The organism is Muribaculum sp., assembly GCF_029051885.1.
Taxonomy (GTDB): Bacteria; Bacteroidota; Bacteroidia; order Bacteroidales; family Muribaculaceae; genus Muribaculum.
Map to the genome: position 1 here is coordinate 1 of NZ_JAIDKI010000037.1, position 57671 is coordinate 57671.

Below are 57671 nucleotides of genomic sequence, written 5' to 3' on the forward strand. Positions count from 1 at the left end.
CCTCATCACAAGCGAAAATATGCTCGACGATTGACCGCCCTGACGGTAACATTTATTATTAAACAAGCTCTTATACCAGCATCTATTCGTCTCTGCTCTCTGCATAGAGGCCTATCGTCGCCCCGGTAAATCCGCCTGTGCGTTCACAGGCAAGATAAGATGCATCCACATCCTCTGCCACCGGAGTCCAGTCAGCATCGCGCGCAGCCTCCCTCACGTAGAAATCATAGCATATGCCGTCGGAAACCACACGTAGCTCGACATCCCGTCCCGCCTTACATGGCATCTTCACCGACGCAATCACTCGCACCTCCTTTGGAGAGAGTGTGCGCAACTCCACTCGGTCGCCACATACTGCAAGATAATACTGCCTCGATTCATTCTTAAGCATAAGCAACCCGGCCGACTCACCGCCGTTGCGCGGCTTGAATCTGACACATGTCGAAGCCTCAAACTTGTGATGCTGGATGCGTCGTCCGACATATGCGGGCACTCCCCGACCGGTAGACAGCTCGCGGCTGCACTGCATATGCAGTCTGTCCCCGTCGAGATGGCAATAATCAGCCGTACTGCCGCGAAGCCCGATCCACTCCGGACGCAGGCTCTCGCCCCTGAAGTCGTCGCTCCAGGTGAAATTGCCCGAACTGCTCCCCGCGGGGTCATGCTTCACACCGGCGCGGTGCAGAGTCAGCGGCACAGTATCCTGCGACTGTGTAAAATACGGGAATCCGTCGCGGCTCCACTTCACAGGCATAAGGTATGTCTCACGTCCGAGAGCCTGAAAGCCTCCGGGACCGGGACGGCATCCGAGAAACACACCCCACCATTCACCCTCCGGAGTCATCACAAGGTCGGCATGTCCGGTGCAGGTGATAGGATTCGTACGTTTGTCCTTGAGATAGCGCTGCGTAAGAGCCGGATTGCGGCTCCAGCGCGTAAACTCTCCGCGCAGGCTGTCGGCACGATAGATAACCGCCGAATGATGGTTGCCGGTGCCGCCCTCCGCACATATAAGGAAGTAACGGCCGTCAATCTTGTAGATATGCGGACCCTCGTCGCGGTCGAGATGCTCTTCCGGACCCACTCCGGCCTCGGCAAAAGGCCATGATTCGCCTACGGTCTGCCCCGATTCGGGGTCGAAGGCGATAAACCGGATGCAACGGTAGTTGCTCCACTTCGGACGCCCTGACGTATCCTCCTTATATACTATGTATGCGCTACCGTCGTCGTCGAAAAACAGGGATGGGTCTATGCCGTCGATTCCCTTAAGCCACACCGGATTGCTCCACGAACCCTCGGGATCGGTGGCGGTGACATAAAAATGCCCGTTCTTGCGCCCCACATCCGTGGTTATCATATAGTAGGTGGAATTATGGGGATTGTACGATATCTGCGGAGCATATATGCCGCCGCGGTCAAGGCTCTGCCCTACCAGCCCGGGCAGTTGCTCCGGACGGTCAAGGATATTGCGCACAAGCCGCCAGTTGACAAGGTCGCGGCTATGGTACAGAGGCACTCCGGGAAAATAGCCGAAAGTGGAGGTGACGAGATAATAGTCATCGCCCGTACGCACCACACTCGGGTCGGAATACCATCCGGCGATTACCGGATTGTAGAAATCGCCATCCTCCTTAAGAGGATTGGCATTATAATAATCATCGTTTCCGATATATACAAACGAACTGAACTCGGCCTGTCCGACAGCTTTTTGTCCTGCCGTAAGCGATGCGGCGCCTATAGCTGCCACTATCGCCAACGAGTATATGCTCTGTGTCAGTCTCATGTGGCTGGAAAGCGTTTAAATTGTTATAGTTATGGTTTTCAACTCATTGTCGCGGCTCGACGGGCCTACCATCACATCATAGCGGCCCGGCATCACACGCATGCGTCCCGACTCCTCGTCCCAGGTCTCAAGCTGCTGTCCCGACAGAGGGATGCTTACCATGCGCTTCTCGCCCGGAGCGAGTGTCACACGCTCATAGCCGCGCAGAGTCTTGTTCGGTCCCTTGGCGTCGCCCTGACGGCGCAGATAGAGCTGCACTATTTCAGTGCCGGCAACCTTACCGGTGTTGCGCACCTCGACAGTCACTACCCCGTCGGCATACCGTGGCTTGCCATACTTATATGTAGTATAGCTCAGTCCGTAGCCAAACGGAAACAGAGGAGCCTCGCGCAGATAGCGGTATGTGCGTCCCTCCATACGGTACTCGTCGAAGGGTGGCAGCTGGGCGTCGTCGCAATAGAATGTCACAGGCAGTTTGCCGCACGGATTGAAATCGCCGCACAGCACCTCGGCTACCGCCGTGCCACCCTCCTGACCGGGATACCAGGCCTGGAGTATGGCGTCGCAGCTCTGCAGCTCCGGCGACAGGGCCACAGCACTGCCGCTGCAGTTTACAAGAACCACCTTCTTGCCCGCCCTCTTGAGAGCGCGGAGTATCTCGCGCTGTATGGCAGGAAGCTCTATCGACGTACGGTCGCCGTCGTCAAATCCAGGCTCGCGCACCTTGGCCTGCTCGCGCTCGAATGCGGGAGATATCCCCCCGGCAAACACTACTATGTCGGCATCGCCGGCACGAGCCACCACCTCATCGACAGTAAGCTCCTTCTGGCGGCATATGTCGAAGTTGAGAGTGGCGGCATCAGCTACCTGCATATAGTCCACGCCGATATCATATCGCTCACCCTTCTTTACCGGAAGTTTGCGGCTACGGTGGTTAAGCGGCTCAGCCTTCCAGCGCTCATGCACAGTGTCGCCATTGATGATGATGCGCAATCCGTCGTCATTGTTGTAGATTACATCAAGTTCCTCGTCGGCCTCGGCTACAAACGACCCGCGCAGGCGCAGAGTGAAATGCTCGAGCTCGACTCCGGGAGCAAACACAGTGTTGCCGCCATTGTCAAGATTTACCGGTGAGGTATACCGCGCTGTCGCAGCCGGCGCGCCGGCCATCTCCGTATTGTTCCAGTAGGTTCCGGTCATACCCGGAGCGCCGTCTTCGCCGGTAATGCGGTCGAAGATGCTTACCTTCTCTGTCGACGATGTTATGCCGCAGGCCTGCATGTACGGCAGCGACTCGCCCAGACGGCCACGCATACCCTGGAGTATAGTCACCGTATGGCTCGGCTGTCCGTAATATATGCCCCACTGCATTGTCGAGTCAGCGGCATTGGGGCCCATCACCATTATCTTCCTGTCAGTATCCAGAGGGAGCACTCCGTTGTTTTTAAGCAACACCATCTGCTCGCGCGCCGCCTGCAGAGCGAGGTCGCGGTGGGCCTTGCAGTCGACCACACTCATCGGTATCGACGTCCACTCCACAAGAGAGTCGGGATCGAAATTACCGAGACGGAAACGCTCGGCAAGCAGACGCTTTACACACACATCGACAGCCTCTTCGCTGAGATAGCCTCTCTTCACAGCCTCGGGCAGATGCTTGTATACCGAGCCACACTCGACATCGGTACCGCTCATCACACCAAGTGCGGTAGCCGTACGGGCATCCTCGGCCACACCGTGGCGCTTAGGCAGATAGAAATCGTTGATGGCTCCGCAGTCGCTCACCACCATTCCGTCAAAGCCCCATTCGTCGCGGAGTATCTGCTGAAGCAGGCGGTTGCTGCCGCAGCATGCCTCACCCTCAAAGCGCTGGTAGGCACACATCACCTCTCTCACTCCGGCGTCCTGCACAAGATTACGGAATGCCGGGAGATAAGTCTCCCACAGGTCGCGCGCGGGCAGATTCTCTATATTGAAATTATGACGGGTCTTCTCGGGGCCGCTGTGTACTGCGAAATGTTTTGCGCAGGCAAGCAGTTTGATATACTTCCGGGAGGTGTCGCCCTGTAGCGCCTGCACCACACGCGTGCCCATGCGCCCGTTCATATATGGATCCTCGCCGTAGCTCTCCTGACCGCGGCCCCAGCGAGGGTCACGGAAGATATTTACTGTCGGTGTCCAGAAACTCAGACACTTGTACTTGCCTATCTGACCGCGGCGGCGTGCTTCGGTGTTTTTGGCACGGGCCTCGTCGCTCACTGCGGTAAACACACGGTCGATCATATCATCATCGAACGAGGCCGCCATACCGATACACGACGGAAACACAGTGGCAAGCCCGTTGCGTCCCACACCGTGCAAAGCCTCGCTCCACCAGTCGAACGCAGGGATACCAAGGCGCTCTATCGCCGGCGAACTGTTCATCATCAGCCTGGCCTTCTCGTCTATGGTAAGACGTCCGCAAAGATCGGCGGCACGTTGCTCAGGACTGAGCGACGCGTCAAGATAAGGTACGCGCTGGGCATGTCCCGCTACTACTGAGCCGACAGCCACAAGCATGATTATAATTCGTGGTAGTCTCATAAGGTTAAGAACTTGTTAACAATATTTGCTTTCTATGTTTTTTTGCGAAGATAAATCGTATATCGCTCATTAAAGCGCACTTATTATCGCAAAAAGCCCCGGCGGGACAGCGATAGCACAAATTTGTCGGAAAGGGTGTAATTTTTGACTTTTCGACTGATTCGCGCGCCCGGAGTATTTCTCCGGTTCAATCTTTGACATAATTTTGTCTACAAAGCCAATTGTGCAAATAGCCATAAACTGATTTTTATTTCTAATCCAATATCCGTTAAGGACGCCGGAGAGAGATTAATCCGGCATCCATAACCTTAAAATCAACCATCATTCATGTTTAAAAATCTTAATTCAGCCCTGACCCTGTCGGCCATAATGGCGATAGGAGGACTCTCGACCGCCGCTGCTACGGGCGATCCCGTTGCAATCCCCACTCCGGCCGGAACATTCATCGACTGGAACAACTGCGACTTCAACGGCACATCAGGCAAAGTCGAAAACAACGGTGACAACATCGGCTCTACCGGTGAGAACACAAATGTCACCTTCAATCTCGTCAGCGAGGCAGAAGGCAGCTATCAGTTCACCATCGCTACCGGACACAAAGGCACTGCGTATATGGACATATCCATATCCACCGCAGAGTGCGACACTCTCTTCAAAGCCGTCCACAAGATGGAGAACACCGGTTCATGGTCTCCATCGACAACATCCAAATTCTACACTCCGGTACTCCCCGCCGGCAACTACATCCTCACCCTCAAGGCTCGCGACCTCGAAGGGAGCAACTATGCCGGCAACTGGGGCCGACTCGCTCTATATAGCGACGATGTCGACAATAGCGAACACATCCCCGGCACTGTCACCATCGCAAAATCGACTCTCATAGGAGGTGCACGCAACGAAGGCCAGAATATCGGATACGTAAAGAACGGATGCGGTACTTCCAACGAAATCACTGTCGACCAGGCCGGTGTATACGCCATGACCCTTCCGGTGTCGCGCTATGGCGACGGAGTGCTCAATGTCACAGTCACCAACCAGAGCAATGTCGTCGAGGCTGAGACCAACTGGACCCTCCCCGCCGAATCGCCTAACTACACAGAGCATGTAATAAACCTCGAGGGCGAACTGACCACAGGCCGCAAAGTGCTCAAACTCGTGTTCAATGCCAATCACGGCGGCTTCATCGCCAACTACAAGGATATGGTGCTCGAGAAAATTGCCGACCACTGCGCCACATTCCGCGGCGTGGCAATCGACGGTCAGGATGTGACCGCCGGTGAGGGATACGACTGGAACTGCAACCTTCCGCTCGACTTCGCCGCCACAACCACCGTCAAGACCAACGCCAATGCCAACGCAATCATTACCGCGACAGCTGTCGACGGAGATGGCAATGCCGTGGCTGTGACCAACAACGGCGACGGCACATTCACCCTTCCCACTCCCGCAGGCAGCACACAGACCATCGTCACATTCAATGTAGCGGCCGAAGAGGGTGTGCTCGTGTTCAATGACACCTACACACTCCGCCTCTACCGCATAGGCGACATCATCGTCAACTCTCTCACCATCGACGAAGTAAATGCTCCCGCCGAACTGCTGGAAGCACTCAACGCATCGGGCACCGACATTACCGCGACTCTCAGCGACTGGATTTTCACCGCCGAGCCTACAATCGTGGCCACATTCTCCGACAACAGCAAAGTGACCGCTACCGGTACTGTCAACGGCGCCGAAGGCACATTCACCTTCAAGGGCGAAGCCGGCTCAAAGAGCAAGAACTATACAATCAACGTAGCAGGCTTCCATATCTACAACGCAGCCGAGAACGACGAGATGGTAAAACTCGTCTACGACTCCTCGCTCAACCAGGCCGACGGCTCGTGGAGCAACGGATCCTACTCACTCAATCCCGCCAACGACGGATGGGGTGGCACACAGTTCAAATTCAAGAACAACACCGAAATCACACTCTCCGTACCCACCAACGTGGTAATCAAGCAGATCAAGTTTACCAATCTCAAGGACAATTACACCCCCGGCACAATCGGATATGTGACTTCCGAAGGCGCGACAGTCTATCTCCCCACCGCCACATACTTCCGCAATGGCGACGGAGCGGAGAAAAACATCTTCGTCAACTTCGAGGGCCACAAAGCAGGCACTCCCGTAAAATTCCTCTTCACCCCCGGCAGCCAGCCCGTGGCATGGTTTGAAATCCTCATCAATAAGGAAGCACTCTCCACACCGCCCGCAGTCAACAGCGCTTCTGCAACACCGACATCCAATATCAACCACGCAGTGGCAACATTCAACTTCGACCGCGAGATGAAGAGCGTCACAGCATTTGTAGGCGAGCAGGCTGTCGAAGGCGAAGTAGCCGGAGCTACAGTACGCTTCAAGGTATGGGATCTCCCCTACAATGCCACATCCCAGCTCGTGATTCCCGCCGGAAAGGCCGAGGACACATTCGGCAATGTCAATGACAAGGACATAGTCCTCTCAATGACCGTAGGCGCTCCTGCCACAGTCGAGGCCATCGAACCTATAGTTGTAGGCAATGTCGACGAATGGAAATCAGCGTTTGCCGCAGTGGCTGCCTCCAACAACACTGCCGACGCTCCGCGTGCTGTGATTTTCGTGAAAAACGGCGACTACGACTTCGGCTCGGAAGAGCAGACTCTCCGCGCATACAACGTGTCGATTATCGGTGAGAGCCGCGAAGGCGTAATCCTCCACGGCAACCGCACCGGTATCTCCAACCCCATCATCTCTACACGCAACGCTACCGCCACATACTTCCAGGATCTCACCATCCGCAACGACCTCGACTTCGGTGCTGACAAGCGCCAGGGCGTAGGTGCTGCATTCTACGGCGGCAACAAGGACATCATGTCAAATGTAGCCCTCCAGTCGATTCAGGACACATATGTCACCGGCAACCAGAGCTATCTCGACCGCTGCTTCATCCACGGTTCTGTCGACTATATCTGCGGCGGAGGCGACCACTTCTTCGACCACTGCGACATCATCCATGAGATTGAAGGCGGCTACATCACAGCCCCCTCTACATCGGTCAACAACAAGTATGGCTACGTATTCGAGAGCAACACCATATCGGGCTACGGACCATATGCGCTCGGACGCCCCTGGCATAACGAACCCCGCGCATACTTCCTCAACACAATCATGATTGCCGAGGCAAGCGCCGAAGGATGGGGCTCGATGGGTACTCTTCCGACCCACTTCTACGAGTACAACTCTATGGACAAGGACGGCAACCCCATCGACCTCAGCACCCGCAAGAACTCTCCGACATCTACCAACACATACACTCCCATACTCTCTGAGGAAGAGGCCGCACGCCTTACCGTACGCAACGTACTCTGCGGCAACGACTCCTGGGATCCCGCATCGGCCACACTGCAGTGTGCGGCTCCTGAAAGCGCAGCCATCTCCGGAACAACCCTCACATGGTCGGCTGTCGCCAACGCATCGGGCTACGCCGTATTCCGCAACGGAGAATACCTCGCCCACACCTCAGCCACAAGCTATGACCTCAACGCCAACGACGGAGCCTCATACACCGTACGCGCAGCCAACGCCCACGGCGGTCTGGGAGCTGCATCCGAGGCTGTGACAGGCGGCACATCAGGCATCGACGCTGTAATCGGCGAGAATCAGGCGGTATCTGCCGTATACTACAACCTCCAGGGTGTACAGGTCGACGCCGACACCAAAGGCACTGTGATACGCGTGGAAATCCTCCCCGACGGCACACGCCGCTCCGAGAAGATGATAAAATAATCTTTCTATAATCTATACCCACCGACACGGGGCACGCCACATCCGAGGCGTGCCCCGCTTGTTTACACCGACGTGTCGTAATTTCCACCTGCAATTTGCCCGAATCCACCATCTTTCGGCAAATTTTCACCCCCGCATGCTGTACATGTTGTCTAATTTTGCACCGACCAATCTACGATGTCATGAAAACCAGACTCCTGATTACATACATGATGCTCATCATCGCTTCCGTAGCCGCCTCGGCACAGGAGCGCATAGAGCGCACGCCGGCATTCCCCGGAGCCGAGGGATGGGGGCGTTATGTGACAGGCGGACGTGGTGGAAAGGTACTGCACGTGACCAATCTGCGCGACTCCGGCTACGGGTCGCTGCGCTGGGCATGCGAACAGACGGGGCCGCGCATCGTAGTTTTTGACGTCTCCGGCACAATATACCTCCAGAGCGACCTCAAGATTACCAACGGCAACCTCACACTCGCCGGACAGACAGCGCCGGGCGACGGCATATGCGTGGCCGACTACCCGGTGACATTCGCCTGCTCCAACGTGATAGCCCGCTACATGCGTTTCAGGCCAGGCAACCGCATGGCCGAAATCGAGGGCGACGGATTTGAGCCCGACGGGCTCGGTGCCGTCGACTCGCGCCTCATCATAGTCGACCACTGCTCTATATCATGGAGCGTCGACGAATGCTGCTCCATCTACGGCAACCGCTTCACCACCGTACAATGGTGTATAATATCCCAGAGCCTGCGCTACGGAGGCCACTCGAAAAAAACTCACGGCTATGGAGCAATGATGGGCGGAGAGGGTGCATCGTACCACCACAATCTGCTCGTGCACCACGACTCGCGCTGTCCGCGACTGGGCGAACGACCCGCCACAGGAGCACGCGACACCACCGACTTCCGATGCAACGTGATGTACAACTGGAGCGGACAGGGTTGCTACGGAGCCGAGAACATGAACGCCAACATCGTCAACAACTACTATAAGCCGGGACCCGGCACAATAGCGTCGCGCGCAGTCGGCTACCAGCGCCGCATATGCGGAGTGGCAGTCAACGAGCAGGAGGGACACGAGATGTACCACGTATGGGCCCGACTCTTTGTCGACGGCAACGTCAACTCACGCCACCCGGCGGTCGATGCCGACAACTGGGGCCTGGGCATATGGCAGCAGATTTCCGACACCTATCGCAACAATCCCGAAAAATACAACCTCGACGAGAGCCGCATGCGCCTCAAAGAGCCGATGAAATATTACCACGTGACAACCCACTCCGCGGCCGATGCCTACCAACGGGTGCTCGACCACGCCGGAGCGTCACTGTCGCGCGACTCACACGACGCACTGATGGTATCCGACGTGCGCAACGGCTATGCCACCTACACCGGCTCAGGCGCCGGAAATGCAAAGGGAATCATCGACTCTCCCTACGACAACCGCCCTGCCGATGCTCCCGACAACTGGAATCCATGGCCGGTACTCAACTCCAAGGAAGCGCCCCTCGACACTGACCGCGACGGTATGCCCGACTCATGGGAACTCGCCCGCGGGCTCGACCCGGCCGACCCGGCAGATGCGCTGCTGACCGACGACGAAGGCTACACCATGGTAGAGGTATACATCAACTCGCTCGTCGACCATATCACCTCCACACAGAACGAGGGCGGAACCACCGACGGCGACTGCGAATACCTGCCCGACATCCAACCCTCCTACACTGTAGCCACCTCCACCCGCATCCCCTCCACCTGGAGTTTCGGCAACGATATCACACTCTCCAACGACGCCGGAAAAAGCTACGGCACACGCGGCGACTACATACGCCTCACCCGCGACGTGCGCCATACCCTCACCCTCCCCTCGCGTGCCGAGGTCGACCGCATACGCTTCGAGGGATTCACATACTACAATTCCGACAGCTACTCCGACGCCTCTCTCACCGAATTCAACGGCACCGTCTACCCGGAATCAACATTCGCCATCGCGAAAAATTCCGACATATCCACCGCTCCCTCATCCTTCGAAATAAAGCTGGCAGAGCCTGCGACCGACAAAATCACATTCGTATGGCAAGACAACAACCCATGCCTGCGGATTACCCTCTTCACCTCCAATCCACCGGCCACAGCCGCCATCGGCGAGATTCGCCGCGACCAGCCCGAAGGCTCCTACGATACCGCCTGGTACACCCTCCAGGGCCACAGGCTCCCCGCCGAGCCATCAGCCCCCGGACTCTACATCCACCGCGGACGCAAAATAATCATACGTAATTAACCTGACGAATCATGAAATATCTTCTCCCCATCATCGCATTGCCGCTGCTCGTATCGGCAGCCGAGACTCCGGAAAAGACTCCTGCGTTTCCCGGAGCCGAAGGTTTCGGACGCTACACCACAGGCGGACGCGGAGGCAATGTATACCACGTCACCAACCTTAAGGATGACGCCAAGCTGAAAGGTACCCTCCGCTGGGCACTCGCACAGTCGGGTCCGCGCACTATTGTATTCGACGTATCGGGCACAATACATCTATCCTCAGGCCTTACCATTTCATCCAACACCACCATAGCCGGACAGACCGCGCCCGGCGACGGCATATGCATCGCCGACTATCCTGTAAACGTATCGGCCAACTGTATCGTACGCTACATGCGATTCCGCCTCGGCAACAAGAATGTGACCGCCAACGGAGCCGACGGATGGGACGGACTGTCGGTGATGGACACCCACGACGTAATCATCGACCACTGCTCGATTTCATGGAGTATCGACGAATGCTGCTCGATACTCGGCAACTCCAACACCACGCTGCAGTGGAGCATAATCGACCAGAGCCTCGTAAACGCCGGACACTCCAAGGGCGCCCACGGATACGGAGGCAACTGGGGTGGCTCAGGCGCTTCATTCCACCACAACCTGATAGCCCACCACGGATCGCGCACTCCCCGACTCGGTCCGCGTCCCACCACCCAGCTCGACGAACGCATGGACATGCGCAACAATGTCATCTACAACTTCGGAGGCAACGGATGCTACGGCGGCGAGGGCATGAACGTGAACATCGTCAACAACTACTACAAGCCCGGCCCCGCAACCCCCACCAACTACCGAGGCCGACGTATTGCAGGCGTAGGCGTACGCACCAACTCCTACTGCACCACATATCCCGCATATACCCCGGCCCTACACCTCTGGGGAAAATACTTCGTGGAAGGAAACGTCAACACGAAATATGCCGATGTGACCGCCGACAACTGGAAAAACGGATTCCTCAACCAGATTGACAAAAGCGACAGTGCAACCGACGGAACATATCCCGGCGACGACGCGCTCCGCCTCGACACTCCCATCGACTTTATCTCCACCACCACCCATTCGGCCGACGACGCCTACGCACGTGTGCTCGACTATGCCGGAGCATCGCTGTCGCGCGACTCCCACGACGACTTCATCATCTCCGACGCCAGAAAAGGCACAGCAACATACACCGGCAAAGGCAACAGCCGCGGCCTCATAAACAGCCAGGAGGACAACAAGCCTTCGGATGCACCCGCCAACTGGTCGGCATGGCCCGAACTGGAATCAATCACTGCTCCTGTCGACACCGACGGCGACGGAATACCCGACGAGTGGGAAACCGAACATGGTCTCAACCCCAACAACCCTGCCGACGCTCTGACTCTCGACCAGGACCGCTACACCATGCTCGAGGTATACCTCAACTCGCTCGTCGACCACATAACCGAGGCACAGAACGAAGGCGGAACCACCGAAGGCTCCATAATATACTCCGACCCGGTGGCCGAAAGCTACACCATATGCACAGCCAACCGCGAAGGCTCTTCCTGGAGCTTCGGCAACGGAATATCCATATCAAACACCGAAGGCAAAGGCTACGGTACAAAGGGCGACTTCATCCGATTCAACGAGGATGTCACCCACACTGTGACCCTCCCGACATATGCCGAAGTGAGCCGAATGAAGTTTGAGGGATGCACATACTACACATCCGACAAATACTCCGATGCATCGCTCATCGCACTCAACGGAGCCGAGTTTGAAGCCGGCGACTATGTCATAGCCAAGACCGCCTCGACCGACAATCCCGACTCATTTGAAGTCACACTCTCCCAACCCGCAAAAGAGTCGCTTACATTCAGCTTCACAGGCAACCGCCCATGCGTGCGCATCACTCTCTACACCGCCAACTCATCCACATCGGGCATTGAAGAGATTGAGGGCGATACCCGCGAAGACGCCGACGACGCATGGTATACACTACAGGGTATACGTCTCGACCGACAGCCGTCGACACCCGGACTGTATATACACAACGGACGAAAAATATTCATACGCAGATAGACGATATTCAACGGTCAGGCTCCCGACCGTACCAACATACAGTCAAGAGCCTGACCATCTAAGGATTAAAAAGATTGGGTTAAGTAAACACGTATAGGCTGCATTTTTAGATTTAATCACATATTTTTTCACAGACATTTTCAAATATCCATAAACAACGCAACCTATTCGGCTCCGCTTCTGTGTGACACAGAGGCGGAGCTTTTTTTTGCCGCACGATATTGTCGGGTGAAACGCACAACACAAATAAGCACATGTTTACACACATGCTTAAACATGAGCTTATTTTGTACTAACAGCTATTTTCCGTAACTTTGCACCTTTAAAATTGTGTATATCATCGCAATATACTTCCAATCATTATTCACTTAAATTATTTAATGAAAAAACTTGTTACTATGTTGGCGGCTCTCTATGCCGCAGGAATCTCTATTCCATCGCTTGCTGCCGACACATCCACTACCGTGCCACAGATGAAAGGCATGGTAATCTCGTCGCAGGATGAAACCCTGACCGGACTGTGGACGCTTCCCGTCACAGACGGCGGAACATGGCAGATGGATATCGCCATGGATCCCGGATACGCATCGTTCTACAACGGAATAATGTACGGCGACGTATATTATGCCACCCGATGCAATGCCCAGTATGGCACAATCGTTTATGTCGATGCATATTCGATGACCGACGGCAGCAAACTCTGGACCAATTATCCCAAACTGACAGCCCTCCCCTACGACCTGACACTGAATCCCTACGATGACAAAATCTACGGATTCTTCTCCAACGAGAAAAATACAGGCATGGTGCTCGCTACCATCACCTACGACAAGGCCGGAGAGACCGTAACCCCCATCCGCGAAATGGATGGTAACTGGATTGCAATCGCAGCAGCCCCATCGGGACAGCTCTACGGCATATCCTCTGACGTGGAGATATACGGCACATCGGTAAAAGTCAACTCCTCGTCGCTGCACAAAATCGACCGCCTCACCGGAGAGACTACCCTCGTCGGAGAGACCGGTCAGCTCCCGCTCATCACCGGCTCGGCCACAATCGACCCGCGCTCCGGACGCATGTTCTGGACTGTAGGTCCCGGCGGTGCCCAGACATATCTCTGCGAAGTCGACCTCAACACCGGAAAGGCCACAAAACTCATGGACTTCGCCGCAGGGCGCCAGGTGGTGGGCCTCTACGTACCCACTCCTCCCGCCGAGGATGACGCTCCGGCCGCAGTGACCGGCGCCGAAACCTCATTCGACGGAGGCTCGCTCACCGGTTATGTCAGCTTCACCGCCCCGTCATCGCTCTACGACGGCACTGAGGCCTCCGGAGAGATTTCATATACAATCCTCTGCAACGGCAGCGAGGCTGCAAAGGGCACCACATCATTCGGAGCCGACACAAAGGCCGAGATAACCGTTGCCGAGCGCGGAAAATACACCTTCACCATCTTCGTGGCCAACGACAAAGGCTCATCGCCCAAGGTGACTGTCGACAAGTTTGTGGGCTTCGGCACACCGAAAGCACCCGAAGGTGTGGCTGCTGAAAACTCCGACGGCACAATTTCCGTGTCATGGAATCCCGTAACAGAGTCAGCCGACGGCGGATACATCGACGCTGCCTCACTTACCTACACCGTGACACGCATCCCCGGCGATGTAGTGATAGCACGTAACGTCACCGCCACATCCGTGACCGACACCCCCGACGCCGCTGCCGGAATGCAGGCCTACAGCTATACAGTCATCGCCGACAACCACTCATACGTATCGGCTTCCACCGAATCCAACAAAGTGGTATGCGGCAATCCCGTGCTCCCCTGGACCGAGGAGTTCGGCTCGCCCGAATCTATCGGATTCTTCACTGTAGTCGATGCCAACGGCGACGGCAAGACATGGGAATATGCATCCGGTCTCGTACGCGTGAAGTACGGCACAGTCACCATGGACGACTGGCTGATATCGCCCCCGCTCATGCTTGAGGCCGGCAAGCTGTATCGCGCCACCTTCAAGGCTCGCAGCTCCAACTCGCGCTACCCTGAAAAAATCGAAGCAAAATGGGGTGCCGGCGCTACTCCCGCCGACATGACATCGACACTCGTCGAGCCTGTGACACTCTCAGGCGACTTCGAGACATTCGGCGACTTCATAGCACCTGCCACTTCAGGCACATACCACATCGGTCTGCACGGTATATCCGATGCCGACATGTACAACCTCGAGGTGTGCATGATATCGGTGGAGACCGGCATAAACGCCGGTGCACCCTCACGCCCCACCGAGCTTACCGTAACTTCCGACGCCGGCGGTGATTACAAGGCCACCGTGTCATTGAAGGCACCCACTACCGACATGAGCGGAAGCGCCATCTCGGCAATCGACCGCATTGAGCTGAGCCGCGGCGAGACCCTCGTGCATACATTCACCTCTCCGGCTCCCGGCGCCATCCTCACCTACGATGATATCCTCGAGCAGGGTGGCGACTATACCTATCGCGCCGTTGCCTTCAAGGGCGAGGATGCCGGACCCGAAGCCACTCTGACTGCCTTCATCGGCACTCCGCTGGCAGCCGATCCCGCATCGGTAGCCATATCCGAGGCCTCCGACGGCGAGATTACACTGTCGTGGGACGAGGTATCCGTCTCTGCCGACGGCAATGCCATCAATCCCGCCCGAGTGCGCTACAACATTTACGACGTCAACGCTTACGGAGAGCTGGTGGCTGAAAACGTGTCAGGCACTTCATTCACATTCACAGGTGTGGAGGCCGGCACCCAGAAGTTTGTACAGTACTCCGTTTCGGCTGTGACCGACCGCGGCGAGAGCGGAAAGACTATGACCAAGAGCATCCCCGCCGGTACTCCCTACAAGGAGCTCCATGAATCATACCCCGGAGGCCGCGCGTCGACAATCTACCTTACCGAGCGCATCAACTACGGCAACTGGGCGCCCCAGGCCGATGACAGCGACGTTACCTCACAGGACGGCGACGGAGGTCTGATGACCATGAACGGATATTTCGCCGGATACTGCGGAGCGATGATGACCGGCAAGATTAGCCTGGCCGACATGAAAGCCCCCATCCTGCGATTCTACAGCTATACTCCCGACAACGACCAGGCCGACCTCAATCCTCTGGCTGTAGCCGTGAGCGCCGACGGCGGCGAATGGACCGAGATTTTCAACAAGACTGTAGTTGAAATCGGCCAGACACGCGGATGGCATGAGGTAATCGTGTCGCTCGCCGAATATGCCGGACGCAACATAAGCCTGAAGTTTACCGCAACCACCCACGACCGCCCCTACATAGCCACATATATCGACAATATCAATGTAGAGTCGATGGCCGGTATCGACCTTGAGGTTAAGGCTATCAGCGCGCCTGCCCATGTAAGAGGCGGCGAGCAATTCAAGATTGCTGTCGACATCGCCAACAACGGCGCTGAAAATGCCGCCGACTACATCGTAGAGCTTTATGCCGACGGCGACCTTTATGACATTGTCGACGGAGATGCCATACCCTCTCTCGGAAGCGGCTCTGTGGAATTCACCGCCACCATGAGCCCGCTTGCCGATAAGGCTATCGCCTTCAAGGCTATCGTGTCGCACACCGACGACACCACCAACGACAACGATGCGTCGGAGACTCTGACCGTGACTCCTATGGTGTCGCCCCTCCCTGCCCCGACAGCCCTGGCCGCCATCAAGTCGACCGACGGCAGCGTGGCCCTCACCTGGAAAGCTCCCGAAGTAGCGACAACCCCCGCATCGCCCGTCACCGACGACTTCGAGTCGACCGAGGCGTGGAGCCACTATGCCGAAGGATGGGCCATGAGAGACCTTGACGCATCGGCCATATGCGGTTTCGGCGAAGTCGACCTCCCAGGCATCGACGCCGGAAAGACCCTCGCATCATTCTTCATGTTCAGCGCTACCGGCATGTTTGAAGGCAACAAATACCTGAGCCCCCACTCAGGCAAGCAGTATCTCGCCGCATTCGCCCGCTACGACAACGGCACTACCGACGACTGGGCCATTTCGCCCGAGCTCAGCGGCGACGCTCAGACCGTATCGTTCTACGCCCGCAGCTACAGCGCCGACTATCCCGAGCGTATCGAGGTACTCTACTCCACCGGCTCGCTCAATCCTGCCGACTTCACCGCCACCGGCTTCTCAGTCGACAAAGTGCCCGGTTCATGGACACTCTACCAGGCCGACGTGCCCCAGGGAGCCCGCTACTTCGCCATCCGCTCTTGCGCTACCAACTCGTTCATGCTGATGCTCGACGACGTCACCTTCACTCCCCTTTCGTCATACGGAATGGAAGTGACAGGCTACAATGTGTACCGCGACGGCCGGCTTGTCAACGACACACCTGTCGCCTCCACATCCTATACCGACAATGTCGACAGCCCCGACTCACACCTCTGGACTGTGACAGCACTCTACGGTGAGCGAGAGTCGAAAGGCTCCGAAACAGTCGGTGCAGGCACCTCGGCGATAGATACACCCTCGGCCGATGACATCGTAATCCGTGCCGAGGCCGGACGCATCGTAATCACCGGATGCGAAGGCCTCCCCGTCATGGTATCGGCTGCCGATGGCCGTGTCATATACAACGGCCGTGGCGAGGCTGTGACTGAAATCAGCGTAGGCGCCGGAGTCTATGTCGTGAAAGCATCATCCGAAGTGGCCAAGCTCGTAGTACGATAAGCTACAGTTACCGCTACAACAACCTCATTCCGCATCCCCGGAGCGTACCCTGCGCCCCGGGGATGCTCTTTTTATCAATATGAGTTTTTTATGTTATAAAGCACTAAAATAAACTTTTACACCTCTTGCGATAAAATTTCACCCCTTTAAGGGTCACTCTGCTACTAACTTAGCGGTCGGAAAACCTATCCGAAATATCCGTCATTCCCCTATGCTTTTTCCGACGGAATACCAGTAACCACAGCAATCCAAATTAAAAGATTAACCACAGATAAGTTATCATGAAGAAAACTTTACTTCTTTCAGCAGCCCTTCTCGCAATGGGCTTCGCTTCTGCCCAGACAGTGCAGGACATCAACACTAATCCTCTGAAGCTCGGCGGCGAATACAGCAAATGTGTCGCTGTATATCCCCGTGTGCCCGCTACAGCCGATGAGAAACTTCCCGATCCCTCTATCGACAAAAACCGCTATGCATGGGAACAGCAGCAGGAAGTTGTTGAGCAGACCGCTGATTTCTGGGAAGGAGACTACATGGATCTCAAAATCAACAACACAAAGGAATCGCAGTACATCCTCCACTTCCAGTATGCTGTAAAGACCGACGGTGCAAACATCGTGTTTGAGCTTTACAACGGCGAAGACCTCGAGCGTGCACTCGACCCCATCTACCTGGCTAACGAGAAGAGCAACTGGAACGCTCTCTACGACGCAATGGCATTCTTCGACGAGGAAATCCCCGAAGGCGAATACACCCTCCGCGTCACCTTCCACCACGACAACACCAAGGAGACCGCCAACCTCGCCAACTTCTGGTTTGAGGCCAAGGACCAGATTAAATACTTCTCTCTGTTCACCGGTGTATATCCCGAACAGGCAGGTACAATAAAGGTATCTCCCGCCGCCAACAACTATCTTGAAGGCACAACCATCAGCATCACTGCCACTCCCAGCGCAGGTGACGACGACACAACCTACAAGTTTGTCAACTTCACCAACGATGACAACGGCGACGAATACACCACCAACCCCTACTCCTTCGAAATCTTCGAAAGCATGTCGATTACAGCCATGTTCGAGGCAGTAAGCTCTGTCAACAACATCCCCGGCACTATCGACCTCAACACCAAGAAAATCGGTGGCGTGAAGGAAGAGAGCAAGGCTGTGTCGCTCGACGGTGAGTCATATCTCGATGGCGAAGTGGTATCCTACCTCTGCAACTACACCGCCAACAAGTCGGAGCAGTTCATCCTCAATGTAACAAAAGCCGGCAACTACACCCTCGTATGCCCCACTGCTACCAAGCAGGAGGCCGCCAACATCGAATTCAACATCTTCGACAAGGCTGCTTACGACGCCGACCCCACCGTTGCTCCTGAAGCTACATTCAACATCGCCGCTGAAAAGACCGGCAATTGGCAGAAATTCGTCACCAACAAGATTGACAACATCAACCTCACCGAGGGCAAGAAACTCATGACCCTCAAGTTTACCGAAACTGTAGCCAACAAGTACACAGCCAACGTACTCTACATGAGCTTCGGCATCGGCGACGACTTCGGCACCAACGCCATCGAGGATATCGAGATTGAGGACGCTGACGCTCCCGTCAAGGCTTACAACCTCCAGGGTATCCCCGTAAATCCCGAGGTTGCCAAGGGCCTCCTCATCATCAACGGCAAGAAAGTTGTCAAGTAATCAGAAATCCCAAATAGCTGCGTGAGCAGCCTTGCAATTCGTAATCCTGAGCGCGGATCCCCATACGGTCCGCGCTCTTTTCATATACCGATATGCTGATTATCGTGTGTCTGCTGCAAGTTAGCAAAGTTATTATGTTATCTTTACAGCGTTAAGCCAATGGACAATGGAAAAGGGCGCGGAACTTATCCGCATTGCATTAACCGGCGTTAGAACAACTTAACCGTAAATAATATCGCCAAACTCTAAAAATAAGTTTGCAGTTTATTTTTGAAATAGTTTGTTGGCTTAACTTTTACAACAACAGCACCTCCGCCACTCGCAAACATTGCGAGTGTATTTTATTTTAGGATATATCGAAAGGTGTTCCGTCACTCGATTCCACAAAAATGCATATGGCATGCTAAAAAATCATGTCCAAATTTGCATATTACAACGTTTAGTTATATCTTTGCATCGAAAACACAACACATATCATTTTATTACTATGAATAAAAACACGATTATCGCCCTATCGGTAGCAGCTACCGAGGCAGCAGTGCCGCTCGACGCCAAAGAGGCGGCATCCCACTTCACAATCCGCGAACTGACACAATCGGCCACGGCCACACGGCTCGGCATCAACAACACCCCGCCTCCACAGGCCGTAGAAGCCATGCACAGGCTTATCAACGACGTACTTGAGCCGGCACGCGCCCTGCTGGGCTCTCCAATATACGTAAACAGCGGCTACCGCTGCAAGGCACTCAACACAGCTGTCGGTGGCGCCGAACGCTCCTACCATCTCGCAGGGCGTGCAGCCGACCTCACTACAGGAACCATCGAAGGCAACCGACGTCTCTACGCAATATTGCGCACACTGCCCCACCGCGAGCTCATATTCGAGCGCGGAGGCATATGGATACATGTTGCCTGGTAAGTAACTGGTCGAAATTATTTTAATGTTTATTCGAGTGAAATTTTTAGAAGATTTTACTCGATGAAGAAGGAGTGTAGCGAGCTACACGACTGATGAAGAGAGGAAAAGATTCAAAAATTTTGCCGAAGAAACATCGAAATAATCAGGCCGGTTAATATAAAATAATTTAGAACAGTTACTTAGATATTCCCCCTATCGCAGGCGTCAATGCCTGCAATCTTATACAAAAACACAAACTATACTATAATGAACACACAATCACAGGCGCGATATATGCGCCGTCACCCCGGCAGACCACTGCCCGGCGGACTACTCCTTGTCGGAACCGGCGGAGGCGCTCTTTGTGAGCCTTATCAGCTCAAGGCGCGTAGCCGTGCGGCGCAGGATAGTCAACGTCCATCCGTCAAGCTCGATGGTCGCTCCCTGCACGGGAATCTCACCCAGATTATGCAGGATGAAACCGGCCAGAGTCTGATACTCGTCGCTCTCCTCAAGATCGACTCCGAAAGAGTCGTGCAGATAGCTGATTTCACATCGTCCGGAGAATTCATACACTCCGGGCTCAACCTCGCGGGCTGTAAGCCGGGCATTGTCATGCTCGTCCTGGATATCGCCGAAAATCTCTTCGACAAGATCCTCGAGCGACACAAGCCCTGCCGTGCCGCCAAACTCATCAACCACGATAGCCATCGAGCGCTTCTCGCTAAGCAGGCGGCGCATCATCTTGTTGGCCAGAAGAGTCTCCGGAGCGAAAAGCACAGGCTTTATGGCCTCTTTCCAGTCGCTGTCGGGAGAAAAGAGCTCGCTCACATGGATATACCCCAGCACATTGTCGATATCCTCGCGATAGACCAGAATCTTGCTACGGCCCGACGATGTAAACAGGGCCGAGAGCTCCTCGCGGTCGGTAGTGTCGATATTGACTGCGACAATCTCATTGCGCGGAGTCATGCAGTCGCGCAGATGTGTCGACGAAAAATCAATGGCGTTGTGGAAGATTTTAACCTCATTCTCGACCTTGGCCTCCGAGGCCCGCTCGTCGATATTGGTCTGGATATACTGGTTGAGATCGCCCACGGTAAGCACTCCGAGCGTATGGTTTACATTGCGTATCCCGGCCATCCACATCAGGGCCTTGGAAATCCAGGTGGTGAATGCCGACACCGGATAGAGCACCACCCAGAATACGAATATCGGGAGCGAGAATACCCTCAGCGACGAATTGGGATTGATACGGAATATCGTCTTGGGGAAGAACTCTCCGGTAAGGAGTATTATCGCAGTAGAGATAAGAGTCTGTATGATAAGGATTCCGGCCTCGTTGGGACACCACACGGCTATCCACGGCTCAAGCAGTGCCGCAGCGCCCATACCATAGATTACGAGCACGATATTGTTGCCCACAAGTATGGTGGAAATAAACAGTTCCTGACGGGTATAGTACAGGTTGATAATCTTGCCTATGAGGCCGCCGCGCTTGACGTCGATTTCTACCTTGACGCGGTTGGACGATATATAGGCAATCTCGACACCCGAAAAGAGTGCCGAGAGCATCAGCGATACTATTGTGATTATGAGCCAGACGCTCCAGTTGGGATCCATATCCTAATGTATTTGAAATAACTGTAATGCGGCTACACCATATCCGCGAAACTCGGTTTCTAAGGCCTCCGCTCAACAGGCCGTGGAGGGAGTACAGGCTTCCTGAGACGTTTTTCAGGTGGCAGCCTGTCGGGCTTTTTCTCTTCAGACACACTGTCGGGGGCAGGAGCATTGTCGGCGCCGTTCTCTTTGCCGGGATTGAAGTCACTCGCCGGAAAGATGCCTGTAGGATTGGTGATACGGTAATTGGTCATCTTGTCGTTTGACTCGAAGCCGTAGCCCTCGATAGTGCGGTCGGCACGCTCTATATGGATAAACGAGTCGGAATAGACCTTGTTGAGCCGCTGGTCCCAGAACACCTGCTGGGAGAGAAATTTCTCTCCGATGGTGTTAAGTATGTTGACATTACCGTCAAGACGCCAGAGACCGCGCTGACTGAAGTATGTGGCCGAGTCACACTGCACGGTGGCCTCTATCCCGAAGTCCTTGTCAAACTTCTCGAGATAAAGTCCGTCGGGGAAACGCCACATCGGCACCTGGGCCTCATCATATACGAGCCAGTTGTCGGTAGTCACACGATAGCGTATCTGCCCGCTGTCTGAGATGAGTGTGGTCACGGCATGGGTAGTCATTGTAGGCACACTGTCGCCTACAACATTGAGGCTGACCACCTCGGTCTTCTCATCCTTGCACGCACCGGCGGCGCCCGCAAGAATCATTATGCAGACTATACCCGGAAGAGCACGCATCGCCCGTAAGGTCATCGTATCTTGTTTTTATAGAACCAGCGTTCGTTGAAATTGATACCCAGTGTGATATTGATATAGTCCTCCTTGATAAGCGAGTTGGGGCTGGCCTGACGGTGACGCCACTCCACGCCTAAGTTGATAAGAGTCTTTCCGACGGGGGCAGGCAGGCCGAGACCGATCGACGCTCCATACTCCTTTATTGTATTTCCGAGTACCTTGACATAGCTGTTTTCATAAAAACCGCCTCCACGGTAGGTGATACGCTGCAAGTAGCTGCCGCGGTTCTTGGGTGTGTACTGAGCGCCGACAGCGAGTTTCCATCTGTCGCTGAACTCAAGAGTCTGCTTTTCCGAGTCGATGTCGGGGAACTTTGCGTCGGCCCACGGCGAATAGGTGAAGTCGACTTCGGCCATCAGCTTCTCGCGCCACTGCCAGTTGAGGCCTGCGCCCCATACCGCCGGAAGTGTATACTTGTGGCGGAGCGATGTATAGCCCACGGTATCGGCCTTGTTGGTGCTCTGGGTCATATCGTAGTTAAGCCCCCAGGCATGACCGAGCAGAGACTTGCCGGGAGAGAAGGTGATGCCGGCGGTGACACGGTTGTCGCGGTTGATATCGTAGCCGTACTGAAGGCCGAACTGAAGGTGATAGTCGCGCACCTGCACCTGGGTCTCAAACAGTGTCTGCGAGCCATTGTTGGTGTACACATAGGTGTCGTTGACAACTGTGCCGAAAAGATAACCGAAGTTGACACCCGCGCTGAGCCCCTTGACCGGACGTATCGAATATCCGGCAAACAGCCAGTTGAGACCACCTTCGCCCGAACGGGCCTCGCTTCCGTTGTTGATACTGTTGGAAAACGAGTATCCCACCGACGAGAAGGGCACCAGACCAAGGGCCATACCCATGTTTTTGGCTACCGGAAACTGCATGGTGACATAGTTCAGGCCGCCGCCAAACTCCTGCTCGTTGTGGCGCGCACCTTTTGTATCGGTCTCGCTGCTCCAGAGTTTCGACATAGTTATGCCCATATCGAAAAGGAAGGTGATGGAGTCGATGGCGGCATAGCTCGCAGGGTTCATCACATTGATCTGACGGCCTGAAGCCATGGCATAGCCCACGCCGCCCATCGAACGCTGTGTCGATGTGGCCTGGTCGTTAAGTATACCGTAGCCGTATTTGGAGTATGGAGTCATCCCCTCCTGGGCGCTCGCAGAGAGGGCGGGGAGAAGACATGCGGCGCTCATGGCAGCCGTGATGAGTGATTTGCGTAGATTCATTAATCGCGTGTATTGGGCCCGCCCGTGGCGGGACGATATAGGAGTTGATTTATTGGAGAGCTTGGTTGTATTGCAATATGCAGTTGAGGCCGCGCACCACCAGAGCCGGCTCCACTATTACCTCTGCGGCGTGATGCTGCGGCACAAATGGTGCCAGACGCACGGCATCGCCTCCGGTAAGTATCACCGCGGCATCGTCGGGGAGCATACGCCGGTAGTAGTCGATTTCGCCGGCCACTCCGCGCACTATACCGGCCGTGATGGCCCGCGGGGTGTCAGTGCCCCATATGGGCACATCGCCCGGAGTCTCGACATTGACAAGAGGCAAGCGTTCGGTATGGCGGTTGAGAGCCTCGGCGCGGAGCCACAGTCCGGGAGCGATATTCCCTCCGAGGAAATTGCCGTCGGGCTGCAGCACATCATATGTAATCGCTGTGCCGGCATCGACCACAAGCACCGTACGCCCGGGGAGCATGGCCCTGGCGCCGGCGACGGCGGCTATACGGTCGCGCCCGAGCGACGAGGGGGTGGCGTAGCCGATGGTGATGGGGAGAGGGAGCAGCGATGTCAGCTCATAGACCTTACCGGCTATTTCACGCAGTGTGACAATTATATTCTCACTGTGGTGGGTCACAGAGCAGTATATCGCCGCCTCGATAGGGGCGGATACGGCGACACGGCGCAGCACTTCCGGCAGAAGTTCTTCGCACCGCCACTGTTCTACAAGGCTATCACCCTCAAACACTGCTATTTTTGCAGTAGAGTTACCCTGGTCTATGACAAGATTATATGACATTGCGATGACAAAATTAACTAATATTGCCGAATATCGCATGAATTTCCTCTACAAAATAGAGGAACCAGGTGATTTTAGAACTTGTTTAATAATAAAAGTCGGCAACATCTATTATTAAACAAACTCTGAGCTTATTACCCGCATATCCGCGCGCGACAGGCGCAGTCCATACGGTATCCCGCTACCCTTTGCGCATGGCGCGCGGTATCATAATCGAGGTATATATCAGTATGGCGCCTCCTGCGAGAGTGAACGCGAGCCAGTCGCCGGCTCCGGCCCCCGGCCAGAACATGAAGAATGCCCCGGCACAGAAGAATATCGCCGACCACGATTCGATACGCATAAGCCTCTTCACTCTCAGAGGCACATTCTCAGGCATGCGGCTGAAAAGGCGTCCTACGAGACACACTGCGGCTCCGCCGGCATATATCCAGCGGTATGCCGAGAGGCCTATGCCAAGAATAGGGAGCAGCACTCCGGCTACGATAAGGAGCAGCCCGACGGTGACAAGCCATGCCTGCCACCCGGAAGATTTGGTATTATCCATCGTTTATTTTTCTAAGATAGTGTACTGACAGGGCTACTCGACAAGATATACATCCTCGTTCTCACGCTGCATATGGTAATTCTCGCGCACGATACGTTCCATTGTCTCGGGATCCGTGTCGAGGGCATGGTTCATATGCCGGTAATAGCGCAATGTATCCTCATTGTCGCGTATCTCCTCACGCAACTCCTTGATACGTGTGGTGTATTCCACCGACTTTACAAATGAGTTGTCGTTGAAGAAAAGCACTATCATGACGAATGCTATAAGTATCAGGAATGTCACCGACAGATACCGCCGGCACCATAGAAACACTTTCTTCATAGGCTCGGTTTTTAATCGAGGCTCAGAGCACGCGTACCAGACGGCGGTTGTGGATATACAGACCCGGAGCCGAGGGGCGTCCGTCGAGACGCAGACCGGTAAGCGTATACCAGGGAGAATCCTCACCCTCGCCGTCGGCCACTACATCGCCGATACCCGAGGTATCGGTGGTAGTGAATACAATCCACTGCGACGGCTGGCTCTTCAGGCCGTTGGCGTCGTCGGCAATCACGCGGTAGGCATATACAGTACCCGGGCGAAGGCCTGTCACCTCAAGCGAAGTGGCGTTGCCGGCCTGCATCGGAGCTATGCCACAGTCGTGGTATGAATATGTCTCGTCGTAGATTACCGATATGTCGTCGAGCACCACCCAGTTGACAGTGCCTGTCATGGTAAATCTCAGGCCGTAGGCGTTATTGCCGAGCACATCCTTTCCTAAAGTCACCATGAGCGACTCCTTGTCGGACGACTTGTAGGCGGCTGCACGCTCGCGGTACACCTCCTTGGCGGCGCCCTTGCTGTCGATTGTCTCTATGATAAGCGACGCCATTGTAAGTGAGGAGCTTGAGCTTACGAAGAATCTCACACCGTCGATAGGACGCTCCCATGCGGGCACGGTAAGCGAAGTGCCCTCCTTAAGTGTGATGGCAGGAGCCGATGCGCCATAGCGCTGGGTGTTCCATGTGGCGGTTGACTTCCATCCGTCATTGTTGACCTGGCGTCCGGTAAAGTCTTCAGTGAATGTGCGTCCCTCGACACCCTCGCATATAGCGATTTCCACGGTATATGAGCCGGCTGTGGGCAGATGTTCCCACACGGCGGTGACCGAATTGTCGGCTATAGCGGAAGGCTCCAGAGCGTTGACGAAATGCTCCGATATCGGCAGATATTCTGTGGTGACGGCAGTCTCGCAATAGAGGCATTCGTTGCCTATCATCCACACAAGGCGGCAGGTGTAGGCGGTACCCTCTGCAAGGGTCGTGGTATACGAGGTGTCGTACACACGCTCGTTCTGCACCGGATTGCCCTCGGCGTCATATATATATATGATATAGTATTCGGCATCCTTTACGGAGCTCCACGACAGAGTCACGGTGTTGGCCTCTACTACAGGCGCGTTGAGCACCGATGCATTTGACTCTACCTGGTTTCCGCCATTGATGTTGAAATACACGTTGCCGCCCTCCGACTCATAGATGCCGTCGATTTCCACTCCGGGCTTACGGCCTTTCCAGTCTTCGATGGTGTGGGCCATCACATTTGTTGTGCCGGGGAAAGCTGCCGCAGATGTGGAGGAATGGGCGATATCTCCGCTCGCCTCCACAATGTCGACACGGGGATGATTGCTGTACTGGTTCACTCGGTTGGTGGCCCAGGCTGTTGTGTTGAAATCGATATGCCACAACAGCATTCCATGGCCGGGGAGGAATCTGTCCCACCCCTGCTGCTGGCGGTTTTCAAGCAGGAAGAACTCGTCGGCAGTAGCGGTACGCACGAACTTCACGTCATAGTATCCGTCCTCCGAGGCGGCCGGACGGAGCAGAGCGTTGCCCGGCTTGTTGGCAAATATCTCATCGGGAGTAAGCCATCCGAGAGTCCAGCGCTCATAGGCCGAGTGCATAGGCGGGGTGCGGGCGTCGTTGCTGTAGCTTCCCTGGTCCATTATCGACCACAGTCCCGGAGTATGCTGATGGGTATATGCCACCTCGTAGAGGTCGGGGAGTCCCAGCGCATGGGAGAATTCGTGGCAGAATGTGCCGATGCCGGCTATATAGTCGGAGAAACCGCGCAACTCGTTGGAGCAGGTATAGTTGCCCAGCGCCACACCGTCGTGCACGACACGGCCGTACACCTGGGTCGAATGGGGCCACACGCATGTCTTGTCATTGGTGTCGGCCTGGCTGTAGCCGGCATAAAAAAGATATACGTTGTCTACAACACCGTCGTTGTTAGTGTCATATATGCTGAAATCCACTTCATCGTCGATAAGGTTGCAGGCATCCCTTATAAGTATCTGAGTATTCTCGGCGCCACCGGTTCCGGCATAGTAGGCCGATGTCTGTGGCAACTTCACCGGGCCGTAGAGGTCGAGGTCGGGCGCATACTTGCCATTGGATGATGCCACGAAATAGTCGCGCACCGAGCCGGTGCAGTTATAGTCGGAATACCCCTCCTTGTTGAGCATATCGTAGAAGGTGTCGTAAGGATTCTGGATAGTGAATTCCTTGTCGGCAAACTCGACAAGGATTACCAGCAGACGGGGCTTGCCGAGCGACGGTGTGGTCGGATGGCATGCCTCGCGGTGATGACTGATGTCGTCTACCGGAGTGATAATCCCGGTGGCCGGACCCCCGACACGGCTTATGCGCTGCACGTCTCTCGCCCGCTCAATCTCACTGATTCGGGCTCCGACCACAGCTTCACGGTCGATGCTCTTAAGCAATGAATTGTCGGCGGCGCGGCGCATATCTACATCTACGGCACGCAAATCGGTTGACACGACATTGCCGTAGGCGTCGGTCATCGCATAGTTAAAGAATCCCGCAGCATCCTGCACAAGCAGATAGCCGTCGGTGGTGGTGACGAAACTGCCATGCTCGTCGCCGTGAAGGCGCACGGTAAGTTCAGTGCCGTCGGGAAGTGTTTTAGTTATGGGATGGGGAGTGGCAGGTACTGCGGCCATGTCTATTGCCGACATGGAGACAATGCAAAGTGCAGAAATACCTTTCACCAGACTTTTTATGGAAAGATTCATTGCGGATAATGATTACTAATTCTTATAGCATAGAATGCTCATACTGTCAGGATGCAAAATTAATGAATTTAGGGGAGTCGCAGAGCCGGATATATGCAAAAATATGCAAAATGACTCAGCTATCATATTGATTCATATGAATATTGGGGCAGAGAAGTGCAAAAATATGTTTTAAAACACAAAAATACGTACTATAGATTTTCCACACATCTGCGGCATTAATATTGGAAAGCCGTTAAAAGGGCCCGAAGCAGCAGCCGTCGCTCTTGACAACAGCCTCCCTTAACCAACAATCAATCATGATGACCAATCATCCACTTTCAACAGGCCGTACGGCGGCAACGTCGACAATCCATGCCGTAGGCCAAAGATATCTCCGTAGCGCATCCTGCCCGGAGCGGGCCGACATATCCTGCGGATTGCATAGCCATATTCTATCCGCACATGACGGTACCCGCATGAGACATGCTCCATACAGAGGGGAGAGTAAAAATATTGTATTAAGGTAAAAACGATTGTAAACAGGTAAACATGGCCGGGGAGAACGATCTCCCGGTTCTCCCCCCGGCCTTTTTTTTGAGAATGTCTCCAACCAGTATGTCAAACCCCACCTGACAATACATCACCCCGCAATGACAACCATCGAAAAACCGGACAACATGCTGCAACGGATAAGCCAGGGCGACGAGCGCGCTTTCGATCTGTTTATGGCCCAATGGACATCGACGCTGTATCACTACGCGATGACCATGCTCAGATCGAAGGAGAGCGTCGAGGAGGTGGTCAGCGATGTGTTTCTCCAGGTATGGAAGTCGCGGGAAAAGCTGGTTGAAATCGAGTACATGGGGCAGTGGCTGCGCACAATCACTTACTGCAAGGTAGTGACCAAGCTACGCTCCGAATCGGGAAAGCCGACGTTTGTATCGCTCGACGACATAGATACATTCGTGATTCCGCCGGTCGAGGCTCCCGACGAAAGCATACTCAGCCACGAGCAGCAGGAAGCTGTAAACAAGGCTCTGGAGACATTGCCGCCAAAGTGCAAACATGTATTCTTTCTGGCTAAAATCGAAAGAATGCCCTACAAACAGATAGCAACGATGCTCAACATATCACTGTCGACGGTCAACTACCATGTCGGATACGCCATGGAGTACCTTCGCAACCGACTAATCAACAGAAACGACAATGAACAGCAAGGATGACAACAATACACGCCGATTGTCGGCCCGTAAGTGGGACGAACTGCTCGACCGGTACTTCTCGAGCGTGATTCTCCCCAAGGTCGACACCGAAAGGGTGATGACGCTGACGCGCCTGAAGATACTTCATGAGCGCATGTCGCGCTCACGGCGTATGTGGCGCATCATATCGCTGTGCTCCGTGGCTGCATGCCTCGCTGTCGTGGTCGCCATGACCATGGTATACAGGCATGACACCGGCGCCGCCACCTCATCGGCCCTACTCGCCGGGGGCGCCTCGGCCGACGGCGCAACCACCAACGGGTACAACGAAATATCCGTGCCGGCCGGACAGCGCATGACACTGATGCTTGCCGACGGGACCAGACTGACGGCCAACTCACGCTCACAGGTGAAATATCCGTCGCGGTTTGACGGCGACACACGCCACATATGGGCCTCCGGCGAGGTATACCTCGAAGTTGCCAAGGATGCCGACCGCCCGTTTGTAATGTCGGGCGACGGATTTGAAGTGACAGTACTCGGCACCACCTTCTGCATCAGCAGCTACCACCCCGGGCAAGCGAGCATAGTGCTTGTAGATGGCAGCGTGGCCGTGACCACCGACACCGACGAGTGCATACGCATGCGCCCCAATCAGAAAGTGGATATATCAGAAGGCACCATAGAGGGAATATCGTATGTCGACACATCATTCTACACATGCTGGACCAAGGGCGCCATAATGCTCAAGGACCAGACACTCGGCCAGGTGGCCGAGCGGCTAAGCATGTACTATGACGTGGATATCGAGACCGATCCCGCCCTTTACAACCGCCGGCTGTACGGCTACCTCGACCTCAAGGAGGATATCGGGGAGGTGCTGTCGGTACTCTGCTCCACCATATCGATGGATGCCGACACGACGAGCGACAACAGCCGCCACTACCGCCTTATTCCCAGATAGCCACTCTCCCTCCCTGCTACAGACAACTTTAACCATAATAATAATTAACCAATCAAACTAATCATGAGACATAACTTCCAAAGAGCAATGTGCACAGGCATGCTGTGGCTCTGCGGGGCGATGGTAGCTCCCACGCTTGCCGTGGCAGCCGACGCATCCGCCACACAGGCTCAGGCAGGTACATCCTCTGTGAAGCAGAACAACAAGTCAGTAAGCGACGTGCTCAAGTATATCGAGAAGCACAGCGACTACATGTTTGTGTATGCCGAAGGCGCCAACCGCCAGCTTGACAAGCGTATCAGCATCGACCTTTCAGGCAAGAACGTCGACGCCATTCTGGCCGATATGTGTGCCAAGGCAAAACTTGATTATCGCATTTTCGGACGCCAGGTGACACTCTTCCCCAAGGGAAAGATGCCAAAAAACCTGGAGGCCACCACCATGGTCAGAGGTACGGTAGTAGATAACTCGGGCGAACCGCTCGTAGGTGCTGCCGTAGTGGTAAAGGGCGCCGGCGAAGGCACAATGACCGACCTTGACGGAAATTTCATGCTCCCTGCAAGCAAAGGCCAGCAGCTGGAGATATCTTATGTAGGATTCGCCACCAAGGATGTGACCGTAGGCGACGGACCTATGGAAATCAAGATGTCGGAGAGCACCAACAATCTCGACGAAGTGGTGGTAGTAGGCTACGGCACCATGAAGAAGAAGGACCTCACCGGCGGCCTCACGGTAGTCGGAGAGGAGACTCTCAAAATGTCGGGCTCTGCCAACCTTATGGACCGTCTCGTAGGCCAGGTGGCCGGCTTCTCAATCACCTCGAGCGAGGCAAAACCGGGCAGCGACCAGGGCCTTCTCATCCGCGGTACCAACTCTCTGTCGGGCGGCAACTCACCTCTCGTCATACTTGACGGCATACCCTATGAAGGCTCACTCGGCGATATCGACCCCAATCTTGTAGAGTCGCTTACCGTACTTAAGGACGCCTCATCGGTGGCCATCTACGGTTCGCGTGGCTCCAACGGTGTAATCCTCATACAGACCAAAAAAGGCTCGAAGAGCAATGCGAAAGTAGTCTACAAAGGCACGTTCGCAGTGGCATCGGAGATGCAGCGCATCGAGACCATGGGCCCCAACGAATACATCCAGTTCAAGCAGGATATGGGACGCCTTGGTACCAAGAAACTCACAGGCATAGACCTCGATCCGCTCTATGGTCAGGTAATCAGCGCCAGCGAACGTATCAACTACGCCCAGGGAATCACCCGCGACTGGCAGGACGACGTGTTCCGCACCTCCTTCCAGCACGACCATCAGCTCTCCATTTCGGGCGGCACCGACGCCACCTCCTACATGGCCGCAGTATCATACCTCGACCAGCCCGGCGTAGTAGTCAACTCCAACTACGAGCGTATCAACGTATACACCTCAATCCAGCAGGTGCTCAACAAGTGGCTCACCATCGGACTCACCGGCCAGTTTGTCAACCGCGAGACCGGCGGCATAACTCCCAACCTCGAGCACGCCATCAAGCAGGCTCCTTACGGTATATTCATGGCCGACGACGGCAACTACTACGACGAGCCGATGGACTACTCCAACCTCCCCCACCCCATGCGCAACGTAAGGGCCGACAACAAGAACACCAGCCGCAACGTGCTCTACAACGGATTCATCGAAATCGCGCCTGTAAAGGGTCTGACACTCAAATCGCAGTATGGCTACAACTACCGCGATAACTATACCGGCACATACTATGGCCGCAACACTGCCGAAGGTCAGAAAGCCGAAGGCAAAGGCTCGGTAAGCACCTCGCGCACCGTCGACTGGACCTGGGAAAACATCGTCAAGTATGACAACACATTCGGCAAACACCACATCGACCTCACTGCCCTCTACTCCATGCAGGAGAAAAATAACAAAGGAACATCGGGCAGCGCCGAAAGTTTCATCAACGACGACATGAGTTTCTACTCTCTCGGCAACGGCGAGAAGAACATCAAGACCGGCTCAAGTTTCTGGAAAGAAACAATGATGTCGATGATGGGACGTATCAACTACATGTTCGACAACAAGTATATGGTTACCCTCACCGGTCGTCGCGACGGTGCATCGGTATTCGGACGCAACAACAAATATGCATTCTTCCCCTCGGCCGCCCTTGCATGGCATATCGGCAACGAATCGTTCCTGCGCGACAATGCCCACTGGCTCGACATGCTAAAGCTCCGCGTATCATACGGTGCCAATGGTAACAACGCTATATCGCGCTACACCACTCTCGACCGTCTCTATACCGACGCCGGTATAAAATACATCTGGGGTGACGGCTCTTCGGCTGTCAACGCCACCTTCCTACCTACCTCCGACGGCGTGGGCAACCCCAACCTTAAGTGGGAGACCACCTATACCGCCAACATCGGTATCGACTACTCATTCTTCAACGGCCGCATCAACGGTAGCATCGACGTATACCACTCTCGCACCAAGGACCTTCTGATGAAGCGCACCGTGCCCATCATGAACGGCTACAAAAACATCATGGACAACATCGGCAAGACCGAAAACCGTGGTATCGAGGCAACCCTCAACACCATCAACATCCAGAACCGTGATTTCCAGTGGCGTACAAGCGTCAGCTTCTTCCTCAACCGCGACAAGATTGTAGAGCTGCGCGGCGATGGCAAGGACGACATCAACAACAAATGGTTTATCGGCAAGCCCCTTTCGGTATTCTACGACTTCAATGTAATCGGCATATGGCAGGAGGGTGACGAATTCACCTACACCGACGCCGCAGGCAACACAGTGACCCGCCAGAAAGGCGCACAGCCCGGCGACGCCAAGCTCGAGGATGTCAACGGCGACGGCGTAATCACCGACGACGACAAGAAGGTAATCGGCAGCAAGCGTCCGTCATTCACTCTGTCGATGTCCAACCAGTTTAACTACAAGCAGTTCTACGCATCATTCATGCTCTACGGTTCATTCGGCCGCTGGATGTCGGACAACATTCCCGATATCGCACAGTATACTTTCGGTACAGCCAACTATATCCACGGCGTGAAGTACTGGACTCCCGAGCATCCCGAAAACACCGACGCTCCATCGCCCGGCTATGTGAAGACCTTCAGCCACGGCTACTACAAGAAGCAGAACTACGTGCAAATCAAAAACATCACCATCGGCTACTCGTTCCTCAAGGAAGATGTGAAGAAATTCGGTCTTTCGGGCCTCGACATCAACGTTGGCGTAGACAACCTCCATGTCTTCTCCAACATGCGCCAGCTGCTGAACTACGACAACACCTGGTTTGCCTCCTACCCGATGCAGCGCGCATGGCGCCTCGGACTTACCGTAACATTCTAAACCGAATACCATCATGAACAATATACTTAAATATACATCAGTCATAGCCCTTGCAATGGCTGCTACAAGCTGCTCAGACTTCCTTGACGAAGAGCTCAAGAGCCAGCTCTCTCCCGACAACACCTATACCAGCACGCTCGGTTTTGAGGCAGGCAGTGCAGGTCTCTACTCACTTGCCCGCTCGGAGTACAACACCTGGGGCGAAAAGGGTGCCTTCATGCACAACGGTGCATGCGCATATGCCGTGCAGCAGATTGCTACCGACATCGTGTTCCAGAGCGGCGCCAAGGACGGTTCGCTGACCCACTACGCCAACCTTACGATGACTCCCTCGACTCTGTTTATAGAGTCGTACTGGAACTGGTCGTACTCGATTATCAATGCGGCTAATGAAATTCTCATCTACGCCAATAAAAATACCAACTGGTCGTATCCGACCGACAAGGCCCATTATCAGGCCGAGGCCCGATTCTTCCGCGCTTATGGCTACCGCTCGCTCCAGTATCTCTACGGCGATGCTCCATGGGTAGAGACTATCCAGCAGCCTTTCGTGCTCAACTTCACCCGTACTCCGAGAGCAGAGCTTCTGTCGCATATGGTCGACGACCTCAAATTTGCCGCTGAAAATCTGCCTTCAAATCCCGACGCCGTAAAGCCCGGCAAACTCACAAAGTGGGCAGCACTCCATCTGCTCGCCGAGGTATACCTCTGCCAGAAGGATTACGAGAATGCCCGCAAGGCAGCCCAGCAGGTAATCGACAGCGGCTACTTCTCGCTGATGAAAGAGCGATTCGGTGCCGAAAAGGCTAAAGCCGGCGACTATTTCCACGACCTCTTTGTAGAAAACAACCAGAACCGCACCAGCGGCAACCTGGAGAGTATCTGGGTAATGCAGTTTGAGTACAAGACCATCGGCGGCGGCACTCCCTCCGACGACTGGACCCGCCGCGAATGGCTGCCACAGTACCACCAGCTCGGCTCATTCTTCAAAATCTGCTCTGAATACGGAGGCCGCGGCCTGGCACAGATTGCCCCGTTCAAGTGGTGGATCGGCACTAAGAACACAAACGCCACTCCCGAGGCCGGCAATGTGCCCGACGGCATATTCGAGGATACCGACATCCGCAACTCTGAGTACAACTTCAAGCGCGAATGGATTGCCAACCAAGAGTCAACAAAGGGTCAGCGAGTACATATCACCGACAAGTACTGGCAGGACGGCTGGCTGTTCCCCGCGCCTACCAAGTTCTTCTTCGCTCACGACGATGACCTGACCCACACCGGCAGCTACCGCGACCGCATGAAGTTCCGCCTGTCGGAAACCTATCTGCTGCTTGCCGAAGCCTACCTCGGCCTCAACGACGCAGATAATGCCGCCAAGGCCGTCAATGTAGTGCGCAACCGCGCCAAGGCATCGTCGGTAAGCGCCGCACAGATGGATATGGACTTCCTGCTCGACGAGCGCATCCGCGAGCTCGTAGGCGAGGAGAGCCGCCGCTTCACTCTGGTGCGCACAGGCAAGTATGTAGACCGTGTGCGCAAGTACAACGAAGTGCTGCGCAACACCGTCGATGAACATCATGCTCTGTGGCCCGTGCCCAAGACCATCATCGACGCCAACCGCGACATCGAGTTCCCGCAGAACCCCGGCTATTAATCCACGCGAAAAACCAAAACAACCAACACAATAACGGATAAAACATGAAACCGATATATTATATCAAAGCGGCCGTAATGGGCGCAGCCGTGCTCGCGGCAGCCTCGTGTACCTACGACCCGTATGACACGGACATCGACCCCACAGTGGAAACGATGACCCTCAAATGCGAGAATCCGATGGTAGAGATTGACGAGAACAATCTTAACGCACCGGCACTCACATTCACCTGGACCGGCGCCCGCCATCTGCCCGAGGAGTATGTGCTTACCTACAAGGCCGAACTCGACGTGCTCGGCAACAGCTTCGGCTCAAAGACAGTAATCACCTCGGGCGTAGGCTTCGACTACACCTACGACGACGCTACCGGCCTATACTCGGCCACATTCACCAACGAGCAGCTCAACAACTGGTACAAGGACCGCTGGGCTCTCCCCGCCAACAAGAACTTCACACTGGAATTCCGTGTGATGGCCCAATGGAACGGCGGCTCTGAATTTGAGGCACCCGAGGTGCGCAAGGTCAGCGCAGAGATAAAGCCCATACAGGTAATAATATTTGACTGCGACAGGATGATGCTCGGAGGCAATGCCATAGCCGAAAGCACAGATATCAACAAGACTCTCGAAAACGAGAATATCTACGCCTGGAAGGGTGCCCTCACCGCCGGCGAGCTCCAGATACCTATCGAATTTGACGGCGTGACCTACTATCTGCGCAACACCGACGGCTCGACCGACATCACCGACGGCACCGCCATGGCCGTGGAGATGACCGAGACCAAGAGCGCATGGAATATCCCCGCAGCCGGCGAATACCGCATCGTCATCAACATGACCGAAAAGACCGCCACCATCTACTCGGAAGCCACCGACCTCAAGCCGCTCGTAGTGACATTCCACCCAAGCGGCGCCGAGGCCAATCCTGAAGTAAGCATCGAGGTGAGCGACCTCTATGCATATGGAGGCGGCACAGGCTGGGGCGTGAAGACCCTCAACCTCGTGCAGTCGCTCGCCGACCCGCAGGTGTTTATCTTCGACGGCGCCAACAATGAGCTCAAGACTCTGGGCGGACAGATGAAATTCTGTATCTCCAAGAGCTTTACCGACTCCAACGGCGGCACCTGGAATCAGAACAACTCGTTCTGCTACACCTGCCCGCTGACCGCAGAAGGTAAGCGCCAGAACATCAATGCCGAACTCAACAAGGTGTTTGACCTCAACGGCGCAGCCGACGGCGAGACCCGCAACTCCTACATGGGAGTACCTGCCGGCAGCAACTTTATCGTGTTTGACCTGCGTCACAACACATTCCTTGCATCAAAAAGATAACAAAACTGTATACCGGCCGGATCAGTCATGACCGACATAATCCGGCCGGTCATCACACAAATTTCTTATGCAAATCAACAGAATGATATCAGCCACAATAGTAGGGGCGGCTCTGACGCTCTGCTCATGCGGAGGCGGAGATGACGCCCAGGGCGCCGACAACTCCGGTCAGGGTGGAGGAAGCATAGCCGGCAACACCGAGCTGTCGTTTACAGCCAACACGACCGACCTGCTGCGCAACCCTATGAACGGATGGGTGATGTATGTATCTGGCTCGGCCGACCCCTCATATTTCGACCGACAGATCTACCTGTCGGAGCTCGGCAAGAATGTCTATGTACGCGACTATGCGTCGGCCTGCTACATCCGCACCGGATGGAAATCGCTCAATCCCGCCGACGGAAAGTATGCCTGGGAGGACCCCTCGACCCCAATCTACAAGCTCGTGGCCCGCGCCGAAGAGCTCGGACTGCCGATTGCCTTCCGTGTGGTAGTCGACGGACGTGACCAGCGGGAGAACACTCCTCAGTTTGTGTTTGACGCAGGCGCGGAGTACTGGCTCGAAAACGACCGTTATCCCGACCGCAAGACTCCGCTGGCAATGGATCCGATATGGCGCCAGTACTATGAGAAATTCGTGCGCGCGTTTGCCCAGCGCTTCAACAACGCAGAGACCACGGCATTTATCGACGCCTATGGCCTGGGCAAGTGGGGCGAGGGCCACAACGTGTGCTACGAACAGGACAATGCCATCACCGACAAGACCGTTGAGTACAAGGCCAATACAATGGAGTGGATCACACGCCTGTATGCCGACAACTTTACCGAGGTGCCTCTGGTAATCAACTACCACCGTCAGCTCGGCCATCCCGTGAGCTCGGGCAAGAACGCACAGCCCGACAGCGAGGCTCTGCTGGCTATAGCTATACGCAACGGATACTGCCTGCGCTCCGACGCCATTGGCATGAACAACGCCGAGTGGGGCTACAACTCATGGGAGAAGGCATTTGCCCGCACCTGGAACTACAAGCTCCCCATACTGATGGAAGGCGGATGGATTGTAGGTCAGCACAGCTACTGGAACGATGACAAGAAGTACCGTAAAGACCATCCGGAGGATGTGCGCCAGGGCGAATTTGACGACTCGAAGGAGGCACGTGTCAACATGATGGACTTCCGCGTAGGCGACGAGACCGAATCATGGTTCAAGACCAGCTTCAACCTGGTGAAGCGCTTCATCGCCGAGGGTGGCTACCGCCTGTATCCCGACAAGGTGTCGCTTCCGTCGGCTATCAAAGGTGGCCAGACAGCTACTATCGGACACCGCTGGCGCAATATCGGCTGGGGCTATCTGCCCAACAATCTGCAACAGTGGAACTACAAGTACAAGGTGGCTTTCGCTCTGCTCGACAGCAACGGCGAGCCGGTACAAGTATTCGTAGACAAAGAGTGCGAGCCATCCCAATGGCAGGAGGGCAATCCGTATGACTACCGCCTCAATGTATCTCCCTCGGTAAGCGCCGGCGAATACACCTGGGGTGTGGCCATCGTCAATACCAAAAACGACAACAAGCCGGGCATAAAACTGGCTCTGTCGAGCAAACCCGCACAGTCGGGCTGGATCGCTCTGTCGAAAGTAAGAGTAGACTAACATACACTAACAGGCAATCTATCCATATAACCTTGATGAATCTGCGTCCGGACTTTTTCGGGCGCAGATTTTTTTGTGAGACTAACTACTTGCTCAGGTCTGATTCATGACCATATCAACAGCGACGGATTGACACAAAACAAGCAGTAAAAACCACTAAATATCATTAACAAAGGTGAATTAACCAAATAAACCATAACGAAAACGGGATAATTTTACGGCATTTCATACCAAAAAGCAGCTTAACTGCGTGAGCAACAAAGTTTTTGCCAAAAAGTTCACCTAACCTATTGATTTTAGGATTATTTGGATTTTGAATTCATTACAATCGCCAAAAAGGCCGTAACTTTGCATCAGCTTGTTGAAAGTGACCAGGGAATTCGGATAACACAGCTGTATAATGAAAGATTCCACACTCTTCATTCTCATATCTGCCTGACGGCTGCCGTTCCGCAGTTTCCACCTATACTTCTAATTGTTGACAGTTGGCAACATTTTGTTAGACTACAGAGAATATATACTTGAATTTTGGTTATGAGGGAGTGCGCATCTGTGAAGATGTGCACTTTCATTTTTTATAAATACATCTATTGGCATGCCGGCATAATATCGCCGGAGAGAGCCAATCAGGCAGGTATAAAAAAAAATTACTCGTCGTCACGACGAATAATCTTCTTAACCTTAAATCTAATACCATGAAAAACACGTTGCAAAGGTAATGGATTTTATGTTATACAACATAGTTTTTGGTCATAAAAATGCATTCTATTAACCTAATTTAACAATTTACACCCTATTTTAAGCCATATTAGACCAAAATATAGCCTTACAGCCCGATTCAACATACCGATGGCAGTATGATAATATGCGATAAAATTCGTATTTTTGTAATTAATTCTATATACCGTGTGCCAATCATACGTATTTACCATAACAACCCAATAACCGAATCATGAAAAAGGACTCTGCCATTTTAGGCGCACTTCTCCTCGCGGGGATACCGCTTGCCGGCTTCGCTGCGGAACCTTGGGAAGACCCCGAGGTCAACGAAGTGAACCGTGCGCCTATGCACACCTCTTACTTTGCCTTTGAGTCGGCAAATAAAGCCGACGCGGGAAAAGAGGCATCCAAAAACTTTATGTCGCTTGATGGAAAGTGGCACTTCAAGTGGGTACGCGACCGTGACCAGCGCCCGACTGACTTCTGGAAAAAGGGGTACGATGTAAGCGGCTGGGAACTTATCGATGTGCCCGGCAACTGGGAGATGCTCGGCTACGGCGACCCGATGTATCTCAATATCGGCTACCCCTGGCGCGGCAATTTCGACAACAATCCCCCTCTTGTGCCCGACAAGAACAATCATATAGGCTCTTACCGCCGCACGATAAAGGTGCCTGCCGACTGGAAAGGCAAGGATGTGATAGCCCACTTCGGCTCGGCCACCTCCAACATACGCCTTTGGGTAAACGGCCGCTTCGTAGGCTACGGCGAGGACTCCAAGCTCGAGAATGAATTTGACGTGACCCGCTATCTTATACCCGGCCAGGAGAATGACATCGCCTTGCAGATTGACCGCTGGTGTGACGGAACCTACTTCGAGGACCAGGATTTCTTCAGATTCTCGGGTCTGGCGCGTGAGAACTATCTGTATGCCCGCAACAAAAACCGCGTAGAGGACCTGCGCGTGCAGGGCGACCTGACCAACGGCTACACCGACGGACGCCTTACCGTAACAGCAAAAGTGAAAGGCTCGGGCGAACTCTCACTCGACCTCATCGATGCCGCGGGCAAGACTGTGGCCTCCGACGTAATCAAAAATGCGAAAGGAAATGTAGTAAAGACATTCGACATACCCGCTCCGCTTAAATGGACCGCCGAGACTCCCAATCTGTACACACTGCGCGCTACCTTCACCAAGGGTAAGGAGACCGAAGTGATACCGGTGAATGTAGGATTCCGCAGCGTAGAGATAAAGAACGGACAGCTGCTCGTCAACGGCCAGCCAGTGCTGATAAAGGGTGCCGACCGCCACGAGCTCGACCCCGACGGAGGATATGTGATGAGCAAGGAGCGCATGCTTCAGGACATCAAGCTGATGAAGGAGCTTAACTTCAACGCCGTGCGCACATGCCACTATCCCGACGACCCATACTGGTATGACCTCTGCGACCGCTATGGCCTGTATATCACAGCCGAGGCAAATATCGAGAGCCACGGCATGGGCTACGACGAACTGACCCTGGCAAAAGTGCCGGCATGGAAGAAAGCCACAATCGAGCGCAACGACCGCCATGTGGCCCGCAACTTCAACCATCCGAGTATCATCGTATGGTCGCTCGGCAACGAGGCCGGCTACGGACCCAACTTCGACGCCGCATATGAGTATGTGAAGGCTATGGACCCGTCGCGTCCGGTACAGTATGAGCGTGCCGAAAAGGATGGCAAGAGCGACATCTACTGCCCGATGTACAGCGGCTACAAGGGTGTTGAGAAGTTTGCCAATGACCAGGCCGACATGCGCCCGATGATACAGTGTGAATATGCCCACGCCATGGGCAACTCCGAGGGCGGATTCAAGGAGTACTGGGATCTCTTCCGCAAATATCCAAAACTGCAGGGCGGATACATCTGGGACTTCGTAGACCAGTCGATACGCTGGAAAGGGAAGAACGGACAGGAGATATTCGCCTACGGAGGCGACTGGAACGACTACGACCCGTCGGACTGGAACTTCTGCGACAATGGTGTTGTATCGCCCGACCGTGTGCCCAATCCTCATGCATGGGAGATAAAACGCGTGCAGCAGCCTATCCTCTCTACCCTCTCGGCCCCCCACAAGGTGAGCGTATACAACGAGAATTTCTTCCGTCCGCTCGACAACGAGCGCATGACATGGACCCTGCTCCACGACGGCAAACCTGTGCGTAGCGGCAGCATCGACCGCCTGAATGTGGCTCCGCAGGCTACCGCACAGCTCGACATACCCTACGGCGACATCAGCGACAAGGGAGAGTGGCTGCTCAACCTTACCTACCTTACCCGCGAGGAGCAGAATCTTGTGCCGGCCGGCCATATCGTAGCCGAGGAGCAGATTGTGCTTCGTCCGTACGACGGCACCAACTGCAAGGTATGCCCGCAGTGCGCCCTCAGCACTCCCGCCATCACCGTGACAGACGCCGACGGTAAACTGGCATTCACAAGCACGGCGCTCAACCTCGTTTTCGACAAGACCACCGGCTTCATCACACGCTACGATGTCGACGGCACCGAGATGCTTGTCGATGGGGCATCAATCAAGCCCAACTTCTGGCGCGCTCCGACCGACAACGACCTTGGCGCAAGCATGCAGAAGAAATTCCGCGCATGGCTCGCTCCGGAGATGAAACTTACCTCGCTCACCGAAGAGGAGAACGCCGGACGCCGGATTGTAACCGCCATGTATGATATGCCCTCGGTACACGCCACAATGACCATCACCTACACGCTCAACGGCAATGGCGAGCTCAACGTGCGCCAGGCCATGAAGATGCTTCCCGATGCGAAGGAGGCCAAGGTGTCCGACATGTTCCGCTACGGAATGGTGATGGACATGCCCAAGAGCTTCGAGAATGTAGAGTTCTACGGTCGCGGCCCTGAGGAAAACTACATTGACCGCCACACCTCGGCCGACCTCGGCATATATGACATCACCGTGACCGACATGCCTTACAGGTATATCCGTCCGCAGGAGACCGGCACACGCAGCGACCTGCGCTGGTATGTGGTGACCAACTCGGCCGGCAACGGTCTGAAGGTGACTGCCGCCGAACCCTTCTCGGCATCGGCCCTCCACTACACAATCGCCACTCTTGACGAAGGTGAGGAGAAGCGCAATGCCCACTGGGGCGACATCAAGGAGGACAATGTGACACAGCTGTGTGTCGACCTCCGTCAGATGGGCCTCGGATGTGTGGATTCGTGGGGAGCATGGCCTATGGACAAATACCTCATCCATCCTGCCGACTATACATTCGACTATACATTGACCCCGGTACACGGATATATCGGCAACCGCTGATAAAGTGTATCCCCGGACATACACAGCCGATAACAACCGCAAGGGCGCCGATACTCAATGGTCGGCGCCCTTGCTGCATCATGCATGCAATGTCACAAGAGGGCATGACGGTCTACATTCTGTCGGAAAGGGGGTAAGATTCCGGCACTAATACACAGCAGGATTGCGTATTAACAAGCTATGACGTATATTCGCATCGAAAGTAAAAGTACACAATACATCATTATATCCACGCAATGAAATTTGTATCAACGACCCTATGTCGAATCTTAGCAGTCGTAGCCGCCGTGTGTGCCACCGCCCCGGTCCACGGGTCAGACTATGGTCAACTACCGTTTGAGATGCAGGAGGTAGCAACCCCGTCGATACCTGCATATACCGTGTCGCTCACCGACTTCGGCGCCACCGGCGACGGACACCACGACAATACCGAGGCATTCCGCAAGGCTTTCGACCATCTGAAGGAGAATGGTGGCGGACATCTGAACGTGCCCGCCGGCATATGGCTCACCGGCCCGATTGCGCTGGAAAGCAACACCGACCTCCATCTCGAACATGGCTCCATACTGCTGTTTTCCGACAACCGCGCCGATTATCCTCTGTTTCGCTGGGATGTGATTGACAATCCGGCGAGGGAATGCGTGTCGCCAATCAGCGCTTTCGACAAGCACGACATATCGATTACCGGCCACGGCACCATCAACGGGCGCGGAGAGATATGGCGTCCGGTAAAGAAAATGAAACTCACCGATAACCAGTGGAAAAAACTGTGCCGCGAGGGCTCCCTGTCGGACGACGGCCGCATATGGTATCCGTCGGAGAGCATAAAGGAGTGCAGCCACGAAAAAATCGGAGCTGCCGCCCCCGACGACGATACGGCATGGGAGAGCGTCAGGGAATTTCTACGTCCGGTAATGGTGCTCCCGGTGAGATGCGAGCGTGTACTGTTTGAGGGTGTGACATTCGAGAACTCTCCGCGCTGGAATGTGCGTCCGCTGCTCTGCCGCGACGTGACGCTGCGCAACGTAAGCATCCGCAATCCGGCATACGCCCAGAACGGCGACGGCCTTGATATAGAATCGTGCAGCAACGTGCATGTCACCGGATGTACTTTCGACGTCGGCGACGATGCCATATGCCTCAAGTCGGGCAAGGATGAGGCCGGACGCAGGAGAGGTGTGCCGACATCAAATGTACTGATAGAAGACTGTAAGGTATACAGCGGCCATGGCGGATTTGTCGTCGGGTCGGAGATGTCGGGAGGCGTATATGACGTGGCCGTGCGCAACTGTCTGTTTATCGGCACCGACACGGGTATAAAATTCAAGTCGACACGCGGTCGCGGAGGCGCCGTAAGGGATATCCATATCTCGGGAATAAAAATGGTCGACATAGCAGGCGACGCTATCACAGCCGACATGTACTACGCCCAGAAGTCGCCGGGGAAGCATGCCGAGCCCGTCGGCGAGTCGACTCCGGTAATCGACGGTATATCAATATCCGGAATATCGTGTACAGGCGCTGCAAGAGCCTTATGGCTCAACGGGCTGCCGGAGATGCCGATACGCAATGTCGTACTGTCCAACTCGATAATATCGTCAGAATCAGGCGCTATAATCAACAATGCCGACTCTGTCACGCTCAACAACGTGACCATAAACCACTCTACCGGCTCGCGCGTGACCGCTACCAACACCGTCAACCTTACGGAGCTCTGACCGGCTCCGTAGCCAACCGGCATTGTCAAGAACAAAGACAACAACAAAAACCACCATTCCGTTAACTCCGGAATGGTGGTTTTTGCAAACCTGACAATCTGAAATTGCAGAATGTGGGGTATGTGGGTGTGGCATCAGGCGTCGTCGTCGCGACGGGCGTTCCACACGAGGAGGGTGAGGAGAACCGATATTGCTGCGGCTCCAATCCAGAACCAGTTGACGTAGGTGAAGTCGTAGATGTCGGCGCCAGTAGCGGCATCGACGGTCTTGTGTCCTTCAATCAGTATGCCATTCATCACATCCTGGAGTCCGGCACCTATGTAGCTGGCGATACCTACCACACCCAGGGCCGCGCCGGCAGCTGCCCGTGGGGCGATATCAACGGCCATAAGGCCTCCGAGAAAGCAGATGAGCACACCGATACCGAGGCCGAAGAGCACCATCGCTGTCGCATCAAGCCAGAAATGTTCGCCAGGCACAAGAAGGAAGAGACAAAGGGCCGTAACGTTCATAAGTCCGAACACAAGCGCGGGCACATTGCGGGAACCGTTGAAGAGGCGGTCGGAGATAAGGCCCGAGGCTACGGTTCCGACAATGCCGCATACGGAGCTTATCGAGATAATCAGCGATGCGTCAAGAGTGCTGTAACCCTTCTGTGCCTCAAGATAGAACACTCCCCAGGAGTTGACAGCATAGCGCGAGATGTACATGAACGCCGAGGCAAGAGCAAGACACCATATGGCAGGATTGCGCAGAACGGCCTTTTGGGCGCGGTTGAAGTCGGGATTGGCTTCATCTCCTTTATCTTTTGCCGATGCTTTCACGGGTTCAGGGCTCGGGAATCCAAGGCTCTGAGGAGTGTCGCGCATGAAGATGAGCACGACTGCAAGGCCGCACAGACCGATTACACCCGCGCCAAGCATTCCATAGCGCCAGCCGGCCCAGCTGACGAGCATGGCTATGGTGATAAAGGTGATGGCCTCGCCAAGGTTGTGCGATGCCGACCAGAAGCCGTAGTAGGTGCCTCGGTCCTTTGATGTGTACCATCGGTTGAGCGACACCACACATGCCGGGGCCCCCATCGACTGGAACCATCCGTTCATGCCCCAGAGCAGGGCGAACACCCAGAACATCTCGGTCATGCCGAGAACGAGGTTGACGATGGCAGTGAGCAGCAGGCCTGTGGCAAGAAACCGTCTGGCATTGCATCGGTCGGCAAGGAATCCGTTGGCCATCTTGCCTACGGCGTAGACAAAGAAGAGGCATGAGCCGATGATGCCGAGCTGAGTCTCGGAAAACACGCCATCGTCGACAATCGGCTTGCGCACGATATTCATAGACAACCGGCACACATAGTAAATCGCGTAGCCAAGCGTCGCAGAGATAAACGTGGCCATGCGCACGCGACGGAATCTCTCGCGGTCATTATCGACCTCACCGGCCGGAGCCGATATACGGTAGAAACCGGCCAAACGGCTCCACAGCGAACGACCGGCAAACGAAGTCATTGAATCTGTAACTTCCATATTCTTATATTAATCGTGGCGGCCGATTGACTTGAGGTAACTGATAAGCAAATCAGGACGGTCAGTCTGTATAATGGATGCTCCGAGGTCAAGTACCTTTTTATAGCATTCGGCGCCGTTGTCATATGCGTAGTCGTCGTACATTCCTTCTTCGACGCCGCCACAGAGCGAAGGCCAGAGAGTATTAACCCAAATTTTTGAATTTTGTTTTTTGATATCAGCAAGACACGAGTCGAGTTCAGCTCCGGGTTTCTGCCAGCATACCTCATAGGCAAGAGGCACAGTGCCGCTCTCTATGTATTCGGCAAACAAAGCCTGCCCTTTGGGTTTATTGATATCGATTATAGGCATGTACATCATCTTTTCAGGATATGCACCCATTATGCTGTCGACATACGCCATAGGTTTCTTACCCTTTATAAGCATCTGATCTGTCACACCAAGCGAATCGGTAATTTTCATCACGAGATCATAATACTGGAATCCCTGGTCGATATTGACCACGATACGATCCTTGCATACCTCGAGAGCTTCGCGAAGAGTCGGCATACGATGGGTAGATGTGGCTACATTATGGGCAGTTTTCAGAAAACATGACGCAATGGAATCACCGGTGATTTCCGACACACGGCCCTTGCCGGTTGTGGTACGGTCAATCGTATGGTCGTGGCAAAGCACAAGCACGCTGTCGGAAGTGAGCTTGAGGTCGAGTTCCATCACATCCACACCCATGCGTATCACCGACTCTATGGCAGCAATTGAATTCTCGGGATAATTGCGCCAGTCACCACGATGTGACACTACGACAACATAATCTGTCGATGGATCATTGAGAGCCGCAATCACACGTTCTGCCCGGTTGGCATATTCCTTAACCGGGTCATTGGATTTGCCGGCCGAACATGAGGCCATCAAGAAGGCCATAAGTCCGGCGAAAATAAAATTATAAAGTTTCATAATCAAGTAGTTGAAGCTATTTGTTTTAAGTAACTATTCTAAATTATTTTACATCAACCGGTCTTATTATTTAGATGTTTCTTCTAAAAATTTCACTCGAATAAACATTAAAATAATTTCGACCAGTTACTTATTGTAAATTACTTTTCAGATAATTTATAAGCAGAGACGGATGATCAGTAAAAATCATATCTGCACCCATATCTATCAGCCATCCGTAGGCCTCCGAAGGATTTTCATATGCACGCTCGTCATCATGACCGCCATTAAACGTATCCCACAATGAGTTGAGCCATACATGGTATCCCTTATCGCGAGTCTCCTTAATACGTCGTAACACAGGATAATCGGTGTGACGGAACGAAAAACTGATGACCGGAGTATCAAAATTTTCAAGGAAATCATCAAGGCGCTCATCATCGCCATCTCCTTTGCATACCAATACCGGTATATAAATCACATCCTCAGGCAATGCTCCGATGTCTCTATTAATTTTACTGCTGCTCCATGAGCTGCGCAATATAATATGGTCGAGACATCCGGCCTCAGAAGCCTCCTTAAGCAGAATATCCTTAAGCGACGGCCATTTGTCGACCTGAACGAGCAAACGCCCTCTACAAAGAGCCAAAGCCTCCTTAAAAGTAGGGATCTTCTGGCGCGTAACCACGCCAATGGGAGAAAGAAGGTTAAACTCTTTCAACTGTGCAAGCGTATAGTCCGACACGCGGCCGCTACCGGTTGTAGTGCGGTCGATTGTATCATCGTGCATGAGCACAAGGACACTGTCGCGAGTCATGGCGATGTCCAGCTCGACAATATCCACACCCATGTCGATACAGCTCCTTATAGCACGCAGGGAATTCTCGGTACCACTACGCCAGTCTCCCCTGTGGGCTATTACAACAGGCCTGTTAAACGGCGACTGCGAATAAATAGCCTCCCGCAGAGAATCGACACGTGTAGCAGCACAAACAGAGACCGCCACAAGCAGCATACCAATTACAGAAAGTAATCTCATTTTTGCTGAATATTAAAGTCAATAAGTATGGGGTAATGGTCGGAGGGATGGAAAAAACGAGATACTGCCGCATCACGCACAGGTGTCGTATAACTATCACGTATCACTTTTACGTCAGAAATACAGTTGTACATCGCAGGCGTACAATAAACGTAGTCGATGCGTGCATCACGCCATATAGTGGGCACGAGTTCCATCGGATATTTCTTGGATACGACGTCGATATACGGAGTATACTCCAGCACATAATCATGGCATAAAAATGCAGAAGTATCAGCCGGCATGCCATAAAAGCGATTGTCAAGACGCGACAGGGAATTGAAATCACCCATCATCATCCATAACTGACGATCAGCACCAGCAACACTCTCTATAGTATTGCGACAGATATACTCTATCTCCTTACGTCGATACCTGTCGCCACCATTAGCAACGGCATCATCTTTCTGTTGAGACTTATCGACGCCAAATCCATACTTCTGAGGCCAAGTATGCACCGTTACAATATTTATTGTATCGTCTCCAACAACTATCCTTGCCCAACCGGCACCATGGCTCACAATGCTGTCAGGCTCCGTTCCGACAATCCTCTTTACATTTTCAATAGGATAGCGCGAAGTCACCACCTGTGGAAAACGGTCATGATGTCCTCCTTTATACCAATAAGTGTGTCCATATTTCCGTGCAAAATCCGCCCATGCGTCAGGGAAATAACGCTCAGCATCATCGGCATATTTCTCAGAAGAAGCGGTAAGATAGTTGGACTGCGCCTCAGCCCATACACATACATCGGGATGCTGCCCGGCAACAAATTCAACGAACTCCCTGTAATCGTTCTCCTGTCCCGACCACATACCATTTTGAATATTCCAGTAAAGCAAGCGCAAATTGTTGTCAGATGCGCCGTTACTATCGACATCACCACCTTCCGCAGAAGAGGCTATGCATACCGCCGGGACAAGGTATATCCCGGCGGCAAGCAGAACACAATTTAGTTTGTCCATAACCGAAATCAATCAAAATTGGTAGTGTCGGTCCAACCCGGATTTTGGGAAAGGGCACCTCCGGAGAGCACACGCTCGCTGGCCGGAATCGGCCACAGATAGTCGCGCTCCTCATTCCATTCAATGGTAAGATTGGGTAAAGCATGAATCATGCCTACAGAACCGTCCGTAAGAGTTATATCTTTGCCAATCTGCTTGTAATTGCCTTTCCATGAGGTCGGTTTAGCTGACGATGATACAAGAAGGTCTGCATTACCGTCACCATCCATGTCGTACTCTCCTTCACCCGGGAAATATACCCCATAGAACGGACGTGTAAGCTGGGCACCTTCCTTCCAGCGAAGGATATCCCAAATACGGAATCCTTCAAGACAGAGCTCAATCGTTCGCTCCCTACGGATTTCGAGAATCACGCCCGTATTGGCGCTTTGGGTCACATTGGGATAATAGTCAACCATCAGAGGATCAATATTGGAATTGGCATCTGCCATTGACAGATGTGGCATACCTACGCGGTCGCGCAGTTTATTGACAGAACGGTCGAGGTCGGCTTGTGTAAGTGAGCCAAGCTCAGCTTTTGCTTCCGCGAAATTAAGATAAACCTCAGCCGCACGGAAAAGAGGCAAATCAGAGAACGCTTTCTTCGATCCATCATAATTTGCATTACCGACATACTTAATAGGCTGATAACCGGTAAGAGATGTCAAGTCGTTGGCTGTAACCTTGGATGCACCGACCTGAATATATCCGGGACAAAGTACAGTCTGCGAAAGACGCGGGTCACGTCCGGCAACCTCATCAGCAAACAACTTGCGGTCATAATCAGCGACAGATGAATAGAATGAGCCATCGGCCATAAGATAATGGTTCATGAAGCGACGTGTGAATCCCTGTCTGTCATTCTTTATATTAAAAGGTATGGAATGCATCACATTGGCTTTATTGCCATATTTTCTGGCAAGCACTACCTCGGTAGTCGTAGCGTCGATTGCATTGAAAAGATTACGATATGGTTCCGAACCGGTGTTCTGGATAGTGTAGCCACTCTTTGATATAAATTCATCGGCGGCATCAACGGCAGCCTTAAGATACTTCTCTGCCTCGGGTAGCCCGCGATACTTGCGCCAAGTACCTTCAAACAGCGCTACACGGCTTTTAAATGCCAGAGCCGTCCACTTGGTCACTTTAACGAGGTCACGGTTTTTGCTACCGAGACGATATGCCTCATCAAGGTCCTCAAGCACACGGTCGATGACATAGCCGCGGTCGTCGCGCTTCTTGCGAAGCAACTCAGTATCATTATCATTAAGAACCTTGTCATAATACGGCACATCACCAAATCGGCGTACTTTCGCAAAATAGAAGTAAGCTCTGAAGAAATAGCTTTCGGCATCGTAAGGCGCGCTGACACTTTCATCACATGCTTTGTGCTCAAAATAGTAGTTGATTCTACGCAGATCGCCCCAGCTCCATCCTGATGAAGAGGCGGCTGTACGCTGGCCCATCATAAGCTCACCCAATGCGTTGTCAACATTGTCATCGGCATTAGTGGCAACAATACCGTCGCCGTCAAGCATATCATAGTAGCCCTGCGTCCATAGTCCGAGCTGTGTGGCAGTCTTAAAGTATGTATCCGGACTCATGGTATCCTCCGGCTCCTGAGTGAGATCGCATGACACAAACATCAACGCCGCGGCACATACCGACATAATATTATATCTGGAAAATTTCATTGCTCTATAATGTGTGATAATGATTAAAATTTAACATCGACTCCAAATGAGAACGATTTTGAGAAACCATAACCGGTGCCTGAGTTTGACTTATAAGTCCCGGTAGATGTCGCCATTTCAGGATCAACAGTCTTTGTATGTTTCTTAAGGGGAGACCAGTAGGCCAGATTCTCACCGGTAAAGTATACCCTCACGGAATTAATCCAGCTATTCTTCTTTATCGGCAATGTATATCCTACGGTAAGATTTTTAAGACGCAGATAAGCTGCATTCTGGAGATAACGGTCAGTCGCTACAGAAAGCGAGCCTCCATCATAGGTCTGGTATCCGCGCTGGCGAGGGAAGTAACCGTCGGGATTGTCCTCACTCCAGCACATTGACAGAAAGTCTTTATGTATAAATGACAACGACGGAAAGTCATACGGTCCCCAGAAATCATACGAATTCTGCACCGGCATCCAGTCGCATTTTCCTACTCCCTGGAAGAAAGCCGACACATCAAATCCGACATAATTCACGTCAAGGCGGAAAGAATAATTGTATCGCGGAATGCTATTGCCTATTATACGTTTATCGCCCGAGTTTCCGACAACGCCTGAACCTTCATCGATTTTACCGTTACCATCCAAATCAATGAATTTTACATCACCGGCACGAAGTTTATTGTCGCCCGCAGTCTTGGCATTGTATACTCGCTGATTCACAGCCTTGTCATTGATTCTCGCCTGATATTCAGCAGCTTCTTCATCGGAAGCAAACAGACCATCTACTTTGTATCCCCATATCTCGCCGAGAGTCATCCCTTCATAGTAATCGGATATGAGCTTGTCAGGATTGTTGAATTTTGTAATCTTCGACTTATAATCGCCGAACGTAGCAGATATACTGTAATTGAGTCTATGTCCAAAAAGGCGTAAATTGTCATTCCACCTCAGATATAATTCCCATCCGCGTGTGCGTAAATCAGCACAGTTCTGTTTTGGTGTGGTAGCGCCGAATACCGACGGCAGAGTCACCGAGTGGGTAAGCATATCCTTGGTGTCACGTACAAAGATGTCGGCAGTTGCAGTAAGTCGATTGTTCAGAAATCCGAAATCAAGACCAAGATTGTAGGTGATAACCTTTTCCCAAGTCAGATTTGATGACAACGGAGATGAAACTGTAGCGTATGTGGCACGTTGTTCGCCGTCGAAAGTATAGTCTGTAAGAATCTTGTCGGTATAGATTTTATCAAAATAAGCATAGTTGCTTACCTGCTGGTTTCCGAGAGAACCATATGACACGCGGAGCTTGGAGTTGTTCCACCATCCTTGCATACCGTCCCAGAATTTCTCCTGACTCATACGCCAGCCTGCTGAGGCAGACGGGAAAAATCCCCATCGGCTGCCGGGAGCAAAGCGAGAAGAACCGTCATAACGGCCGCTGACTTCCAGCAGATACTTTCCATCGTAGTCATAATTAAGGCGTGCAAAATAACCCAAAGTCTTGTAAGCAGAGATTTCCTCGGTAACGGTAGCCACGCCGTTGGCCACACTCATTGAACTGAGATCATCGGATAGAAGGTCAGTCTTTTTAACGCTAAGCTCTGTGTTGCGCTGGTGTTCATACTGCATACCGGCCACGGCCTTGAAGTTGTGCATGCGCTCCCATGTATGGGAATATGTACCGAACAGATTGAAAGAGTGGCGGTTGATGTCTGACTTTATTTCCTGATAGAAATCTTCCACTGTTCCGGATGTGAATTTTTTCACACTGCCGCTCTTGTCAAGATAATTAAAAGGTACGCCCCTGCGCTCGATACCGCGGTTGCGATAGCGGTAGGCATATGATGCCGTGATGACAAGATCCTTATATATGTCGATATCAAACTGATTGGTAAGTACAAAATCCTTGTTTCCACGAGAATTGCGCGACCGATTATCCGTAAGATAACCTGCATGACCGGCTCCAAGTGGAGAGTTGGCGCCTGTCATTGTATTTACATACTGTATTGTCTGTCCGTCGGGAGACAGAGGCATTACCGCAGAGTTTATATTGCTCTGGAGAGCATGTATGGTCTGCTGTTCGTTCCAGTAGCCGGCATATTTGTAGTTGGTATAATTGAAGTTGGCACCACCAGAATAGCGAAGGAAGGGGAAAATCTCGGCATTCAGCTTCATTCGGAAGGAGTAGTTGGTATACTTGTCGTTGTATATCTTGAATATACCGTCCTGCTGAAGAAAGCGGCCCGATACGTAATAGTTGGTCTTGGCATTACCTCCGGTAATTGACACGTTGTGCTCCTGTTCAGGACGTGTATCACGATAGAAATAGTCGTACCAATCGTGGTTGGCATAGAAATAGAGTTTGCCATCACGCTCTACAGTCCAGGGACGATCGGGATTCTCGGTCTTGTCGTAGCGACGTGCCTCGAGCATCTCAAGATCTTCACCTGTATAACCCCACATATCCTTGCCCTGAGCTATGCGATAGAACTTATTGACGATAGTCACATGGTCGTAGCCGGTGGTAATGAAGTCAGTGGATGTAGTATTCTTGCGCCATCCAAATCGGCCATTATAACTGACATTTACCCTTCCGTCGGAATCCCTGCCAGACTTTGTAGTTATAAGAATCACGCCGGAAGATGCTTTTGCACCGTAGATCGCAGCGGCTGAGGCGTCCTTAAGCACTGAAATCGATTCTATATCGTTTGGGTTGATTTGGCCGAGACTTACCTCCATACCATCGCAAAGCACAAGAGGAGAGCCACCGTTGATAGATGCGGCACCACGTATATCAATAGAATATCCGGCATCCATCGACCCGGAGTTAAATGTCAGATTGACCGATGGATCAGCACCCTGAAGGGCATTGGCAGCACTTGCAACAGGGCGGTTGTTTATGTCATCCGCACTGATTGTAGCGACAGCACCCGTAAGATTGGCACGCTTCTGAGTGCCGTAACCCACGACAACCACCTCATCAAGCACCTCGGCATTTTCTTTCATCTCGACCGATGCAAGAGCATCGACGTCGGATGCTGCAATCTCACGTGGCACACAGCCAATCATTGAGAAAACAATTGTAGCATCAGCCGGTACATTGCCAAGGGTGTATCTACCGTCAATATCGGTAGAACATCCGTTATTTGTGCCCTTTACCATAACAGTAGCACCGATAGCAGGGTCACCTAAATTATCAAGCACCAATCCGGAGATGGTTTTTCTGCCTTCTTGTGCGGACGAGGGAGATGTCGAGCCACTTTTCTTAGTAATTACAATCGAATTGGGCGATACAATCTCATAAGAGAGGTCTCTTCCACGAAACGCCGCATCAAGCACTTTGCTGACAGGCGTATCTTTCATTTTTACCGTGACCCCCTTCTGCCCATCAATAATAGCCATCCGATAAGAGAAGCGGTAGGTTGTCTGCGACTCAATAGCCTTAAACAGGCTCTTCAGAGTAGAATTCTCGATATTGACTGTGACATTCTGGCCGGAAGGAGCTGCGGCACATACGCCTGCGACCATGAAGCACATCAACAAGAGCGAGAATAATCTCGTACGAATAAATTTGTACATGTTGTGGTATTAAAGGTTATATAATCAGTTGGATTTCTAATGTCTGTCGACTCCGGAACATATCCGCGCCATTAGATATTTCGTATCAATTTTATGATTGTCCCTCCGAATTTTTATGTTTAAAAACATATTGCAACTTTTATTAAAAAGCGCTTTGAACCCCACATGCAAACGCTTACCTTTGCCAAAAATTATAATGTAGAAAACAAGCAATATCACACCTATTTCCATAACCATCAACCTCATGCATCATTCTAAAGATGAACAATCACTGGCAGCCGCACTAAGGACAGGGTCGGTAAAGGCATTCGAGGCCATATATAGGCTCTATGTCGATCGACTGTATGCCTACTGCTTTGATGCAATAAGAATGAAGCAAGAGACCGAAGAGGTTGTACACGATGTATTCCTGTCACTATGGAACAATCGCGACAGGATAGATCCGGAAAAAGGCATTGGACCACTAATGTTTTCAATTGCCCGCAAACGTCGTATCGACGCTTTCCGCAAACTTGTCAACAGTCCCATATACGAAGATTACATCGAACATCAGAATTCTCTCCCGTCATTGGAGCATTCGCCGATGGAGTATGAAGAGTTTGCCCGAATATTCCGCAAAACACTAAGCAAGATGCCGACAAGAATGCGCTCTATGATAATATGGTCGAAACTCGAAGGAATCAACAATGATGAAATCGCCTCACGACTCGGAATCTCTGAAAAGACAGTACGCAACCAGCTGTCACTCGCACTCAAAGAACTACACAATCGTTTAAGCCCATATATCGACAACAGCCGACGCATTCCGCCCGATATATAGGACCCAAGAAGCACATCCCATAACCATTCAATACATCCCCTCTAATCCCCACCGAACAATATAAATATATGAAGCAGGCCAACGATCTCTTCAATAAATTCTACTCAGGCAGAATGTCGCCAAATGAGTTGCAGCGTCTGCGCGAAGAGGTAAATCAAATGAGCGATGACGAAATTGACGGATATCTCTCTGACTCCATGCCTGACAATATGGAATCAGATTACAGGATAACGTCAGAAAATTCAGAGACACTACTTCGACGACTTACTGCTGAAATAAATTTCAAAAACCGCCGCCACCGTATATACATGTGTATTGCTGCCGTTGCCGCAGTAATGCTGCCAATCTTCATCACACTCACAATCGTGCTCGGAATACGGGTGGCCCAGCTTGACGGCTATCAAAAAGTAATCGCCGATGAACATATCATACGTAGTGGCAACGGTGAAGAATTACTTACCGTATTGCCCGACGGCTCAAGGGTAAGGATGGCTCCGGAATCGGAAATATGCTATTCATTATCATCGTTCAACGACAAAATTCGAAATGTCGACTGGAAAGGCGAAGGTGAGTTTGAGGTTGTGCACAATCGACAAAGTCCGTTCGTGGTACATACGGGATACTTCGACATAAAGGTACTTGGCACAATATTCTCGGTAGATGTCCGTCGTGACAACGGCGATGCAACCGTGTATCTAAAAGAAGGTTCGGTAGAACTGTCAACATCCCAATCCGACTATAGTTGTCGTCTTTCCCCCGGATATCTTGCTACAATCAGCAGGGTTACAGGTGAAATATCGGTAAAGCGCATCGACGATTTCAACAGCGACATTGGAAGCAGCACACTGACATTTTATGATATTGAGCTGGCCGGGGTGCTTTCGCGGCTTGAACTGTATTATCCCGAACATTTCGATGCTCCGACCGAAATGGCCTCCCAAAGATTTACCGGCGCTCTTCCAAAAAATAATCTAAACGAAGCTCTGACTATACTTGCCAAGGCGTATGGTCTGGAGGTGGAGGAGAGCGCGGAGAGGGTGAAACTCGTCAGGAGTGAGTGATTTCTGACAAATTTTGCGTAACTTTGCGTCCTTAAAATATTTATAAACCAAGAAACATAAACCGCAAAGGATAAAGCATATGTCGATTGATAGCATCATACAGGAGGCGGTAGCGAGAGCGGTAGCCTCACTCTATGGCATCGAGGCCGATGCAGCGAGCATCGTGCCCCAGGCAACTCGTAAGGAATTCGAGGGCAACCTCACTATCGTGGTATTCCCCTGGGTGAAAGCTGCCCGCAAGGCTCCCGAGGCTGTGGGCAAGGAGATTGGCGAGTGGCTCACTGCCAATGAGCCCGCCGTGAAGGGCTACAATGTGGTGAAGGGTTTTCTCAACATCGTAATCGAGCCTACCTACTTCACCGCCATGCTGCGCCATATGGCTGCCGACAGCGACTTCGGTTTCAAGAAAGCCGACGCCGACAGTCCTCTGGCAATGGTCGAGTATTCGTCGCCCAACACCAACAAGCCCCTCCACCTGGGCCATATGCGCAACAATCTGCTCGGCTACAGCCTGTCGCGCATACTCAGCGCATGCGGCAACCGTGTGGTAAAGACCAACATAGTCAACGACCGAGGCATACACATCTGCAAGTCGATGCTGGCATGGCAGAAGTGGGGCGAGGGCGTGACTCCCGAGAAGGCCGGAAAGAAGGGCGACCATCTGATCGGCGACTTCTACGTGCTGTTTGACAAGCATTATAAAGAAGAGGTGAAGGCTCTTGTGGCCGGCGGAATGGGCGAAGAGGAGGCCAAGAATGCCGCGCCCCTGATGCAGGAGGCCCGCGAGATGCTGCGCCGCTGGGAACAGAAGGACCCCGAGGTGCGCGCGCTGTGGGCGATGATGAACGAGTGGGTATACGCCGGATTCGACGAGACATACAAGCGTCTGGGTGTCGACTTCGACAAGATATATTATGAGAGCGAAACTTACCTCGAGGGTAAGGACAAGGTGCTCGAAGGTCTGGAGAAGGGTATCATGTATCGCAAGGATGACGGCTCGGTATGGGCCGACCTTACCGATGCGGGACTCGACCATAAGCTCCTGCTCCGCTCCGACGGCACATCGGTATACATGACCCAGGATATCGGTACCGCCAAACTGCGCTACCAGGACTTCCCTATCGACAAGATGATTTACGTCGTGGGCAACGAACAGAACTACCATTTCCAGGTACTGTCGCTGCTGCTCGACCGTCTGGGCTTCAAGTGGGGCAAGGACCTTGTGCATTTCTCCTACGGCATGGTCGAGCTCCCCGAGGGCAAGATGAAGAGCCGCGAGGGCACTGTGGTCGACGCCGACGACCTCATGGACGAGATGATACAGGGAGCCCGCGAGGTGAGCAACGAGCGTGGCCGCGGCGACATGTCGCCCGAAGAGGCCGAGGAAGTGGCCCGCATCGTGGGCATGGGTGCGCTCAAATACTTCCTGCTGAAGGTTGACCCGCGCAAGAATATGACCTTCAACCCCAAGGAGTCGATTGACTTCAACGGCAACACCGGCCCCTTCATACAGTATACCTACGCGCGCATCCGCTCGGTGCTCCGCAAGGCCGCCGAGGCCGGCATCGCCATCGAGGGATACGACACCGTCGAGCCCAACGAGAAGGAAACTTCGCTCATACAGCATCTGGCCGATTTCCCGGCGCTCGTGGCCGAAGCCGGACGCAGCTACTCGCCCGCGCTCGTGGCCAACTATGTCTACGATCTGGTGAAGGAGTACAATCAGTTCTACCACGACTGCACCATACTCAACGAGCCCGATACCGCCGTACGTGCCATGCGCCTCGCGCTCAGCGCCCTCACTGCCGACGTGGTGCGCCGCGGCATGTGGCTCCTCGGCATAGAGGTGCCCGAACGCATGTGATGCGTTAACATCTTTTAATATTAATCCCTCCTTTATTATTTCAGTCTAAGCGTTATAGTGTAATGGGCGCGGCTGATGCCGCCCCGTTACACTGAATCACAAAAACCAAGACTGAATCAACACATTATCTATTATGTATCCTCAGAACTACAACAACTACAACCCCAGCCAGGACGCACTCGACATGCGCGTGTCCCACGTGATGCGCAACGTCTACCTCAAGATGTTCCTTGCCCTGCTCGTGACCACAGCCGCATCGTTTGCTGTCGGA

Annotated in this window: 33 protein-coding genes (1 of these 33 running past the window's edge); 18 read left to right on the plus strand and 15 right to left on the minus strand. The window is 53.3% G+C overall.

Annotated elements, in window-relative coordinates:
* Nucleotides 1-82 precede the first annotated feature (82 nt).
* Both K2I50_RS01625 and xyl3A read right to left on the minus strand, forming a co-directional pair.
* Complete coding sequence (locus K2I50_RS01625; RefSeq protein WP_301024507.1) at nucleotides 83-1783, minus strand: glycoside hydrolase family 43 protein; 1701 nt, start codon at nucleotides 1781-1783, stop codon at nucleotides 83-85.
* A 15-nt stretch (nucleotides 1784-1798) separates the two neighbouring features.
* Nucleotides 1799-4363, minus strand: coding sequence for a xylan 1,4-beta-xylosidase (gene xyl3A, locus K2I50_RS01630; RefSeq protein ID WP_301024508.1), 2565 nt, complete (start codon nucleotides 4361-4363; stop codon nucleotides 1799-1801).
* A gap of 327 nt (nucleotides 4364-4690) precedes the next feature.
* Here xyl3A and K2I50_RS01635 point away from each other — a divergent pair, with 327 nt between their 5' ends.
* From K2I50_RS01635 to K2I50_RS01660, 6 genes are all read left to right on the plus strand, one after another.
* Nucleotides 4691-8170: a pectinesterase family protein gene (locus K2I50_RS01635; RefSeq protein ID WP_301024509.1), complete on the plus strand. Its 3480-nt coding sequence runs from the start codon at nucleotides 4691-4693 to the stop codon at nucleotides 8168-8170.
* 182 nt (nucleotides 8171-8352) lie between these two features.
* Nucleotides 8353-10452, plus strand: a complete 2100-nt coding sequence (locus tag K2I50_RS01640) for a pectate lyase family protein (protein ID WP_301024510.1) — start codon at nucleotides 8353-8355, stop codon at nucleotides 10450-10452.
* An 11-nt stretch (nucleotides 10453-10463) separates the two neighbouring features.
* Entirely contained in the window at nucleotides 10464-12539 is a 2076-nt protein-coding gene (locus K2I50_RS01645) for a hypothetical protein (protein WP_301024511.1), read from the plus strand.
* 380 nt (nucleotides 12540-12919) lie between these two features.
* Nucleotides 12920-17254: a choice-of-anchor J domain-containing protein gene (locus K2I50_RS01650; protein WP_301024512.1), complete on the plus strand. Its 4335-nt coding sequence runs from the start codon at nucleotides 12920-12922 to the stop codon at nucleotides 17252-17254.
* Nucleotides 17255-17535: 281 nt separating this feature from the next.
* Complete coding sequence (locus K2I50_RS01655; protein ID WP_301024513.1) at nucleotides 17536-18951, plus strand: InlB B-repeat-containing protein; 1416 nt, start codon at nucleotides 17536-17538, stop codon at nucleotides 18949-18951.
* 487 nt (nucleotides 18952-19438) lie between these two features.
* Complete coding sequence (locus tag K2I50_RS01660) at nucleotides 19439-19870, plus strand: D-Ala-D-Ala carboxypeptidase family metallohydrolase (RefSeq protein WP_301024514.1); 432 nt, start codon at nucleotides 19439-19441, stop codon at nucleotides 19868-19870.
* A gap of 309 nt (nucleotides 19871-20179) precedes the next feature.
* Here the strand turns inward: K2I50_RS01660 and K2I50_RS01665 are convergent, their stop codons facing one another.
* From K2I50_RS01665 to K2I50_RS01695, 7 genes are all read right to left on the minus strand, one after another.
* Complete coding sequence (locus tag K2I50_RS01665) at nucleotides 20180-21472, minus strand: hemolysin family protein (RefSeq protein ID WP_301024515.1); 1293 nt, start codon at nucleotides 21470-21472, stop codon at nucleotides 20180-20182.
* A gap of 59 nt (nucleotides 21473-21531) precedes the next feature.
* Nucleotides 21532-22236: an LPS export ABC transporter periplasmic protein LptC gene (gene lptC / locus K2I50_RS01670; protein ID WP_301024516.1), complete on the minus strand. Its 705-nt coding sequence runs from the start codon at nucleotides 22234-22236 to the stop codon at nucleotides 21532-21534.
* Entirely contained in the window at nucleotides 22233-23501 is a 1269-nt protein-coding gene (gene bamG / locus K2I50_RS01675) for a beta-barrel assembly machine protein BamG (RefSeq protein WP_301024517.1), read from the minus strand. Before bamG ends, lptC begins: the two co-directional genes overlap by 4 nt.
* A gap of 49 nt (nucleotides 23502-23550) precedes the next feature.
* Nucleotides 23551-24297: a type III pantothenate kinase gene (locus K2I50_RS01680; RefSeq protein WP_301024518.1), complete on the minus strand. Its 747-nt coding sequence runs from the start codon at nucleotides 24295-24297 to the stop codon at nucleotides 23551-23553.
* Nucleotides 24298-24478: 181 nt separating this feature from the next.
* Nucleotides 24479-24844, minus strand: a complete 366-nt coding sequence (locus tag K2I50_RS01685) for a hypothetical protein (protein WP_301024519.1) — start codon at nucleotides 24842-24844, stop codon at nucleotides 24479-24481.
* Nucleotides 24845-24877: 33 nt separating this feature from the next.
* On the minus strand, nucleotides 24878-25168 hold the full coding sequence (locus K2I50_RS01690; protein WP_301024520.1) for an FtsB family cell division protein: 291 nt from the start codon (nucleotides 25166-25168) through the stop codon (nucleotides 24878-24880).
* Between the two features lie 22 nt (nucleotides 25169-25190).
* Nucleotides 25191-27923 (minus strand): M6 family metalloprotease domain-containing protein, encoded by a 2733-nt coding sequence (locus tag K2I50_RS01695; protein WP_301024521.1) that lies wholly within the window; start codon nucleotides 27921-27923, stop codon nucleotides 25191-25193.
* Between the two features lie 632 nt (nucleotides 27924-28555).
* Here K2I50_RS01695 and K2I50_RS01700 point away from each other — a divergent pair.
* From K2I50_RS01700 to K2I50_RS01735, 8 genes are all read left to right on the plus strand, one after another.
* Nucleotides 28556-29128 carry an RNA polymerase sigma factor gene (locus tag K2I50_RS01700; RefSeq protein ID WP_301024522.1) on the plus strand — a complete coding sequence of 191 codons (573 nt, stop codon included), beginning with the start codon at nucleotides 28556-28558 and terminating at the stop codon, nucleotides 29126-29128.
* Entirely contained in the window at nucleotides 29112-30071 is a 960-nt protein-coding gene (locus K2I50_RS01705) for a FecR family protein (protein ID WP_301024523.1), read from the plus strand. The genes K2I50_RS01700 and K2I50_RS01705 overlap by 17 nt, the downstream gene beginning before the upstream one ends.
* A 63-nt stretch (nucleotides 30072-30134) precedes the next feature.
* Nucleotides 30135-33440 (plus strand): SusC/RagA family TonB-linked outer membrane protein, encoded by a 3306-nt coding sequence (locus K2I50_RS01710; protein WP_301024524.1) that lies wholly within the window; start codon nucleotides 30135-30137, stop codon nucleotides 33438-33440.
* A 13-nt stretch (nucleotides 33441-33453) separates the two neighbouring features.
* Complete coding sequence (locus tag K2I50_RS01715; RefSeq protein WP_301024525.1) at nucleotides 33454-35097, plus strand: RagB/SusD family nutrient uptake outer membrane protein; 1644 nt, start codon at nucleotides 33454-33456, stop codon at nucleotides 35095-35097.
* A 44-nt stretch (nucleotides 35098-35141) separates the two neighbouring features.
* Nucleotides 35142-36428, plus strand: a complete 1287-nt coding sequence (locus tag K2I50_RS01720) for a SusE domain-containing protein (RefSeq protein ID WP_301024526.1) — start codon at nucleotides 35142-35144, stop codon at nucleotides 36426-36428.
* Nucleotides 36429-36495: 67 nt separating this feature from the next.
* Nucleotides 36496-38079 carry a DUF4832 domain-containing protein gene (locus K2I50_RS01725; protein WP_301024527.1) on the plus strand — a complete coding sequence of 528 codons (1584 nt, stop codon included), beginning with the start codon at nucleotides 36496-36498 and terminating at the stop codon, nucleotides 38077-38079.
* Nucleotides 38080-39031: 952 nt separating this feature from the next.
* The gene (locus K2I50_RS01730; protein ID WP_301024528.1) at nucleotides 39032-42136 is read left to right on the plus strand and encodes a glycoside hydrolase family 2 TIM barrel-domain containing protein; all 3105 of its coding nucleotides are present in this window, start codon (nucleotides 39032-39034) and stop codon (nucleotides 42134-42136) included.
* Between the two features lie 236 nt (nucleotides 42137-42372).
* Nucleotides 42373-43854 carry a glycoside hydrolase family 28 protein gene (locus K2I50_RS01735; protein WP_301024529.1) on the plus strand — a complete coding sequence of 494 codons (1482 nt, stop codon included), beginning with the start codon at nucleotides 42373-42375 and terminating at the stop codon, nucleotides 43852-43854.
* A gap of 134 nt (nucleotides 43855-43988) precedes the next feature.
* Here K2I50_RS01735 and K2I50_RS01740 read toward each other — a convergent pair whose 3' ends face one another.
* The 6 genes from K2I50_RS01740 to K2I50_RS01765 form a co-directional block, all read right to left on the minus strand.
* On the minus strand, nucleotides 43989-45362 hold the full coding sequence (locus K2I50_RS01740; RefSeq protein ID WP_526022938.1) for an MFS transporter: 1374 nt from the start codon (nucleotides 45360-45362) through the stop codon (nucleotides 43989-43991).
* Nucleotides 45363-45389: 27 nt separating this feature from the next.
* Entirely contained in the window at nucleotides 45390-46337 is a 948-nt protein-coding gene (locus K2I50_RS01745) for a glycerophosphodiester phosphodiesterase family protein (RefSeq protein WP_526022937.1), read from the minus strand.
* A 130-nt stretch (nucleotides 46338-46467) separates the two neighbouring features.
* Nucleotides 46468-47355: a glycerophosphodiester phosphodiesterase family protein gene (locus K2I50_RS01750; RefSeq protein WP_301024530.1), complete on the minus strand. Its 888-nt coding sequence runs from the start codon at nucleotides 47353-47355 to the stop codon at nucleotides 46468-46470.
* Nucleotides 47352-48359, minus strand: a complete 1008-nt coding sequence (locus K2I50_RS01755) for an endonuclease/exonuclease/phosphatase family protein (RefSeq protein WP_301024531.1) — start codon at nucleotides 48357-48359, stop codon at nucleotides 47352-47354. The genes K2I50_RS01750 and K2I50_RS01755 overlap by 4 nt, the downstream gene beginning before the upstream one ends.
* An 8-nt stretch (nucleotides 48360-48367) precedes the next feature.
* Nucleotides 48368-50092 carry a RagB/SusD family nutrient uptake outer membrane protein gene (locus tag K2I50_RS01760; RefSeq protein WP_301024532.1) on the minus strand — a complete coding sequence of 575 codons (1725 nt, stop codon included), beginning with the start codon at nucleotides 50090-50092 and terminating at the stop codon, nucleotides 48368-48370.
* Nucleotides 50093-50115: 23 nt separating this feature from the next.
* Nucleotides 50116-53655, minus strand: a complete 3540-nt coding sequence (locus tag K2I50_RS01765; RefSeq protein WP_301024533.1) for a TonB-dependent receptor — start codon at nucleotides 53653-53655, stop codon at nucleotides 50116-50118.
* A 244-nt stretch (nucleotides 53656-53899) separates the two neighbouring features.
* Between K2I50_RS01765 and K2I50_RS01770 the strand changes: the two genes are divergently transcribed.
* From K2I50_RS01770 to K2I50_RS01785, 4 genes are all read left to right on the plus strand, one after another.
* Nucleotides 53900-54475 (plus strand): RNA polymerase sigma factor, encoded by a 576-nt coding sequence (locus K2I50_RS01770; RefSeq protein ID WP_301024534.1) that lies wholly within the window; start codon nucleotides 53900-53902, stop codon nucleotides 54473-54475.
* A 68-nt stretch (nucleotides 54476-54543) separates the two neighbouring features.
* Nucleotides 54544-55536 carry a FecR family protein gene (locus K2I50_RS01775; RefSeq protein ID WP_301024535.1) on the plus strand — a complete coding sequence of 331 codons (993 nt, stop codon included), beginning with the start codon at nucleotides 54544-54546 and terminating at the stop codon, nucleotides 55534-55536.
* 79 nt (nucleotides 55537-55615) lie between these two features.
* On the plus strand, nucleotides 55616-57400 hold the full coding sequence (argS, locus tag K2I50_RS01780; RefSeq protein ID WP_301024536.1) for an arginine--tRNA ligase: 1785 nt from the start codon (nucleotides 55616-55618) through the stop codon (nucleotides 57398-57400).
* A gap of 133 nt (nucleotides 57401-57533) precedes the next feature.
* Nucleotides 57534-57671 carry the 5' end (the start) of a Bax inhibitor-1/YccA family protein gene (locus K2I50_RS01785; RefSeq protein ID WP_301024537.1) on the plus strand. The gene runs 567 nt beyond the window's last position, so the window shows 138 of its 705 coding nt (coding positions 1-138); the start codon lies at nucleotides 57534-57536; the stop codon falls past the right edge of the window.

Excerpts from the sequence above, each read along its gene's own strand:
- K2I50_RS01625 (WP_301024507.1), bottom strand. The coding sequence starts at position 1,783 with ATGAGACTGACACAGAGCATATACTCGTTGGCGATAGTGGCAGCTATA.
- xyl3A (WP_301024508.1), bottom strand. The coding sequence starts at position 4,363 with ATGAGACTACCACGAATTATAATCATGCTTGTGGCTGTCGGCTCAGTA.
- K2I50_RS01635 (WP_301024509.1), top strand. The coding sequence starts at position 4,691 with ATGTTTAAAAATCTTAATTCAGCCCTGACCCTGTCGGCCATAATGGCG.
- K2I50_RS01640 (WP_301024510.1), top strand. The coding sequence starts at position 8,353 with ATGAAAACCAGACTCCTGATTACATACATGATGCTCATCATCGCTTCC.
- K2I50_RS01645 (WP_301024511.1), top strand. The coding sequence starts at position 10,464 with ATGAAATATCTTCTCCCCATCATCGCATTGCCGCTGCTCGTATCGGCA.
- K2I50_RS01650 (WP_301024512.1), top strand. The coding sequence starts at position 12,920 with ATGAAAAAACTTGTTACTATGTTGGCGGCTCTCTATGCCGCAGGAATC.
- K2I50_RS01655 (WP_301024513.1), top strand. The coding sequence starts at position 17,536 with ATGAAGAAAACTTTACTTCTTTCAGCAGCCCTTCTCGCAATGGGCTTC.
- K2I50_RS01660 (WP_301024514.1), top strand. The coding sequence starts at position 19,439 with ATGAATAAAAACACGATTATCGCCCTATCGGTAGCAGCTACCGAGGCA.
- K2I50_RS01665 (WP_301024515.1), bottom strand. The coding sequence starts at position 21,472 with ATGGATCCCAACTGGAGCGTCTGGCTCATAATCACAATAGTATCGCTG.
- lptC (WP_301024516.1), bottom strand. The coding sequence starts at position 22,236 with ATGACCTTACGGGCGATGCGTGCTCTTCCGGGTATAGTCTGCATAATG.
- bamG (WP_301024517.1), bottom strand. The coding sequence starts at position 23,501 with ATGAATCTACGCAAATCACTCATCACGGCTGCCATGAGCGCCGCATGT.
- K2I50_RS01680 (WP_301024518.1), bottom strand. The coding sequence starts at position 24,297 with ATGTCATATAATCTTGTCATAGACCAGGGTAACTCTACTGCAAAAATA.
- K2I50_RS01685 (WP_301024519.1), bottom strand. The coding sequence starts at position 24,844 with ATGGATAATACCAAATCTTCCGGGTGGCAGGCATGGCTTGTCACCGTC.
- K2I50_RS01690 (WP_301024520.1), bottom strand. The coding sequence starts at position 25,168 with ATGAAGAAAGTGTTTCTATGGTGCCGGCGGTATCTGTCGGTGACATTC.
- K2I50_RS01695 (WP_301024521.1), bottom strand. The coding sequence starts at position 27,923 with ATGAATCTTTCCATAAAAAGTCTGGTGAAAGGTATTTCTGCACTTTGC.
- K2I50_RS01700 (WP_301024522.1), top strand. The coding sequence starts at position 28,556 with ATGACAACCATCGAAAAACCGGACAACATGCTGCAACGGATAAGCCAG.
- K2I50_RS01705 (WP_301024523.1), top strand. The coding sequence starts at position 29,112 with ATGAACAGCAAGGATGACAACAATACACGCCGATTGTCGGCCCGTAAG.
- K2I50_RS01710 (WP_301024524.1), top strand. The coding sequence starts at position 30,135 with ATGAGACATAACTTCCAAAGAGCAATGTGCACAGGCATGCTGTGGCTC.
- K2I50_RS01715 (WP_301024525.1), top strand. The coding sequence starts at position 33,454 with ATGAACAATATACTTAAATATACATCAGTCATAGCCCTTGCAATGGCT.
- K2I50_RS01720 (WP_301024526.1), top strand. The coding sequence starts at position 35,142 with ATGAAACCGATATATTATATCAAAGCGGCCGTAATGGGCGCAGCCGTG.
- K2I50_RS01725 (WP_301024527.1), top strand. The coding sequence starts at position 36,496 with ATGCAAATCAACAGAATGATATCAGCCACAATAGTAGGGGCGGCTCTG.
- K2I50_RS01730 (WP_301024528.1), top strand. The coding sequence starts at position 39,032 with ATGAAAAAGGACTCTGCCATTTTAGGCGCACTTCTCCTCGCGGGGATA.
- K2I50_RS01735 (WP_301024529.1), top strand. The coding sequence starts at position 42,373 with ATGAAATTTGTATCAACGACCCTATGTCGAATCTTAGCAGTCGTAGCC.
- K2I50_RS01740 (WP_526022938.1), bottom strand. The coding sequence starts at position 45,362 with ATGACTTCGTTTGCCGGTCGTTCGCTGTGGAGCCGTTTGGCCGGTTTC.
- K2I50_RS01745 (WP_526022937.1), bottom strand. The coding sequence starts at position 46,337 with ATGAAACTTTATAATTTTATTTTCGCCGGACTTATGGCCTTCTTGATG.
- K2I50_RS01750 (WP_301024530.1), bottom strand. The coding sequence starts at position 47,355 with ATGAGATTACTTTCTGTAATTGGTATGCTGCTTGTGGCGGTCTCTGTT.
- K2I50_RS01755 (WP_301024531.1), bottom strand. The coding sequence starts at position 48,359 with ATGGACAAACTAAATTGTGTTCTGCTTGCCGCCGGGATATACCTTGTC.
- K2I50_RS01760 (WP_301024532.1), bottom strand. The coding sequence starts at position 50,092 with ATGAAATTTTCCAGATATAATATTATGTCGGTATGTGCCGCGGCGTTG.
- K2I50_RS01765 (WP_301024533.1), bottom strand. The coding sequence starts at position 53,655 with ATGTACAAATTTATTCGTACGAGATTATTCTCGCTCTTGTTGATGTGC.
- K2I50_RS01770 (WP_301024534.1), top strand. The coding sequence starts at position 53,900 with ATGCATCATTCTAAAGATGAACAATCACTGGCAGCCGCACTAAGGACA.
- K2I50_RS01775 (WP_301024535.1), top strand. The coding sequence starts at position 54,544 with ATGAAGCAGGCCAACGATCTCTTCAATAAATTCTACTCAGGCAGAATG.
- argS (WP_301024536.1), top strand. The coding sequence starts at position 55,616 with ATGTCGATTGATAGCATCATACAGGAGGCGGTAGCGAGAGCGGTAGCC.